The 57,671-nt window shown below is 58.6% G+C and carries 51 protein-coding genes and 1 pseudogene (1 of these 52 running past the window's edge); 22 read left to right on the top strand and 30 right to left on the bottom strand.

The annotated features are described in order from the left end of the window. The 4 genes and pseudogenes from GJ668_RS08970 to cobJ all read left to right on the top strand — a co-directional run. Positions 1 to 797, top strand: partial view of an OmpP1/FadL family transporter gene (locus tag GJ668_RS08970; protein ID WP_155449816.1) — the 3' portion only. It extends 478 nt beyond the left edge of the window; 797 of the gene's 1,275 nt are visible here — the last part of the coding sequence; the start codon falls outside the window, past its left edge; its stop codon occupies positions 795 to 797. A gap of 256 nt (positions 798 to 1,053) precedes the next feature. After that, positions 1,054 to 1,680: a precorrin-8X methylmutase gene (locus GJ668_RS08965; protein ID WP_155449815.1), complete on the top strand. Its 627-nt coding sequence runs from the start codon at positions 1,054 to 1,056 to the stop codon at positions 1,678 to 1,680. 5 nt (positions 1,681 to 1,685) lie between these two features. Continuing rightward, positions 1,686 to 2,399, top strand: a pseudogene (locus GJ668_RS20560) (precorrin-2 C(20)-methyltransferase); the annotation flags it as partial. Between the two features lie 30 nt (positions 2,400 to 2,429). After that, complete coding sequence (gene cobJ, locus GJ668_RS20555; protein WP_281350200.1) at positions 2,430 to 3,227, top strand: precorrin-3B C(17)-methyltransferase; 798 nt, start codon at positions 2,430 to 2,432, stop codon at positions 3,225 to 3,227. On the opposite strand, the gene GJ668_RS08955 is transcribed toward cobJ, so the two are convergent. The 5 genes from GJ668_RS08955 to tcuA form a co-directional block, all read right to left on the bottom strand. Then, on the bottom strand, positions 3,197 to 3,970 hold the full coding sequence (locus GJ668_RS08955; RefSeq protein ID WP_155449833.1) for a cobalt-precorrin-6A reductase: 774 nt from the start codon (positions 3,968 to 3,970) through the stop codon (positions 3,197 to 3,199). The genes cobJ and GJ668_RS08955 overlap by 31 nt on opposite strands. Before the next feature lie 17 nt (positions 3,971 to 3,987). Beyond that, positions 3,988 to 4,536, bottom strand: a complete 549-nt coding sequence (locus GJ668_RS08950) for a cytochrome b/b6 domain-containing protein (protein ID WP_186342992.1) — start codon at positions 4,534 to 4,536, stop codon at positions 3,988 to 3,990. Between the two features lie 106 nt (positions 4,537 to 4,642). Next, positions 4,643 to 8,086, bottom strand: coding sequence for an EAL domain-containing protein (locus GJ668_RS08945; protein WP_155449813.1), 3,444 nt, complete (start codon positions 8,084 to 8,086; stop codon positions 4,643 to 4,645). A gap of 13 nt (positions 8,087 to 8,099) precedes the next feature. Next, complete coding sequence (tcuB, locus tag GJ668_RS08940; RefSeq protein WP_155449812.1) at positions 8,100 to 9,218, bottom strand: tricarballylate utilization 4Fe-4S protein TcuB; 1,119 nt, start codon at positions 9,216 to 9,218, stop codon at positions 8,100 to 8,102. Further along, on the bottom strand, positions 9,205 to 10,626 hold the full coding sequence (tcuA, locus tag GJ668_RS08935; RefSeq protein ID WP_246194746.1) for an FAD-dependent tricarballylate dehydrogenase TcuA: 1,422 nt from the start codon (positions 10,624 to 10,626) through the stop codon (positions 9,205 to 9,207). The genes tcuB and tcuA overlap by 14 nt, the downstream gene beginning before the upstream one ends. Before the next feature lie 66 nt (positions 10,627 to 10,692). On the opposite strand from tcuA, the gene cobM reads away from it, so the two are divergent. The 3 genes from cobM to cbiB are packed head-to-tail and all read left to right on the top strand — an operon-like array spanning position 10,693 to position 13,698. Beyond that, complete coding sequence (gene cobM / locus GJ668_RS08930; RefSeq protein WP_155449810.1) at positions 10,693 to 11,502, top strand: precorrin-4 C(11)-methyltransferase; 810 nt, start codon at positions 10,693 to 10,695, stop codon at positions 11,500 to 11,502. 12 nt (positions 11,503 to 11,514) lie between these two features. Then, positions 11,515 to 12,723: an adenosylcobinamide amidohydrolase gene (locus GJ668_RS08925; protein WP_155449809.1), complete on the top strand. Its 1,209-nt coding sequence runs from the start codon at positions 11,515 to 11,517 to the stop codon at positions 12,721 to 12,723. 27 nt (positions 12,724 to 12,750) lie between these two features. Then, positions 12,751 to 13,698 (top strand): adenosylcobinamide-phosphate synthase CbiB, encoded by a 948-nt coding sequence (gene cbiB / locus GJ668_RS08920; protein ID WP_155449808.1) that lies wholly within the window; start codon positions 12,751 to 12,753, stop codon positions 13,696 to 13,698. A 21-nt stretch (positions 13,699 to 13,719) separates the two neighbouring features. On the opposite strand, the gene GJ668_RS08915 is transcribed toward cbiB, so the two are convergent. Further along, positions 13,720 to 14,391 carry a tetratricopeptide repeat protein gene (locus tag GJ668_RS08915; RefSeq protein ID WP_186342991.1) on the bottom strand — a complete coding sequence of 224 codons (672 nt, stop codon included), beginning with the start codon at positions 14,389 to 14,391 and terminating at the stop codon, positions 13,720 to 13,722. 262 nt (positions 14,392 to 14,653) lie between these two features. Between GJ668_RS08915 and GJ668_RS08910 the strand changes: the two genes are divergently transcribed. Continuing rightward, a complete protein-coding gene (locus tag GJ668_RS08910) occupies positions 14,654 to 16,447 on the top strand; it encodes an asparagine synthetase B family protein (RefSeq protein ID WP_246194745.1) in 1,794 nt (597 codons plus the stop codon). Then, on the top strand, positions 16,444 to 21,177 hold the full coding sequence (locus GJ668_RS08905; RefSeq protein WP_155449805.1) for a sulfite exporter TauE/SafE family protein: 4,734 nt from the start codon (positions 16,444 to 16,446) through the stop codon (positions 21,175 to 21,177). The genes GJ668_RS08910 and GJ668_RS08905 overlap by 4 nt, the downstream gene beginning before the upstream one ends. Here GJ668_RS08905 and wecB read toward each other — a convergent pair. From wecB to GJ668_RS08865, 8 genes are all read right to left on the bottom strand, one after another. Next, on the bottom strand, positions 21,146 to 22,264 hold the full coding sequence (gene wecB / locus GJ668_RS08900; RefSeq protein ID WP_155449804.1) for a non-hydrolyzing UDP-N-acetylglucosamine 2-epimerase: 1,119 nt from the start codon (positions 22,262 to 22,264) through the stop codon (positions 21,146 to 21,148). The two genes, GJ668_RS08905 and wecB, sit on opposite strands and share 32 nt — an antisense overlap. Before the next feature lie 44 nt (positions 22,265 to 22,308). Continuing rightward, on the bottom strand, positions 22,309 to 23,541 hold the full coding sequence (locus GJ668_RS08895) for a pyridoxal-dependent decarboxylase, exosortase A system-associated (RefSeq protein ID WP_155449803.1): 1,233 nt from the start codon (positions 23,539 to 23,541) through the stop codon (positions 22,309 to 22,311). Between the two features lie 18 nt (positions 23,542 to 23,559). Further along, the gene (locus tag GJ668_RS08890; protein ID WP_155449802.1) at positions 23,560 to 24,540 is read right to left on the bottom strand and encodes an Rpn family recombination-promoting nuclease/putative transposase; all 981 of its coding nucleotides are present in this window, start codon (positions 24,538 to 24,540) and stop codon (positions 23,560 to 23,562) included. 149 nt (positions 24,541 to 24,689) lie between these two features. Next, positions 24,690 to 24,989, bottom strand: coding sequence for a HigA family addiction module antitoxin (locus GJ668_RS08885; protein WP_155449801.1), 300 nt, complete (start codon positions 24,987 to 24,989; stop codon positions 24,690 to 24,692). Between the two features lie 13 nt (positions 24,990 to 25,002). Beyond that, complete coding sequence (locus tag GJ668_RS08880; protein WP_155449800.1) at positions 25,003 to 25,284, bottom strand: type II toxin-antitoxin system RelE/ParE family toxin; 282 nt, start codon at positions 25,282 to 25,284, stop codon at positions 25,003 to 25,005. Between the two features lie 57 nt (positions 25,285 to 25,341). Continuing rightward, positions 25,342 to 25,773: a DUF29 domain-containing protein gene (locus GJ668_RS08875; protein ID WP_155449799.1), complete on the bottom strand. Its 432-nt coding sequence runs from the start codon at positions 25,771 to 25,773 to the stop codon at positions 25,342 to 25,344. Then, positions 25,754 to 27,358, bottom strand: coding sequence for an acyl-CoA ligase (AMP-forming), exosortase A system-associated (locus GJ668_RS08870; protein WP_155449798.1), 1,605 nt, complete (start codon positions 27,356 to 27,358; stop codon positions 25,754 to 25,756). Before GJ668_RS08870 ends, GJ668_RS08875 begins: the two co-directional genes overlap by 20 nt. Before the next feature lie 36 nt (positions 27,359 to 27,394). Beyond that, complete coding sequence (locus GJ668_RS08865; RefSeq protein ID WP_155449797.1) at positions 27,395 to 28,072, bottom strand: GNAT family N-acetyltransferase; 678 nt, start codon at positions 28,070 to 28,072, stop codon at positions 27,395 to 27,397. Between the two features lie 141 nt (positions 28,073 to 28,213). Between GJ668_RS08865 and GJ668_RS08860 the strand changes: the two genes are divergently transcribed. From GJ668_RS08860 to GJ668_RS08840, 5 genes are all read left to right on the top strand, one after another. Continuing rightward, on the top strand, positions 28,214 to 28,462 hold the full coding sequence (locus tag GJ668_RS08860) for an acyl carrier protein (protein WP_155449796.1): 249 nt from the start codon (positions 28,214 to 28,216) through the stop codon (positions 28,460 to 28,462). Positions 28,463 to 28,472: 10 nt separating this feature from the next. Continuing rightward, entirely contained in the window at positions 28,473 to 29,312 is an 840-nt protein-coding gene (locus GJ668_RS08855; RefSeq protein ID WP_186342990.1) for a hydrolase 2, exosortase A system-associated, read from the top strand. Next, the gene (locus GJ668_RS08850) at positions 29,309 to 30,220 is read left to right on the top strand and encodes a hydrolase 1, exosortase A system-associated (protein ID WP_155449794.1); all 912 of its coding nucleotides are present in this window, start codon (positions 29,309 to 29,311) and stop codon (positions 30,218 to 30,220) included. Before GJ668_RS08855 ends, GJ668_RS08850 begins: the two co-directional genes overlap by 4 nt. A gap of 216 nt (positions 30,221 to 30,436) precedes the next feature. Then, positions 30,437 to 31,048, top strand: coding sequence for a tetratricopeptide repeat protein (locus GJ668_RS08845; protein ID WP_186342989.1), 612 nt, complete (start codon positions 30,437 to 30,439; stop codon positions 31,046 to 31,048). Between the two features lie 4 nt (positions 31,049 to 31,052). Further along, positions 31,053 to 32,030 carry a polysaccharide deacetylase family protein gene (locus tag GJ668_RS08840; protein WP_155449792.1) on the top strand — a complete coding sequence of 326 codons (978 nt, stop codon included), beginning with the start codon at positions 31,053 to 31,055 and terminating at the stop codon, positions 32,028 to 32,030. A 284-nt stretch (positions 32,031 to 32,314) separates the two neighbouring features. Here GJ668_RS08840 and GJ668_RS08835 read toward each other — a convergent pair whose 3' ends face one another. The 4 genes from GJ668_RS08835 to GJ668_RS08820 all read right to left on the bottom strand — a co-directional run bounded on the left by GJ668_RS08835 (position 32,315) and on the right by GJ668_RS08820 (position 36,073). Next, the gene (locus GJ668_RS08835) at positions 32,315 to 32,863 is read right to left on the bottom strand and encodes a GNAT family N-acetyltransferase (RefSeq protein ID WP_155449791.1); all 549 of its coding nucleotides are present in this window, start codon (positions 32,861 to 32,863) and stop codon (positions 32,315 to 32,317) included. Further along, positions 32,860 to 33,813: a GNAT family N-acetyltransferase gene (locus GJ668_RS08830; RefSeq protein ID WP_155449790.1), complete on the bottom strand. Its 954-nt coding sequence runs from the start codon at positions 33,811 to 33,813 to the stop codon at positions 32,860 to 32,862. Before GJ668_RS08830 ends, GJ668_RS08835 begins: the two co-directional genes overlap by 4 nt. A 197-nt stretch (positions 33,814 to 34,010) precedes the next feature. Further along, positions 34,011 to 35,009, bottom strand: a complete 999-nt coding sequence (locus tag GJ668_RS08825) for a sulfotransferase family protein (RefSeq protein WP_186342988.1) — start codon at positions 35,007 to 35,009, stop codon at positions 34,011 to 34,013. 155 nt (positions 35,010 to 35,164) lie between these two features. After that, a complete protein-coding gene (locus GJ668_RS08820; RefSeq protein WP_246194744.1) occupies positions 35,165 to 36,073 on the bottom strand; it encodes a polysaccharide deacetylase family protein in 909 nt (302 codons plus the stop codon). 197 nt (positions 36,074 to 36,270) lie between these two features. Between GJ668_RS08820 and GJ668_RS08815 the strand changes: the two genes are divergently transcribed. Continuing rightward, the gene (locus GJ668_RS08815) at positions 36,271 to 37,341 is read left to right on the top strand and encodes a glycosyltransferase (protein WP_155449787.1); all 1,071 of its coding nucleotides are present in this window, start codon (positions 36,271 to 36,273) and stop codon (positions 37,339 to 37,341) included. A gap of 156 nt (positions 37,342 to 37,497) precedes the next feature. After that, the gene (locus GJ668_RS08810) at positions 37,498 to 39,051 is read left to right on the top strand and encodes a lipopolysaccharide biosynthesis protein (RefSeq protein WP_155449786.1); all 1,554 of its coding nucleotides are present in this window, start codon (positions 37,498 to 37,500) and stop codon (positions 39,049 to 39,051) included. Between the two features lie 93 nt (positions 39,052 to 39,144). Here the strand turns inward: GJ668_RS08810 and GJ668_RS08805 are convergent, their stop codons facing one another. The 9 genes from GJ668_RS08805 to GJ668_RS08765 form a co-directional block, all read right to left on the bottom strand. Then, positions 39,145 to 39,999, bottom strand: coding sequence for a glycosyltransferase family 2 protein (locus GJ668_RS08805; protein WP_155449785.1), 855 nt, complete (start codon positions 39,997 to 39,999; stop codon positions 39,145 to 39,147). A gap of 20 nt (positions 40,000 to 40,019) precedes the next feature. After that, positions 40,020 to 40,781: a class I SAM-dependent methyltransferase gene (locus GJ668_RS08800; protein WP_155449784.1), complete on the bottom strand. Its 762-nt coding sequence runs from the start codon at positions 40,779 to 40,781 to the stop codon at positions 40,020 to 40,022. A 43-nt stretch (positions 40,782 to 40,824) separates the two neighbouring features. Next, positions 40,825 to 41,808 carry a sulfotransferase family protein gene (locus GJ668_RS08795; RefSeq protein ID WP_155449783.1) on the bottom strand — a complete coding sequence of 328 codons (984 nt, stop codon included), beginning with the start codon at positions 41,806 to 41,808 and terminating at the stop codon, positions 40,825 to 40,827. A 60-nt stretch (positions 41,809 to 41,868) separates the two neighbouring features. Further along, positions 41,869 to 43,227 (bottom strand): putative O-glycosylation ligase, exosortase A system-associated, encoded by a 1,359-nt coding sequence (locus tag GJ668_RS08790; protein WP_155449782.1) that lies wholly within the window; start codon positions 43,225 to 43,227, stop codon positions 41,869 to 41,871. A gap of 27 nt (positions 43,228 to 43,254) precedes the next feature. After that, entirely contained in the window at positions 43,255 to 44,601 is a 1,347-nt protein-coding gene (locus GJ668_RS08785) for a phenylacetate--CoA ligase family protein (RefSeq protein ID WP_186342987.1), read from the bottom strand. A gap of 11 nt (positions 44,602 to 44,612) precedes the next feature. Next, positions 44,613 to 45,491: a hypothetical protein gene (locus GJ668_RS08780; protein WP_155449780.1), complete on the bottom strand. Its 879-nt coding sequence runs from the start codon at positions 45,489 to 45,491 to the stop codon at positions 44,613 to 44,615. A gap of 19 nt (positions 45,492 to 45,510) precedes the next feature. Continuing rightward, a complete protein-coding gene (locus GJ668_RS08775) occupies positions 45,511 to 46,728 on the bottom strand; it encodes a glycosyltransferase (RefSeq protein WP_425482481.1) in 1,218 nt (405 codons plus the stop codon). Positions 46,729 to 46,780: 52 nt separating this feature from the next. Continuing rightward, the gene (locus GJ668_RS08770; RefSeq protein WP_155449779.1) at positions 46,781 to 48,199 is read right to left on the bottom strand and encodes an MBL fold metallo-hydrolase RNA specificity domain-containing protein; all 1,419 of its coding nucleotides are present in this window, start codon (positions 48,197 to 48,199) and stop codon (positions 46,781 to 46,783) included. Between the two features lie 87 nt (positions 48,200 to 48,286). Further along, entirely contained in the window at positions 48,287 to 49,510 is a 1,224-nt protein-coding gene (locus tag GJ668_RS08765) for a TIGR04063 family PEP-CTERM/XrtA system glycosyltransferase (RefSeq protein ID WP_155449778.1), read from the bottom strand. 198 nt (positions 49,511 to 49,708) lie between these two features. Between GJ668_RS08765 and GJ668_RS08760 the strand changes: the two genes are divergently transcribed. The 6 genes from GJ668_RS08760 (at position 49,709) to GJ668_RS08735 (ending at position 54,201) form a co-directional block, all read left to right on the top strand. Then, on the top strand, positions 49,709 to 50,080 hold the full coding sequence (locus tag GJ668_RS08760) for a hypothetical protein (protein WP_155449777.1): 372 nt from the start codon (positions 49,709 to 49,711) through the stop codon (positions 50,078 to 50,080). Positions 50,081 to 50,144: 64 nt separating this feature from the next. Then, positions 50,145 to 50,438 (top strand): HPr-rel-A system PqqD family peptide chaperone, encoded by a 294-nt coding sequence (locus tag GJ668_RS21230; RefSeq protein ID WP_155449776.1) that lies wholly within the window; start codon positions 50,145 to 50,147, stop codon positions 50,436 to 50,438. Further along, positions 50,414 to 51,349: an HprK-related kinase A gene (locus GJ668_RS08750; RefSeq protein WP_246194742.1), complete on the top strand. Its 936-nt coding sequence runs from the start codon at positions 50,414 to 50,416 to the stop codon at positions 51,347 to 51,349. The genes GJ668_RS21230 and GJ668_RS08750 overlap by 25 nt, the downstream gene beginning before the upstream one ends. After that, complete coding sequence (locus GJ668_RS08745; RefSeq protein ID WP_155449775.1) at positions 51,346 to 52,491, top strand: nucleotidyltransferase domain-containing protein; 1,146 nt, start codon at positions 51,346 to 51,348, stop codon at positions 52,489 to 52,491. Before GJ668_RS08750 ends, GJ668_RS08745 begins: the two co-directional genes overlap by 4 nt. Positions 52,492 to 52,558: 67 nt before the next feature. Continuing rightward, the gene (locus GJ668_RS08740; protein ID WP_155449774.1) at positions 52,559 to 52,750 is read left to right on the top strand and encodes a hypothetical protein; all 192 of its coding nucleotides are present in this window, start codon (positions 52,559 to 52,561) and stop codon (positions 52,748 to 52,750) included. 56 nt (positions 52,751 to 52,806) lie between these two features. Beyond that, a complete protein-coding gene (locus GJ668_RS08735) occupies positions 52,807 to 54,201 on the top strand; it encodes a TIGR03013 family XrtA/PEP-CTERM system glycosyltransferase (protein WP_155449773.1) in 1,395 nt (464 codons plus the stop codon). Positions 54,202 to 54,244: 43 nt separating this feature from the next. Here GJ668_RS08735 and GJ668_RS08730 read toward each other — a convergent pair whose 3' ends face one another. Genes GJ668_RS08730 through GJ668_RS08720 form a run of 3 tightly spaced genes read right to left on the bottom strand, consistent with a single transcriptional unit; the run spans position 54,245 to position 57,453 of the window. Further along, positions 54,245 to 55,153: an HDOD domain-containing protein gene (locus GJ668_RS08730; protein ID WP_246194741.1), complete on the bottom strand. Its 909-nt coding sequence runs from the start codon at positions 55,151 to 55,153 to the stop codon at positions 54,245 to 54,247. 14 nt (positions 55,154 to 55,167) lie between these two features. Further along, entirely contained in the window at positions 55,168 to 56,535 is a 1,368-nt protein-coding gene (locus tag GJ668_RS08725) for a sigma-54 interaction domain-containing protein (protein WP_155449771.1), read from the bottom strand. Between the two features lie 21 nt (positions 56,536 to 56,556). Beyond that, positions 56,557 to 57,453, bottom strand: a complete 897-nt coding sequence (locus GJ668_RS08720; protein WP_155449770.1) for a S1 family peptidase — start codon at positions 57,451 to 57,453, stop codon at positions 56,557 to 56,559. Between the last annotated feature and the right edge of the window lie 218 nt (positions 57,454 to 57,671).

The following is a 57,671-nucleotide window of genomic DNA, read 5'->3' as shown; positions in this document are numbered from 1 at the left end:
TCATCGACGTCAGCCCGACCGTCGCCTATCGGCTCAATGACGCCCTGAGTCTATCGGCTGGAATCGATGTCTATTGGGCTAGACAGGCCAAGCTGGATTCGACGCTCGGCACTCTCACCGGCGATGGCTACGGATTCGGGTTCAACCTCGGCGCACTCTATCGTCAGGGGCCCTGGAGTCTCGGTGCCGCCTTCCGCTCCTCGGCGACACTGGAATTGGAGGGGGATTTCGTGCCCAAGAGTTCGGTGCTCGTCAGCCTCGGGCGGCTGGCGCGTGCGCAAACGGGCGAACTGGATCTGGCGCTGCCCTGGCGTCTGCAACTCGGTGCGCGCTATGCCTTCGATGAGCGACTGGCCGTCGAGTTCGACATCAGTCGTAGCGGCTGGAGCGCCTTCAACGACATCAAGGTCACGAGCAAGGCGACGGGCGCGCTGATCTTCGTCGACCAAAACGATTGGAACGACGCCAATGCCTACCGGCTCGGCGCGACCTACCAATGGAATGATCAGACCCAACTGCGCTTCGGATACACCTACGACGAGACCGGCCAGGACGACGATCATTTCAGTGCCCGGGTTCCGGACAATGACCGCCATCTCTTCAGTCTGGGTCTGGCCCAGTCGCTCGGCAACGGACTGTCGCTGGAAGCCGCCTATATGTATGTGCGGGCCGTGGAACGCGACTATCGCGGTGCCAGCCCCTATACCGGCGGTGATCTCAATGGCTCGACCGCGCTTGCCGGAGACTACAGCATGGACGCGCATTTGATCGGGCTGGAGATCGTCAAGGTCTTTTGATCGATCGCGGCTCGGAGCACTCGCGCGGCCCACCTTAATGCCGAGACAGGGCGCCGATGAACGGCCTGAGGTGTTTGCCGGCGCCCTGTTCTCGGCCTCAGGCACAAACAGATCGCTCCGGCGAGGCGATTTGCGATTATAATCCGACGCTTTTCAGATCGAACGCCCACCCCCGCCGACCTTCGGCCCAGATCCGGGCCTGTCCTCACCACCGAGGACCAGCGCCTGTTCCGCCTGACTGAGAGACCCTCGTTACATGATCGAATACAACCGCGATGCCCATGACATCTATCGTCAGTCGTTCGCCATCATCCGCGCCGAGGCGGATCTGAGCCGGATTCCAGCCGATCTGGAGGCACTGGCGGTGCGCGTGATCCATGCCTGTGGCATGCCGGAGGTCGCTGCTGATCTGGAGTTCTCGCCAGGCGCCGGTGCGGCGGGAGGCGCGGCGCTGGAGTCGGGCGCGGCCATCCTTTGCGACAGCCGCATGGTGGCCGAGGGCATCACGCGCGCGCGGATGCCGGCTGACAATCCCATCGTCTGCACCCTGCACGATCCGAGCGTTCCGGCACTGGCGCGCGAACTCGGTAACACCCGCACGGCCGCCGCGCTCGAACTCTGGCGTCCGCATCTGGCCGGCTCGATCGTGGTGGTCGGCAATGCGCCGACGGCCCTGTTCCGGTTGCTGGAGCTGCTCGACGAGGGCGCGCCCAAACCCGCGCTCATTCTGGGCTTTCCGGTCGGCTTCGTCGGCGCAGTCGAGTCCAAGGACGCACTGGCCGCCGACAGTCGCGGTGTACCCTTCGTGACCCTGCGCGGCCGGCGTGGCGGCAGCGCCATGGCGGCGGCGGCGGTCAACGCGCTCGGTCGCGAGCATTCCTGATCGACATGGGCAAGGGACGTCTTTATGGTCTGGGCGTGGGTCCAGGCGATCCTGAACTCATCACGCTCAAATCACTGCGCTATCTGCGCGCAGCGCCCGTGGTGGCCTACTATACGGCGCGCGACAAGCCGGGTAATGCGCTGACTACGGTGCTACCGCATCTGCGCCCCGAGCAGATCCGGGTGCCGCTGATCTATCCGGTCACCGGACGGAAGCCAGAGCCGCCCTATGATTACGAGGGCGCGATGCGCGACTTCTATGATGCTTCGGCGGCGCAGCTGGCCGAGCATCTGGACGCCGGGCGTGATGTGGCCGTGGTCAGCGAGGGCGACCCGCTGTTCTACGGCTCCTTCATGTATCTGCACGACCGGCTGGCCGAGCGTTACGAAACTGAAGTGGTACCAGGCGTGTGCTCGGTGCTGGCAAGTGCGGCCGTGCTGGGCACGCCGCTGGTCTATCGCGATCAGCGCTTCCAGGTGATCGCCGCGACCCTGCCCGAGGAGACCCTGATCGAACGGCTCGACGGGGTTGAAGCGGCGGCCATCATGAAGCTCGGCAGCAATTTCGAGAAGATCCGGCGCGTGCTCACCCGGCTCGGACTCCTGGAGCGGGCGCGCTATGTCGAGCGTGCGACCATGGCAGGCGAGCAGGTGCGCGCGATCGCGGAGATCGACCCCGAGAGCGTGCCCTATTTCTCGATGATCCTGATCCCCGGCGAGCGTTGGCCGGGGTCCAGTGCCAATGCGCCCATGGCCGCGCCCCAGCCGTCTGCCCCGACGCCCAAACCGGGCCGACTGGCGGTGATCGGTCTGGGGCCGGGATCAGCTGAACTCATGGCCCCGGCGGTGCGCGCCGAACTCGATCGCGCGCAGGACATCGTGGGTTACACCACCTATGTTGAGATGGCCGGTCCCTTCCGGCCGGATCAGCGTCTGCTCGACTCCGACAACCGCCAGGAGCTGGACCGCGCGCGGCTGGCCTTCGAGCTGGCGGCTCAGGGACGGCATGTCGTGGTGGTTTCTTCGGGCGATCCGGGGGTCTTTGCGATGGCGGCGGCGGTGTTCGAGGTGCTCGAACACTCGCAAGATCCAGCCTGGCACGCGGTGGAGCTGACAATCCTGCCCGGTATCTCGGCGGCACAGGCGGCGGCCGCACGGGCCGGCGCGCCGCTCGGACACGATTTCTGCGTCATCTCGCTGTCGGATAATCTCAAGCCCTGGTCGATCATCGCACACCGGCTGCGGCAGGCCGCGCTGGCCGATCTGGTCATCGCGCTCTACAACCCGCGCTCCAGGGCGCGTCCGGATCAGTTCGCCGAGGCACTGACGGTGCTGCGCGAGATCCGCACTCCCGAGACGCCGATCGTGCTCGGTCGCGATATCGGGCGTCCGGATGAGTCACTGACCGTCACCACGCTCGGCGAGATCCAGCCCGAGCAGGTCGACATGCGTACCGTCGTCATCGTTGGTTCGTCGCTGACGCGGCGTCTGGCGCGTCAGGACGGCGCGGAGTGGGTCTATACACCGCGTTGGTATGCTGACGACTGAAGCGCGTCGAGCCAGGCCAGCGTCGCCGCGACGGTGGCCGTCGTTGCGACCTCGGCAGGGCGTACTGGACGCTGGAGCATGACGACGCGAATCCCACGCTCGCGCGCGGCGACCAACTTGGCCGATGTGGCCTCGCCGCCGCTGTTCTTGCAGACGAGGGTGTCGATGGCCCAGGTGTCGAGCAGGGCGCGCTCGTCATCGAGCACAAAGGGGCCGCGTGAGTAGAGCCATTCGACGTGACGGAAGGGCGGCTCAGGGTCAGGCGGCGTGACGAGCCGGATCAGAAACCAGAGGCCATCGATTCCAGCGAACGGCGCCAATTCCTGACGCCCGACCGCCAGCAGTACGCGCCGCGCGCCGCCTTGGCGCAGTGCCTCGGCCGCCGCCTCCCAGGTCGCGACAGACGCCCAGCGATCACCCGGCTCGGGCATCCAGGCCGGGCGCTCGAGTCTCAGCAGCGGCACGCCCGCCAACTGACAGGCTTCAGCCGCGTTCCAGCCCATTTGCGCCGCGAATGGATGGGTCACGTCGATCACGGCCCGAATCGCGCGCGCATCCAGATAGCGCGCCAGCCCCGCGACTCCGCCGAAGCCACCGATGCGCGTCTCGCCCGCCGGCCGCCGTGGATTGGCCGTGCGTCCGGCGAGCGAGTTGATGACGTGCCAGTCCTCATGCCCGGCCAGGCGCTCGGCCAGTTCATAGGCTTCGGTGGTGCCGCCGAGGATCAGCAGGTTGGCCGGCATCGGTTGCAAGACGCGGCTTAAGGCAGACTGATCCGGGTCATGACGCCATCCTTGAGGCGCCAGTGCTTGATGCCGGCGGCCATGTGCAGCAGCACTACCAGACCAAGCGCCAGACCGCCGAGTCCATGATAGAAGAACAGGGCCTCACCCAACTCCGGATTCGCGGTGATCGGGCTTGGGAGGCTCAGCGTAAAGAACTCGAGCGGATAGCCTGAAATGGCTGTCGCCACCGCGCCACCGATTGGCACGCCGATCGACAGCAGATAGAGCAGCAACAGCGTCACCCCGCTGACGGCACGCTCGACGCCGCTCAGCGGTGGATCATAGGGCGGGGTGGTGCCACGCACACGCAGCACGAGGCGCAGAATAGTCAACAGCAGCACCAGTACGCCGATGCTCTTGTGATAGGTGAACAGCTCGCCGGCGGTCTCCTTGCCGACCAGGTTCGACAGCCCCTCGTAGCCGAGGGTCGCGAAGGTCAGGCCCCCGAAGAGCAGTCCGAGCACGAGCACGGCCAGCAGCCAGTGCAGCAGGCGCTGGGTGAATGTATAGCGGTTTGTAGTCACGGTCGTCTCCTTGCGAGTTGACGGGCTGGGTTGCACCTAGGCTCGATCGCTTCGGCGGCCGAACATGGCCGCGCGGGCGCATTTTAAACTGCGGCCGTAGCGAACACTAATGATGACTCGCATTGACCGGGTGTAACTGGCGCTCGATGTCCGCGAGTGGTTGTGGACGCCCGTAGAGATAGCCCTGAACCTGCCGGCAGCCATGCCGGCGCAGGAACTCGGCCTGTTCCTCGGTTTCAACGCCCTCGGCGATGGTGATGAGCCCCAGAGCCGTACCGAGCGCGATGGTCGCCTTGACGATCTCGGCATCGCCGGCGTCGTGGGTGACATCCTGGATGAACTCGCGGTCGATCTTGATCTTGTCGGTGCGGAACTTGCGCAGATACTGCATCGACGAAAATCCGGTCCCGAAGTCGTCGATGGCAAAATGGATGCCCAGCTCGGACAGACGCACGATATCGGCCTGAGTCTTGGCGTCGGCGGCAATCAGCACCGTCTCGGTGAACTCCAGTTCCAGACGCTCAGGAGGCGCCCCGGTGCGCTCCAGAACGACGAGGATGTTGTCACCGAAGTCCGGGTCGCCGACCTGCTGGGCGCACAGATTGACCGCGATGCGCCCGAACTCCAGCTTCCGCTCGCTCCAGTCGCGAATCTGGCGGCAGACCGCGTTCAGCACCCAGTCCGAGAGTGGACGGATCAGCCCGCGTTTCTCGGCCACCGGCAGGAAGGCGCCCGGCTGGAGCACGCCCTCGCGCGGATGGCGCCAGCGCACCAGCGCCTCCATGCCGACCAACTGGCCCGAGTGCAGATCGAACTGGGGCTGGTACTCCAGGAACAGCTCATCGTGCTGGATCGCCTGGGTCAGTTCGCGGGTGATCTCCATCTCGCGCCGCAACTGCTGGGTCATGGCATCCTCGAAGAAGGCATGGGTGCCGCGTCCGGCCTCCTTGGCCTTGTAGAGCGCGACATCGGCGCGGGTGATGAGTTCATCGACGTCGTGACAGGCCTGATCGGCGATCAGGATGCCGATGCTGGTGTTGATGCTGATCCGGTTGTCCCCGATCAGGAACTCCGCCTCAAAGGACTCAATGATCTTGCTGGCCAAAACCGCCGCGTCGCTGATCTCGTCGATCCGACCCTGCAACAGTGCGAACTCGTCGCCGCCAAAGCGCGCCAGGATGTCGGTGCCGCGCGTGATCGCGTTCAGCCGCTCGACCACGGCGCGCAGCAGGTCGTCGCCGACCGGATGTCCGAGCGTATCGTTGACGTCTTTGAAATGATCCAGATCCAGCATGTGCAGGGCGAAACGCTGCCCATCGCGATGCAGCACCGCCAGTGCCTGACCCAGTTCTTCCTTGAACAGCAGGCGGTTGGGCAGTCCGGTCAGGGCATCGTGGAACGCCAGATGCTGGATCTCGGCCTCGGCACGCTGACGGGCGCTGATGTCGTGGAAGGTGACTACAGCCCCTTCGATCTGCTGATCGCGCCGCACGGGTGTGGCCCAGTACTCGGCGGGAAAACAACTGCCATCGCGGCGCCAGAGCACCTCGTTGGTGGAGTGACAGTCCTCACCATTTTCGAGCGCCACCAGAATCGAACAGGAGTCCGGCAGCAAGGGCGCGCCATCGGCCCGCGAATGATGGATCAGTGGATGAATGGGCTGGCCGATCAGGGCCTCGGGTTCGAAGCCAAGCATGTGCGCGGCTGCCGGGTTGATGAAGGTCACGCACCCGGCGAGATCCAGGCCGAAGAGGCCCTCGGTGGTCGATTCAAGCAGCAACCGCGCCCGGTCCTCGGCCTGACGGGTCGCTTTCTCGGCGCGATCGTGTTCGATGATGATGGCCGCCAGTTCCGCGGCCGACTCGATCATATCCAGGTCGGCGCGTGTCGGCTCCATGACGCGCGTGGCATAGATGGCGAAGGTGCCCAGTACCTGCGGCGTATGGCCGATGATGGGTTGTGACCAGCAGGCGCGCAGGGGTGTCTGGAGCATCAGATCGCGGAAGGCGACCCAGTCGGGGTGCGACAGCACGTCGTTGACCACGACCCGCTGGCCGGTAACGGCGGCCGTGCCGCAGGAGCCGACGCCCAGGCCGACCTTGGCCCCCTCGACCGCACGCGTATAGAACTCGGGCAACCGAAGTGTGGCCGCCGTGCTCAGCGTCTGGCTGGCGGGATCGAGCAGATGGATCGAGCAGATGGCATGCGGGGCGATTTCCTCGATATAGGCGACGATGGCCTCCAGCATGTCGCGCAGTGGCTGTCCGCGCGCCAGCATCTCCAGAACGCGATTGCGTCCCTTCAACAGCAGGCGTGCGCGCCGGTACTCAGTGACATCCTTGGCGATGCTGACGAAGCCGATCACCTGCCCGGATTCATCGCGCTTGTAGTTCCAGGCCACCTCGACATCGATGATGCGTCCATCGGCGGTCAGGTTGCGATTGTGATAGAGACGCGGTGTCGGTTGCTCGATGACGAACGTGCGCAGGGTGTTCAAGAGTGTGGCGCGGTCTTCTTCCGGCAGCAGCAGGGCGACGTTGCGGCCGATCAGTTCATCGGGCTCCAGTCCCAACAAGCGCGAGGCCGCTGGGTTTGCGTACTGGATGCGTCCGGCGACATCGATCTCCTGGATATAATACTGGCTGACCTCGACGAGGGTGCGAAAGCGCTTCTCGCTTTCGCGCAGCGACTGTTCGGCGTGTCGGCGACGCTCGACCATGGTGGCGGCGGTCTGCGCGATGGTCTGGATTTCGCTGAACCTCATCTGGGCGGGTTCGATGTCGGTCCCGGCGTCGATGGCCTGTTCCAGATACTGGGCACAGGCGTCGGTATCGCGCTGGGCGTCGAGCGCGATCCGACGCGCCAGCCGGGCCGCGACGAACAGGATGATGACGAATAAGCCGCCGGTCGTACTCAGTTGCCACCACAGACGCGTATAGGCTGCGTCATACACGTCCTGGATCGAGGATTCGATCTCGTCGATGAAAAGGCCGCTGCCGACATACCAACCCCATTCCTCGATCGGCTCGACATAGCTGAGTTTGGGCGCCGAGCGCTGATCCGGGAACTTGGGCATGACATAGTCGACGAAGCCACCGCCCAAGCGCGCCTGCTCGATGAGGGCGCGCACGACTGGTTTGCCGTTGACGTCGGTCAGCTCCAGGACGTTCTGACCCTTGGACGGCCCGGCGAGCGACACGCCATCGAACTGACCGACGAAGATATAGGAACCGTCGTTGAAACGCAGTTCATCGAGCCAGGCCAGAATGTCGTCCTGGATCTTGGCGCGCACGGTCGCCGGATCGGCGTTCGCGCCGGCCGCGCGCATCGCCCGTTCATAGCGATCGCGCGCATCGGTGATCGCCACGCGCACGCGTGACTTCAGTCGCTCATGATGTCGTTCCAGATCGCGCGCGCGCATCGCCGCTGTCTCACGCTTGAGCTCGAAGTACTCGAATACGACAACCACCGTCAGGCACATGACGATGGTCGCCAGGAGCACGATCAGCATCTGGCGCGAAACGGTGGTGATGAGCGACGGGGCTGACATCTTGAGTCTGGTCTCAGTCGATGGAGACAGGATCCAGCGACTCGCACCTGAGGGCAATGGCACGATAACCGGCATGAACGAACTTACTGTAAGGCAGCAGCATAAAGAAGGCGAGCACGGTTCCGAGATGGACGACGAGCAAGGACGCCATCGCCGGTGTCGCGCGCCAGAGGAGCAGGGCCAGACCACTGCCGGCCACTGCCAGCAGCAACCCGAGAAACGCCTGATCGAGCCGGCGCGACTCGGACGCAATCGGTTCGGGAGCGGTTCGCCATTCGAGCCAGCCGAGCCCCAGTGACGCAATCATCAGGGCGATTCCGCCGAGCGTGCCGAGCAGGACCGGCGGGCTCAGAAGCGGGTAGGGCGCTTGCAGTCCCAGTCCGTGATGATAGAAGGTTGCGGCTAGAGTCGCCGCGAAGCTCAGTCCCAGGCCGCCGAGCAGGGTTTGATGCAGCCAGCGTCTCCAGGGCGAGAAGCGCGCATCGAGATCATTGCACCCCACACCGCCGCCGCGCAGATTGCGCAGGTTCAGGATGTCGGCAAGCGTTGTTCGCCACGCGCACCAGCGTCGTCGCGCCTCGCCGGTCGTTGCGCGCCGGGGGCGGGTCAGGCCCCAGTAACGACGCCAGCCCAGACCGATTGCCAGCGCCGACCAGCCAAGCGGCAGCACACCGAGTCCGACCATCAGCGTCCAGGGCAGCACGCGATAGAAGGCGCCGGCCGTCGCACCCGTCTCGATCGCCAGTCCGCCACCGGCCGGCGCGAACGCGAGCACTAGCGCGAACAGGAGCAGAATCGCGCCGAGCGTGACCCCAATGACGGTCGCCACCGGATGGTTCAGAAGCGGTGCAAAGGTCTGGGGCCAGACATGATCGAGATAACTCTGATGACGCATCCGCGCCAGCGTGCGCGGGACATTGACCGCGAAGACGTGCGGCGGTGCGTACTGGCAGGCCTGAAAGCAGTTGCGGCAGGCATGACAGAGATTGGCCAGATGAGCCAGATCCGCGTCGGTCAGCGCCGAGCGACGGCGCGCGGCTTCGAACAGATCGCAGAAGCCGTTGCAATAGCCGCAGGCATCGCAGATCCCGAGCACGCGCCGGGCTTCGGCGCGGATGTCACTGGCGGACATGGCCCGCGGCCTCCTCGCCGGCCAGACGGCCGAACACCAGCCCGATACTCAGCGCCAGTCCCGAGACATAGCCGCGCGCCATCAGATTGGGGGCCATGATCATGCCGGCGGCGAACAGATTCTCGACTACGCCACCCGTGCTCAAGCGCACCCGCGCGTGCGCATCCACCGCCAGACCCTGATAGGTGAAGGTGATCCCCGGACGCATCGGATAGGCCGCGAAGGGCGGCTCGGTCAGTGGACGGGCGTGGCGGGTCTTGGGCGGGTTGACGCCGAGCGTGTGCCAGTCGTCGTGTTCATCGCTCGGGGCACGGACGGCGGCATTGTAGTCGTCAACCGTGGTCTGTAACGCGGCGGGGTCGAGCCCCAGCGCGCTGGCCAGCCCATCCAGACTGTCGGCACAGAGCGGCGGATAGAGGGCCGGGGGCGCGGCCCGCTGGCCGCGTGCGTCCAGGATCAGATAGCCGGTCTGATCCGGCCAGCGTGCCAGACGCTGGCCCCAGAGCGCATAACGGGTCGAGGCCGTGTCGCCGCCCTCGTCGTGCCGGCGCTGTCCCTGCGTATCGACCACAAGGCCCTCGGGCATACAGCGCACACGGGTGACGATGCCGCCATCATCGGCTGGTGAGCGTGCATCGACCGCGACCAGATAGGCGGCTTTGGGATCGCCGACCGGCTCCACACCCTGACGCAACAGGGATTCGAGCAGCGCCCCGCTGGCGAAGGGCGTGCCGCGATTGATGAAGCCGTCCGCCGCCGCGCCCCAGTGCCGGCGCAGCCAGTCACGATTGGCCTGAGCACCGCCGCAGCAGGCGATGGCAGCACGCGGCGCCAGAGGGTCTGGGGCGCGGATTTCGGTCAGCCGCCCCCCGACGATCACGGGATCGCGGATCTCGCACGCGTAGCGGATCTCCACCCCCAGCCGCTCAGCGAGGTCATAGAGCCGGTTGAGCAGGGTTTTGCCGCCGCCGAGCAGAAAGGCCGTCCGGCGCGATTCGGGCAGCACGCCGCTGGCGATCGGTTGCAGGGGCACACCGGCGGCGCTGAGCCAGTCGGTCAACTCAGTCGAGCGTTCGACCAGCAGACGCCCCAGAACCGGATCGGCCGTGCCCTCGGTTGCGCGCGTCAGTTCAGCCCAGAACTCATCGGGCGGATAGACGCCGTGTGTGAAGGGTGTAGGCGCGTGATGACTGAGGCGCAGATTGCGCGAATGCCGGGTATTGCCGCCGCGCAGTGCCGGCGGTGCCTGTTCGGCCAAGAGCACCGAACAGCCGGCACGCCGCGCCGTAATGGCCGCGCACAAGGCCGCCGCGCCGCCGCCGATCACCAGGACGTCTGGATCGGGTCGCGGCGCGGGCGATGGCGTGCCCCGGTGATCCGGGCGCGGAACAGCGAAGATGTTTGACAAGGCTTGGCTTGGGTTAGAAGAATAGTCGGCTTTATCGTCGTCACCATACGCGGGGATCATCGCGCCATGCAAGAGACTTCATCGTCCCGGCGGCCGGGCAAGGTTTGGTTCGTCGGAGCCGGTCCGGGCGCGCCGGATCTGATCACCGTGCGCGGCAGCTGGCTGCTGGCCGAGGCCGGGGCCATCCTCTACACCGGCTCGCTGGTGGCCGAGACTGTGCTGCAATGGGCCTCAGCTGACTGCGAGGTCGCCGACTCCAAGTCGATGGATCTCGAACAGGTAACCGCCTGGCTGCTCGATCGTGCCCAGCATCACGACACCGTGGTGCGGCTCCAGACCGGCGATCCGACGCTCTATGGCGTGCTGGCCGAGCTGGCGCGTCCGCTGGATGCCGCCGGGGTTCCGGTCGGTATCGTGCCCGGCGTGTCCTCGGCCATGGCGTCAGCCGCTGCGGCCGGTGAGTGTCTGACCCTGCCCGAGATCACCCAGACCGTGATCTTTACGCGCCTGTCCGAACGCACGCAGATGCCCGAGCGCGAGTCGCTCGTTTCGCTGGCCGCGCACGGCTGCACGCTGTGCATCTTTCTCTCGATCGAGCGCATCGAGGCCGTGGTCGAGAATCTACTCACCGCCGGCTGGACAGCCGAGGCGCCGGTGGTGGTGGTGCATAAGGCGACCTGGCCGAACGAAGAACGGGTGCTGCGCGGTACGCTCACCGACATCGCGGCGCGCTGTCGCGAGGCCCGCGTCGACCGTCAGGCATTGATCCTGGTGAGTCCGGCGCTCGGCGCGCGCGCTCAGACCGCTGTCAAGCCGTCCAAGCTCTATGACGCGGCCTTTCCGCGCCGTTTCCGTCCGGCGCGAGAGGGAGGCTGATCCAGCGGCCCCATGTGGATCGAGGACACTGAACGCTATCGCCTGACCCGCCAGGGACGCTATCTGTCGGCGGTCTTCAAGCGCCCGCATCGCGTGCTCAGCACCTGCCGTCTCAACGGCGGACTGCGCGAGGATCTGACGCATATCGCCAACCATCAGAGCTGCGAGGGCGTGGCCCATGTGGTGCGCGAGGCGTCCAGTACCGGTCATGGGCTGGAGGACTATCATCGTGCCGCCTGCGCGGCGGGCCGCTTGCCGCCCGAGTCGACTGCGCTCATGGCGACAGCGGCCAATATGCAGTGTGCAGTGCTGGCGCGGGCCGAGTATGAGGATCTGGCTGTCTCGGTGGTGGCGACCGCCGGGGTGCTCGGCAACGCGACCCGCGCCGGCGATCCGGCCGGCTGGCATGAGCATCGCGACGGCAGCCGAGCCGTTGAGCCGGGCAGGGCGGCGACTGAAGGCCCACCGGGCCAGTCGGCCTGCATCCAGCCCGCGCCGCCCGAAGCGGGTGCCGGCACCATCGTCACCCTGGTCTTCATCAACCAGCCCTGCACCCCGGCCTGTCTGGTGCGCGCCGCCACGCTCGTCACCGAGGGCAAGAGTGCGGCGGTGCTGGATCTGCGGATGCCGAGTCTGCAATCGGCGCGGCTGGCCACAGGCACGGGCACGGATCAACTGGCCATCGCCGCCCCGCTGAGGCGCGCTGACACCGACTGGGAGCGTCACTGGGCCGGTAGTCACAACAGCCTCGGCGAGCTGGTCGGACGCGCAACCCATGAGGCCGTGACCCGCTGTCTGCTGCTGCAAAACGGCGTCTGCGCCGAACTGCGCCGCACGCTCTGTGCCGCACTCGGACGTCATGGCTGCGACGAGACGACACTGCGCGAACTGGCGCACGCTGAACTCGACGCGCCGGACGCGAACTGCTTCGAGCGCAATCTGCTGGCGCTCATCCATGATCCACTGAGCGCGGCGGCGGCCTATGGTCTGGCCGAGATCCTGGATCTGGTCGAGGTCGGCGTGCTGCATGCTGAGGTGGCACGCGAGTCGATCCTCAATCAAGCGGCGCTGCTGGCTGCGGCCGTGGCGGTCAAACCGGATGCATTTGCTTCCTTCCGCGATATGCTTCAGCCGCAGGCGGAGCTGGCGCCGGGACGGCTGGCGGCCCTGGCGGTGGTCCGGGGTTTCGAACGTAAATGGCACGCCTCCTTGGCGTCCTGAAAACCGAATCTTTGCTGTCACAGATCGATGAACGAACATTTGCTGCTCATTCTCGGCGCCTGTCTGCTCGACGCGCTCCTCGGCGATCCGGTCTACCGGCTGCATCCGATCCGGCTCATCGGTCACTGGAGCCTGTTCTGCGAACGGGTGCTTTTCGCACGTGGGCTGAATGGACGCCTCGGCGGGGTGATCCATTGGGGGCTGGTGGTCGGTGCGGGGTTGGGGGGCTGGTTCGGCGTGCATCTCGGGCTGGGAGCCATCCATCCCTGGCTCGCGCTGGGCTGGGATCTGTTCATCGCCTACAGTCTGCTCTGCACCCGCGAGCTGCTCGAACAGGGCTGGCGCATTCTGCGCGATCTCGATGACCTGCCCGCCGTGCGCCGTCGGCTGTCGCTCTTGGTCGGACGTGATACCGAACCGCTTCAGCGCGATGGCGTGGTGCGCGCCACGCTCGAAAGTCTCTCCGAGAACCTGACCGATGGCGTGCTCACGCCGCTGTGGGCGTTCTGTCTATTTGGTCTGCCTGGATTGATTCTGGTCAAGGCGATCTCGACGCTCGATTCCATGGTCGGCTATCAGAACGAACGCTATGCGCGCTTCGGCTGGGCGGGTGCGCGCAGTGACGATCTGATCCACTGGCTGCCGGCGCGACTGTCGGTGCCGCTGCTGGCGCTCGCCGCGGCGCTGTTGCGCGAGCATCCCCGCCTGGCGTTTCGCGCCGCCTGGCGCTATCACGCCTTGCTGCCCAGCCCCAACTCCGGCTGGAGCGAGGCCGCTTGTGCCGGAGCGTTGCGGGTGCGTCTGATCGGTCCGGTCTGGCGTCAGGGTCAGCTCATCAACGAACGCTACATGGGCGATCCCGACTGGCCGGCTGATCTCGGGGGCGAGGATCTGCGTCGGGGGCTGCGATTGATCCTGGTCGCTTCGCTGCTTGCGCTCTGGATTGGCTTGGCGCCGCTTGTGTTCTCGCTCTGAAAGACGACGCTTAAAATCGGCTCAGAACCCGAATGGCGGTGCTTGCAGTGACTCCGTGAGACGCGGGAGCTCCAGATCCAAGGCTCGGGAGCGTTCCTGGGCCTTTGTCAGGTCGGCGTCAGACAGCAAACCACGGAGCTTGTTACGTTCGTCTTCGGCCAGATGATCGCCACGCGCGGCGGCGAGATTGAGCCAGACATAGGCTTGCTCCAGATCCTGAGTGACGCCGCGCCCCCGGGCAAACATCAATCCAAGTCGCTCCATGGCCAGCGCGTTGCCCTGCTGAGCGGCGCGCAGATACCAGTCGTAGGCCAGTCCATAATCCTGGATCAGTCCGCGTCCCTTTTCGTAGAGTGCGCCAAGCATGAACTGAGCACTGACGTGATCCTGCTCAGCGGCCTTGCGAATCCACTCGACAGCGTCGATCATCGCCAGGGGTTCGCTGTGCTGCCAAGCGCGCTGGACGATGTTCATGCCCAGCTGATACTGAGCCTGGGCCTCGCCATTCTCAGCGGCGCGATGCAGGTTTGGATTGTCTTGTTGCGACTCGTCATGGACCGCATGACTGATGGTTCTTTGATCGAGTACATAGGCCTTCTCGCCCGTATTGAGCTGGACCGGCTCACGACCGGGCTGGTTGAGTTCGACCCACAGCGTGGCGCCCAGGATGATGACGAGGGTCAGGAATCCCATGCCCCATTTTTGGATCAAAAAATAATCCCGTGCATGGAAGCGATGACCGCATTCGCGGCAGCGAAAGAGCCTGAAAAAGACTGGATACGTATTCGCATTCGTCCGCGATGAGAGTGGCTGGGTCGAACGGCGGACATTGCTGCTACCGCAATGTGGGCATGTTTCCATGGTATTTTTGATGCATGTCAACAAGTCAACTGACTTGAATTATGGATTTTGTGGCGGAGGATTTATGAAAACGATGCGGGACTTTTGTGGCTGGATGTCCCCCGAGCCCACGCCCGAGAGGGCGTCGCGCGAGACCCTGGCCTCCATCATGGCCCAGCGTGGCCAGACTGGCGATGGGCTGGACGTCCGCCATGCCGCTACCGGAGTGCTCGCGGCCACAGGTTCGCTGTGCAGTCTGGCTGAACGTGAGGGTGTGCTGGCGCTCATCTCAGGTCGTCCGCGTTTTGTCGAGCCACTCCGATCGGGTGAAGATGCGGCCACGCGCGTCCTGGAACTCTGGCGCGAGCGGGGCGCCGACACGCCCAGATTCATCCAGGGCAGCTTTACCCTGGCCATCGTCGACACACCTCGGCGCGAGGCGCTGCTCGCGATCGATCGCATTGGCATCGAAACCCTGGCGTTCGCCCAGGCTGGTGCGACCCTGGTCTTTTCCAATCGTGCCGATCTGGTTGCTGCCCATCCAGCGGTCGCGGCGGGTCTCGATCCACAAGGTCTCTTCAATTATCTCTATTTCACCATGGTGCCGGCGCCTGGAACCATTTTTCAGGGTGTCGAAAAATTGCTGCCCGCGCAACGGCTCCACTGGCGCGATGGTCGAATCGAACGCACATTTTACTGGCATCTGGCCTATCGTGACGAGCCGCGACACGATTTCGAGGAACAGGCCCGCGATTTCAGGCAGTTATTGCGCGACGGCGTCGAGCGGGCACGCGGTGATGATGAGGTTGCGGCCTTTCTTTCCGGCGGGACCGACAGTTCCACCGTCGCCGGTCTGCTCACCGATATTCAGGGCAAACCGGCGCGGACCTATTCGCTCGGCTTCGAGGCCGAGGGCTTCGACGAGATGGAGTATGCACGGATCGCGGCGCGGCATTTCGGCTTGGATAGCCGTGAGTACTATCTGACGCCTAAGGATGTGCTGGACATCATCCCGCGCGTCGCCCAGCAGTACGACGAGCCATTCGCCAACGAATCGGCTGTCTCGGCCTATCTGTGTGCCAAGCTGGCCGCTGACGACGGCTATCGGGTCATGCTCGGCGGTGACGGTGGCGACGAAATCCTCGGCGGCAACGAGCGCTATGCCAAGCAGAAGATTTTCGAGTTCTACGGCCGGATTCCGGGCTGGATCCGGGGTGGACTCATCGAGCCGTTTGTGTCGCTGCCTGGTATCGATCGGGTGATGCCGACGCGCAAACTCAAGAGCTATGTGCGCCAGGCTAATGTGCCCTTGCCCGATCGGATGGAGGCATACAACTTCTTCCATCGTCAGCCGCTGGAAGCCATGTTTACACCTGAGTTTCTGGCCCAGGTCCACCCCGGTCAGCCCTTGGTTCTGCTGCGCGATCCCTATCAACGCGCCGATAGCCAGCATTTCATCAACCGCATGCTGCATCTGGATCTCAAGTTCACCCTGGCCGACAATGATCTGCGCAAGGTCTCGGCCATGACCGAGGCCGCCGGGATCGAGGTTCGCTATCCGCTGCTCGACGATGCGCTGGTCGAGTTCTCGGGGCAGGTGCCGCCGGATTGGAAGGTGAAGGGGAACTATCTGCGCTGGTTCTTCAAGCGCGCGCTCTGGGACTATCTGCCCAGGCCGATCCTCACCAAATCCAAGCATGGCTTTGGGTTGCCGTTCGGGATCTGGCTCAGGGATGATCGGGCGCTTGCTGAGCATGTGCGCGGGCGGTTGGCGGATCTCGGGCGGCGCGGCTGGCTGCGGCCGGACTATATCGCTCAGATTCAGTCCGATCATCAGGCGCTGCATGCGACCTATTTCGGCAAGATGATTTGGATGATGCTCATGCTTGAGGAGTGGGTGGCGAAGTGAAACGGGTGCTTGGTCTCATCCCGCTCGGTTTCGGGATCTGGATCCTGCACGATCTTCCATTCGCCCATTGGCCGTTGCTGCTGGGCGCGGGCGTCTATCTCGGTCTATTGCTCTGGCGCCCGGCGCTGTGGCTGATTCTGCTGCCGCTGCTGTTGCCGGTGCTGGATCTGCGTCCCTGGACGGGGCGGATCTATCTCGATGAGTTCGATGCTCTCGTGCTTGTCACGCTCGCGGCCTATCTGTTGCGCGACCGCTATGTGCCTTCGTTCGGGGCGATGCGGCCGCTGTCGAGGGTGCTGCTCGTCCTCTTCGTCGGACTCGTGGGGCTGTCGCTGTTCCGCACGCTCTATCCCTGGCCCGAGGTCGATGCCAATAGCTTTGCGAGCTATTACAGTCCTTTCAACGCCTTGCGGGTCTCTAAGGGATTGTTCTGGGCTGTGCTGCTCTATCCGGTCTGGGTGGTCGAGGAGCGACTCGATGCGGCGCGCGCGCGACGCTTTTTGTTCCTTGGGATGTCGCTTGCCGCACTGGCCGTGTTTGCCGTCGTACTGTGGGAGCGTGGCATCTATTCGACGCTCTTGTTCTGGAGTGACATCTACAGTCCCATTAGCGCGCTGCTCGATTTCTCGACCCCTTACCGGGTCACGGCTCTGTTCGCGGACATGCACACCGGCGGCACCGCCATCGATGGCTGGCTGCTGTTGACCCTGCCATTCGTTGCGACGGCCTTTCTGAGCGCGCGTGGACTCTTGGGGGCGAGTCTGCCTGGAATCGCGCTGCTTGGTCTGCTCTACACGGTCTTCGTGACGTTCTCGCGTGGCGTCTATCTTGGCGTCTTCGTCGCCATGGCTGTCGCGCTCCTGGTGCTGGCGTTTCAGCGACGCGCCACGATTCGAGCACGCGACATCCCGCTCGTTGCATCGATTGCGCTGACGATGGTCGGCCTAGCCTATATCGCCTTTCGCAGCGGCGGTTCCGTAGCCTTGGCCTATACCTTGACGGCCTTCCTGAGCGGCGCGCTCATCATGATGATCCCAGGTCCGGCTATTTGGGGTCGCTGGCGGTCGGTGGCGATGGTGATCCTGACAGCGGCCTTGACCCTGCTCGGCACCTGGACGATCCTCGACCGGAACTATGGATTTCTGCCCTTGCCGGCGGTGTGGCAAGCCATGCTCTGTATTCCACCCGCCGCGCTCGTCGGTGTTTGGATTGGGCGTCGCCTGGCGGGAAGGCTTGCACTCCAGCAGTCGGGAATGATCCTGGCTGTTTTTGCGGGCGTTCTGTTTATGCTGACGCTCAGTCTGTTCGGCTATCGCATGGATACGCGCCTGGCCACGGGTTCGCAGGATTTGCAACATCGTCTGGAGCACTGGCAGACCGCTGCCTCGATCATGGATCGCGATCTGGGCACCCGGCTCCTGGGGCAGGGTGTTGGACGTTTTCCTCAGACCTATTACTTGATGCACCAGGATCCAGCCACCGTTGTCGGATTCAGAATCGAGGACGATGGCGCGCACCGCTCGCTCAGGCTGTTTGGCGGACCCAACATTCGGATCGGCCAGCGTTTGTCGCTAGAGCCTCGGCAACCTTACTGGCTGTCGCTATCTCTCCGGACGGACGAGAACCCCAAACCTGTTCAACTGGAGTTGCGGATCTGTCATCGGCATCTGGTTCCGGCGAATGAATGGAATCCAACCTGTGCGACATTCAACCAAAGGATTCAGCCGAATGGCACCGACTGGACGCGCATCGAGCAGACCTTTGACGCGCAGGGACTGGGTTCATTCAAAGGCGCTCAGGAGGGTTGGCTGACGCTCGAGATCGCCAACCGTTCGGCGGGTCGCTGGATCGACATCGACACCCTCTCGATCCTGGATGCAGCTGGACAGGAGCGCGTCGACAATGGCGATTTCGCGCGCGGCTTTGACCGCTGGTTCATGTACTCGGACTTCGATCATCTGCCCTGGCATATCAAAAATCTGTGGGTCCATGTCTACTTCGAGCTTGGACTCATCGGACTCATTCTGTTTAGTCTGATCGCCCTGGCGGCGCTAATGAAAACGGCCCGCTCAGCGGCCGGCATGGATCCATTCGCCTTGGCGCTGCTCGTCTCCTTAGCTGGTTTTTATGCCGTCGGCGCCTTTGGCACTATCATCGATTCACCGCGCGTCAGTGTGCTCTTCTGGCTGACCACCTTGCTGGCCTTGGGGCACACATCCATTGCACGGCCTGCCTTGCAGCCAGTTCCGGTCGCTCAAGCGGCGGCGGCTCAACCCGGATTCGCTGATCGCAGACGCAAGCTGATGCTCATAACCTTGGTCATGGCGCTCGGCGCGGGCCTCGCGGTCATGGTGCTTGCTCAGACGATGCGTTTTTATGACGTAGATACGCGGCAGTTGGTGACCAAGGTTTTGGAGCGTTATGAGATCGAACTTCCGTGGCTCGAACCCTGGCTGCGTCCGCCGCCGCGTTTTTCCGATGTCGCCCTGGATGGACGCCAGCGCTCCACGCATCCGCGCATTCTGTTGCCTGAACTCGCTGACTGGGACGGTCGTGGTCTGGCGCCCGCGATCAGGACGCGCCAGGAACGCTACGCTGTCGTTGGCCTCGATCCGGGACGCTATCCACCTTGCGGTGGTTCCGGAGCACTGCGACTCGCGGTCTGCTGGATTCTCACAGGTGACGAGGAGGCTGGACGACAGGGACTCGAGGCGCTGAGCACCTTTGAGCCAACTCCACCAGGTAACTCTGGAGACTATGGCAATGGCTGGGAGCTGGCCTGGGCCTATGATTGGCTTGCGCTCCATCCCGATCTGTCGGACTCGACACGCCGCCGGGTTCAGGCTCAGTTGGCCGCACTCCTGCCCAGCTATCTGGAGCAACTCGATGGTCGTGGTCCATCGCTGTGGCATGGTCGTGCGACCCTGGCGGCGACGGCCTGGTTGATCGCCGTTGCACTCGATGCCGAGACCCCCGGGCAACAGGAATTGATTCGCCGCGCCCAAGCCCATTTCCGCGAGGCCATGGCCGCGCTCAGGCTCTCGGAAGGCTGGCCCGAAGGCTACAACTACTGGATCAATTCGCGCGCCTTCCTGTTGACCCTGGCCGCTAGCGCCTATCTCAATGGGTTCGAGGATACGCAGGCGGCACCTGAGATGCGCCAGGCGCTCGAGCGTATTGGGCTTTGGACGCTCTACATGACGCGCCCGGATGGGCGCGTCGAGCTGACAGGCGACGAAGGCCCTAGGGTCGACCTCAAGGACGAAACGCGCCGGGTCATCGATCTCATCGTCCAGCTCACGCGCAGTCGTGTGCTATCGAGCTACTCGCGCTGGCTGGAAGCCAGACATGGAACCGAGAGTTACTATCGTGACTATCGCTGGGGCTTCCAGCTCTTCAACGACCCGACAGTGTGGCCGCTGGCATCTGTTACATCAGGCACGCTGGATGGCTTGCAGGCCGTGCTGCCCAGCGCTGACTGGTTTGGGCCGAAGGCGTTCAATCAGATCGTGGCGCGTAGCGGTTGGGGAGCGGACGACACCCTGCTGACCCTGCGCGCTGGCCATAGCCTCACCCATCACGGTCACTACGACGCCGGTCACTTCACGCTCTTCAAGGGCGCGCCACTGGCGATCAGCAATGCCACCTACCGGGGCGATATCGCGGCGCCCAATCGGCTCTACTACGGTATCCGCACGGTCTCACGCAACTCGCTGCTGGTGCTGCGTCCGGATGAGCGCATCCATCCATCGCCGCTTGTCGAGCGCAACGTCATCGACGGCGGACAGCGGATCGTCATGCCGACTGGGAGCTCGGTTCAGGGCGTCGCGGATTGGCTGGCTCAGATTGGTCAGGGGCGGCACTACGAAGGGGGTGTGATCCGTACCTATCAGCTCATCGACGACCGTTTGTTGTATATCGAGGCAGATCTCACCGGAGCCTATGACAACAGCGACTACGACACCCAAGACCGAGGTGGCAAGGTGGAGCGGGTCGCGCGCGCGCTGCTCTATCTGATCGATGAGGATCGAGTCTTTGTGTTCGACACCGTCGAGTCAACCGATCCCAGCTATACCAAAAAGTGGCTGCTGCACCTGCCGCAACGGCCGGATATCCCAAATCTGCACGTCAAGCTGGGGAGCGAGAACGCGGGCATCCTGGAAAGTCCGTCTGAACGCCTGTCGATGGTCAATGGGCGCGGTAAGCTGGATCTGGTGCGGTTGGCACCCGAGGAGGCGGTGACTCGACTCGTGGGCGGGAAGGGGTATGAGTACTATGTCGAGGCTGATGGCGATGAGCAGGTACTCGATGGCCTCAATTTTGGCCAGGATTCTCTTAAGGCGCGTTGGTTTGACAATGGACTCTGGCGGATCGAGATCCAGCCCACACAGCCGAGTCGGCTGGATCGATTTCTGATCGCCTTGACCCCGAGTCTGCGCGGAGCGAATCCGAAGCCTGTCGAGCCGTTACGCCTGAACAGTGGCGAGGCGCTTGCGGCCTATACGGATAAAAGCCTGCTGCTCTTCGACATCAGCCATTTCAGAGAGCCGGTCCAACTAGACATTCCGGGCCAGCAGACGCGGTTACTGGTCACCGGTGTATCCATCGGTGATCAGTTTGAGGTCGACCTTGGAGATCGACAGGAAACCGTGTCGGTCACACAGAGCGGATTCATCGAACTCAGCCTTGACGCTCAGGCTAAACAGATTTCGATTCGGCAGCGTCCGTGAACAAGCGCTCCAAAATCGCCGCGATGCGCGGGCCGGTTTGGCCGTCCCATTTCTCCGGAATCGCGCCCTGTTTCCATTCACCGGCAAAGAGCCGGTCTAACGCTGGTCCGAGTTTGGCCGGGTCGGTGCCGATCAGCTCATTGGTGCCGATAGTTACGGTCTCGGGGCGCTCGGTGGAATCGCGCAGGGTCAGGCAAGGGACGCCCAGCAACGTTGTTTCCTCGGTGATGCCGCCTGAATCCGTGATCACCGCCTTAGCCGAGCGCACCAGATAATTGAATTCCAGATAGGGCTGCGGATCGACCAGCCGGACGTTCGGCGGCACTTCGACCAGTTCGCGCAAGGTCTTGGCCGTGCGGGGGTGTACCGGAAACACCACCGGCAAGCCGCGTGTCCCGGTGCTGATCGCCGCCAGCAGGCGCGCGAAGCCTTCGCCCTGGTCGACATTCGCTGGACGATGCAGCGTCAGCACGAAATAGCCGCCGGCCTGCAAGCCCAGTTCCCCCCAGAAGGGCGGCTGGCGCAGACGTGGCAGATTGGCGAGCAGACTGTCGATCATGGTGTTGCCGACGAAGAAAATCCGTTCGTCCTCGATGCCTGCCCGGCGCAGATTGGCGTTGGCCACTTCACTGGTGGTGAAGAACCAGTTGGTGATGGCATCCGTTACCATCCGATTGATCTCTTCGGGCATGGTCCAGTCACCCGAGCGGATGCCCGCCTCGACATGGGCGACCGGGATGCAGAGCTTCTGTGCTGCGATGGCGCAGGCCATGGTCGAGGTCACGTCGCCCACCACCAGGCACACCTGGCTCGGCGCCTCCAGCAGCAGGCGTTCGTAGCGGGTCATGATCGCGGCGGTCTGTTCCGCTTGGCTGCCCGAACCCACCTCCAGATTGACATCGGGTTTCGGGATCCTAAGTTGCGCGAAGAAGTCACCCGACATCCGGGCATCATAGTGCTGACCGGTATGCACCAGACGATAGCGAAGTGTGCCGCCGGCAGTCTGGCGTGCTTCGAGCGCGCGGATGATGGGCGCGATCTTCATGAAATTTGGCCGCGCGCCGGCGATGATGTCGATCAAGGGCATGGGCGTTCCTGTAGTGTTTTATGCACGCGGGTAAGGGTCTGACCTCAGACAAGCACCTCGACCGCGGGCAGATGTCCCAGGAAGGCTGTCGGACTTGCAGTCAAGCCGTAAGCCCCTGACTGCATGACGGCGATCAGATCGCCTTCACGGGCGTGACCGAGCGGCATTTTATCAGCCAGTAGGTCGAGTGGGGTACAGAGCGGACCGACTACGGACGCTGTTTCGGGTTCTTCGCCCGACTCGACCCGATTGGCGACCAGCACCGGATAATTTTTGCGGATGATCTGCCCGAAGTTTCCGGATGCGGCCAGATGATGGTGCAATCCGCCATCGGTGACCAGAAACACCTGACCGCGCGAGAGCTTGCGCTCGACAACCCGACAGATATAGAGACCCGCCTCGCCGACGATAAAGCGCCCGAGTTCGATGATCAATTCCGTATCCGGCAGCGCGCGCCGGGCTGCCGGCAACAATTCGGACAAACGTTCACCCACGGCGGCGAGATCCAGTGGTTGCTCGCCGGGGAAGTAGGGGATGCCGAAGCCACCGCCGAGATTGAGTGCACGCACCGGGGAGGGTGCCTCTAAGGCCAGGCGCATGGCGAGTTCGAGCGTTTTCTCCTGAGCCTCGGAGATGGCCTCGGCGCGCAGATTCTGCGCGCCGGAGAAGATATGAAAACCGATGAACTCCAGATCCAGGTGTTTCATTTCGGCCAGCACGGCTGGTACCCGCTCGGCATCGATGCCGAACTGTTTGGGGCCGCCGCTCATCTTCATGCCGGCTGATTTCAGCTCGAAATCCGGATTGACGCGCACGGCGACTTTGGGCCGGATGCCCAGTGCCTCACCGGCCTGAACGGCGGCCAGCAACTCGCGCTCGGATTCCAGATTGATCACGATACCGGCGGCAATGGCCTGGCGCAGCTCGGCGGGACTCTTGGCTGGACCGGCAAAGCTGATCTGATTCGGCGGCATGGGTGTGTCGAGCACGGTCTTCAATTCGCCACCGGAGGCCACGTCGAATCCATCGACCAGGCCGGCCAGATGCTGGACCACGGCCGGCATGGGGTTGGCCTTGATCGCGTAATGCAGATGGATCTCGTCCGGCAGGGCTTGTCGGAGTTGCGCGATGCGCGCGCTGATCAGGGCGCGGTCATAGGCATAGAAGGGCGTGCGTCCGATGCGCTCGGCCAGGCGGGCGATGGGAAGGCCGCCGATGACGAGCTGATTGTCGCTGACTGGAAAACTCAACGGCGCGGTGTGGCGGATCGAACTCATGGCGGCGATTCCCGGGCGTCAATCGTTGGCGTTGAACACATCATCGAGCCGATTGGCGTCAAGAATCCGCTCGGCCCAAGCTTCCAACTGCTCGGTGTCGGCCGCCCGTAATCGCGCCCGAGTGGCCACGTCGAGCGGACCGAAACGCTTTATCAACTGGCGTTCGAGCAGACTGCATTCACCTTCTTGTCGTCCTTCTTGCCGACCTTGCCGTCGGCCTTCCTCAAGCCCTTGGCGTTTCCAGTCTTCAGTCCATTCGATGACGCTTTCGGCGAGCATGGTTTTCACCTCCAGTAGGTCGGCAATTGCGGGTAAGTCGACTCCGGGCAGCCGTCCGGGCAGCAGCACGCGCTTAATCCAAACCGTAAAAGCGCGGCGCAGACTGGCCTGCTCAGGCGCGGCCAGCCAGTCGATCAAAGCCGAGACAGCGTCGTGGAGCGGCCCCAGCCCCTGGCTTTTTTCCAGTCTGAATAAAGCGGCTACCAGGTTTCTCAACGCCCAGGGCGCGCTTTCGTCGATCGCTCCCTCGTCCAGCAGCAGGTACTTCAAGTGTGGGGCGTAATCACGCAGATGCCCCGGTGCGGGCTCGATCAGGTCGAGTAGCTCGGTGGCCGCCGTCCAGCGGGATTTGCCATTGTAGAGCACGATAGGGAGTACAGGTGGCAGCTTGCCGGTTTCGGTCGTTGCCTGCTGCTTGATGAGATCCTGATACAGCAACCCGAGATAGGTGAGCAGGCGCACCGCCATGTACGGATCGACGGTGGATTGGAACTCCAGCAGGAGATACAGGTAGAGCCAGCGGTCACGAAAGCGCACGCGCCACAGGATGTCATCCTCGCGATCGCGCAGGTCGTCGCTGACATAGCTGCCGCTGACCTGCTCCAGGGTATCGAGGTCCAGTTCGGCGACCCAGGGTTCGTCGATGAAACCCAGCAGCAAATCACGCACCATTTGCGGGTGCGAGAAGAGGAGTTTATAGCTGGGATCGTGGGTGTTCATGCTCTGGAGTCGCCATCCTGAAAAAGATCTTCCAATTCGAGGCTCCGCCGCTTGCGGTCGATCTGGCCGTTGGGATGGTGTGGCAGGCGGTCATGGCGGACGAGGATCCGCGCCGGAACCGGCGGTACCGGATCGCCAGTTGATAGCCATCAAGCCGCGAGACCGATCGGCTTGATCTGCTCAAGCGTGTCTCCGAGTGCGTCCTTCGCGCATTCTAGTTCATAGCTTTGTTGCAGGTTCATCCAGAGTTCGACTGATGTACCAAAGACACGCGCCAGACGCAGTGCCGTTTCCGCCGATATGCCGCGACGTTCGCGCACGATTTCATTGATGCGCGCTGGAGTCACGCCCATGGCGCGCGCCAGGGCATTGCTGGACAGTCCCAGCGGCTGCATGAACTCCTCACGCAGAATCTCGCCGGGATGTATGGGGGGCAGCTTTTCGGTCATGACGATCGCACCTTTAGTGGTAGTCGACGATCTCGACATCCGTGGGGCCATCGGTGGTCCAGACGAAGCACAGACGCCACTGGTCATTGATGCGAATGCTGTGCTGGCCAGCGCGATCTCCCCTCAAGCCTTCCAGACGATTGCCGGGCGGCACACGCAGGTCGGACAGGTCGAAGGCCGCATCCAGATAACTGAGCTTACGCCGCGCCTGGCTCTCGATATTCACGAAGCGCTTGACACGTTGACGCTCGAACAAGCGTCGCGTGTCAGCGCATTTGAATGACTGGATCGACATGCCTTGATCGTATATCGATAACCAATATGACGCAACAGGTGGTTCCTGCCTGCCGGCTCAGGGCCAATAATCGGCGTTCAGCAAGTCATCGACACTGTAAGGGCAATCGGTGGGAAAGTTGGCAGTGTCGATGCCGGTCTCGAAACTCGCCAGATCGACGGCGTCCTGATGAGCCTCGCGGATTTCTTCCTCAATGAAGCGCTTCAGGCTGGGCGAACCCTTGAGCAACTTGAGGATATCCTTGCGCTGGACGCGGATCGTTCCGGCCCAGCTCGCTGAGCGTTGCTCGGGTTGATAGTGCCATTTCAACAGATGACCGATCAGAATCCGTAGCCGTCGATACAGTTCACGACGCTCATTGCCCATCTCGGCCTCTAGCTCTTCGGTCAGGTGCTCGATGTCCAGGGCATCCAAGCGGCCTGTATGCAGCAAGTGGACCTGCTGCTCCAGCCAGCTTAGGCGGTCCGTGTCATGTAGATTCGGTTGCATCGAACAGACCCTCTAGCTCGGTTCCCAGCCGCTTACGGTCGATCTTGCCATTGGGATTGCGTGGCAAGGGTTCATGGCGGACGAGGATCCGGGTCGGGACCATGAAGGCTGGGAGTCGCTTCTGACATTCGGCCAGGATCACGGCGCTGGTCTCGTCGTCATGATCGGGTGTATAGGTGATCAGGACGACCGCCTGCCCCAAAACTGGATGCGCCACGCCAACGGCTGCGACTTCGGCGATGCGCTGGGTGGCGTAGACGACCTCCTCGACTTCGGTCGGGCTGATCCGATAGCCCGAGGTCTTGATCATTTCGTCGCGACGTCCGACGAAATAGAGATAGCCATCTTCGTCCATCTTGACGGTGTCCCCGGACCAGACCGCGATCTCGGGGATGGGTAAGCCGGGGGATTGACCTGGTGCCGGTTTGAAGCGCTCGGCGGTCTTTTGGGCATCGTTCCAGTAGCCCAATGAAACATGGACGCCGCGATGAACCAGTTCGCCCGGCTCGTCCGGAACGCACGGGCTACCGTCCTCGCGCACCACCAGGATCTCGGCGTTCGGAATCGCCTTGCCCATGGAGCCGGGGCGCTGGTCGATTTCGTCGGGTGGGAGGTAGGTCGAACGGAAGGCCTCGGTCAGGCCGTACATGAGATAGGGTTTGGTGCGTGGCAGCTTGGCGCGCAGGCTTGCCAGGGTTGCTGCGGGCATGGCGCCGCCCGAGTTGGTGATGTAGCGTAGATGCTCATGGACGGATTCCGGCCAGTCCAGATCAGCCAACTGAATCCAGAGCGGCGGCACGGCGGCCAGGCCGGTGATGCGCTCGCGGGCGACGGCGCGGATGACATCGCGCGGTAGCAAATAATTCATCAGGACCGCGCAGGCACCGACATGAAAGGCTGTGGTCAGTTGGTTCAGGCCATAGTCGAAGCTCAGGGGCAAGACCGATAGGATTCGGTCCTGGGCGTTGTTCTCCAGGTAGGTTGAGACACTGGCTGCGCCCGCGACCAGATTACGGTGTGACAGCACTACGCCCTTGGGGCGGCCGGTACTGCCGGAGGTGTAGAGGATCGCGGCGACATCGGAATCGATGACACGATGGGGCTTGAAGGTCGTGCCTGGACCGAATGACGACTGTGCCGCGTCCCAGCTTATCAGTTTGACCGGGCTTGAATCGGCGTCCTCCGGCATCTGTCCGATGACCAGAATGGCATGCAGATCTGGGCAAAGGGGTAAAACGGGACGCAACAAAGCGAGTCGTTCAGTGGATGTCACGAGGAGGCGGACATTGCAGTCGGCTAGGATGTGCGCGACCTGTTCAGCCTTGAGCAGTGGATTCACCGGCACGAAGACACCGCCGGCGGCGGCGGCGCCAAAGAGCGCGATGACGGTCTCCGGGCGCTTTTCCAGATAGACCCCGACCCGTTCGCCCCTGGCGAGTCCCTGATCGATGTATAGGCTGGCGAGCCGTTGAATCGCTTCGGACAGCTCCCCATAGCAGAGGGAGAGACCGCCAAAACACAGTGCTTTAGCGTCAGGCGTTTGTTCAGCCTGATCAAATGTCGAGCGATGAATGAGTTGTGTCATGCAAGCGCACCTTGGCGGGCTGAGTGAAGGTCGTCATCAACGGGCCTCGGCATCCACATCGACGATGATCTCTGGGAGCGAGCGACCCAAGATACAGTAGTGCAATCCGCCGACACCGTAGGAAATCTGATGTTGCCCAAGCCGCCAAAAAATGGCTTCACCCACCTGTCGCGCCCCCATGGCCGCATGTGCTCGCCACGAGCGCTCGTTCAGGGTGTCGATGCGGCTGGCGGTCCACTGAAAGCCATGCTCCCGCAGCCAGGCATTGGCTGTGTCCCAGAGCAGCACGAAGGTGCGAGTCAGTCGCATGTCTTCGGCAACATAGACATCGAAATCCCAGGCTACTCGACCCACGGGGTACGGTATGAAGCGGCAGTGAACCTCGTCCTCTTGGTAGGGGCCAGGCACGATCCAGAGACAGCCTACAGGCTGTTCTTTGGAAAAAGCCACCCAACAAATCGCCCCCTGACGATAGCGGAAGTCGATGATGGAAGTCGGGCGGGGAAACCAGCCTGATTGGTACTCTTCCGGGCCAATAGCACGAATCTTTAGTCCGCTAGGTGGCCGGGTGAGCAGGGGATGTGGCGGAACCGGCTGTGCAACCAGGAGATAGCGAAATCGCCGAATCCCGATCAGGGCCAGCGCTCGACGCATTAGATAGTAGCGACCCGTAGCAGAGCTAAGATAGGAGGCGAGCTTGCGGATCAAGGACATACACTCATATCCGAAGTTTCCAGTCCTGGTTTCAGAATTTGAGCCAAACTGCACGAAATCTTAGCGCACGTTTTGGCAAATGATACTAAACTGCCTTAAACTCTCCCGACTATGCCCCAAGCCGTAGGTGCTTCGCAAGCCATGACCGTTTTTGTTACTGTAAAAAACTTATTGATTCAAACACTTCAGCTTGGACCGCGCGGCGAGTCATTGACTGATGCTTCGCCCTTGCTTGGCGCCATCCCTGAACTGGATTCCATGGCGGTGGTGGGCATCATCACTGCGTTGGAGGAACACTTCGGCTTCATGGTCGACGACGACGAAATCAGCGCCGATACCTTCGCCACTCTCGGTTCACTCGTGGCGTTTGTCGAGCGCAAACTCGCCTAGGCCCTGCATCGTGTCGGCCCAACAAAACATCCGCATCGAGCCGTTTTTTCTTCCAAGTGAGGCGGGTCGACTGTTTTGCGTCAGTATCTTGCCAGCGGAAAACACACCTCGTGCTGCGCTGCTTTACCTCCCCCCCTTCGCTGAAGAGATGCATAAATCCCGCCGCATGTCTGCTTTGCAGGCGCGAAGACTAGCGATGGCAGGTTATGCGGTGCTACTGCTGGACTTGACTGGCTGTGGCGACAGTTGGGGAGATTTCAGCGATGCGCGTTGGGATCGTTGGGTTGACGATGCGCTTTGTGCGGTCCGCTGGATGCGCGAGACAAGCGGGGATGTACCACTCCTGCTTTGGGGGCTGCGCCTGGGTGCAGTTCTCGCCGTTGAGGTGTCCGCTCAATTGCCGGAAGTTGGAGGCGTCATGCTATGGCATCCTGTGACTAACGGCGACCTTTTTCTCAATCAGTTTCTACGCATCAAGCTCGCTAGCGAGATGTTGACTGAAGGTCGTGCACAAACCGGGACTCGGCAGCTGCGCGAACGACTCAGGGTCGGCGAACCAGTAGAGGTTGGTGGCTATATGCTATCCCCATCACTCGCCAAATCTATCGGATCCTTGCGCCTGGACACTATGACACCACCGAGTCAGTCCATTTGGATCGATATCGTCGCTGATGCTCAGAGTCCAGTGCCGCCAGCTAGTGATAAGACTGCAAAGAAATGGGTTGATCAAGGATGTCGTCTGTTATCGATTCGCGTAGAGGGAGACTCCTTTTGGCTTACCCAGGAAATTACCGAGTGTCCAGGGTTGCTGGAAACGACGCTTGATGCCGTGACGCGATTCTTGCCATGAGTTTTTCAGAATGGCCTGTTGTGTTTGATTGCGAAGGCGAGCGCTTGGTTGGAGTGATTACTAAACCACATGAGCAGACATGCAAAACGGGGGTTCTTATCGTGGTCGGCGGTCCACAATACAGGGCTGGCAGCCATCGGCAATTTACCCTTCTAGCGCGCGAGCTGGCAAAATTTGGGGTTGCTAGCTTACGTTTCGATTATCGAGGGATGGGTGACAGTGAAGGCGATAAGCGCTCTTTTACCGAGATCAACGAAGACATACGTTGTGCTATTTCTGAGTTCTTTTTACAGGTTCCCACTTTAAGTGCGGTGACTTTATGGGGGCTGTGTGATGCGGCCTCGGCAGCATTGCTCTACGCTAAACAAGATGTGCGTGTTTCAAATCTTGTTTTGCTCAATCCTTGGGTGCATACCGAGGAGTTAGCTTCTTACACACGTCTTAAGCACTATTATTTAACTAGATTTCTTAGCATCTCATTTTGGCGAAAATTGTTTTCCGGGGGGGTGCGAATTCATTCATCTTTTCAGGAATTCTCATCGTCTCTTCGTCGCACATTTTTTCCGAAAAGTAAATCCTTGCTGTTCGATAGCTCTGCGCGTAGTGGTAATAGGTCTCAAGTAGCTAGTAATGTAGGGCATACGAATTTTATTGAGAAAATGCAAGTCAATTTACAGCAATTTCGCGGAAATGTGCTTTTTATACTTAGCGGAAATGACCTTGTTGCGGCAGAGTTCTTAACGCTGAAACAAAAAAATCTAGCGTGGCGGAAGGTGCTGAGGCGAGATAATGTTGACTGGCATTACGTGCCGGATGCTAACCATACATTCTCAAGCGTAGCCTGGCGAAATGAAGTGGCTCTGGTTACCTATGAAGCAGTGAGAAAAATTTCTTTTTTTAACAATTGATGCAATAAAGTTATGAAATGGTTGTCACGGTATTTTGCAACGCCTGCGCTGAAGCGATTCTCTAGTTTTATGGGCAAATTTTATTTTAGTCAGGTCTCTGAGTTTAGTCATATGTCCGAGTAGCTTTTATGGGGCTGCATCGCTCACCCTCACGTCAGCTAAAAATATCGAATGAGGAACCGTATGAAGCGTAGCCTACCCTTTAAGAGCGCGGTCTTGCTCGCCGGCATCCTTACGATAGCGACGAATCAAAGCTATGGTGATGGCATGGTTAGTACCATGGCCGATGTTGTTCGTCTTCCGAAATATTGCTGGGGAACACAGCTTATTCGCAATATTACAAACGACCCGGTACCCATCAGCAAATATGTCGAAATATATGGCAAATCGTACATGCATCTCCATCACTTCTGCTGGGGACTCGATTTCGAATACCGCGCCATGCGTTCTTTAAATCAAGTAGAAAGGAATTTTAGACTTAGCCAAGCTCTTGGCAACATTGATTATGTCTTAACGTACAACCGCGACCCGCATTTCGTTTTTCTCCCCGAGATCTATACCGCTAGAGCCCGCATCCTCTTCATGCAGCAAGAGAACAGCGAGGCCGTCAGGGCCCTCCAGCAGGCCATCGCCCTCAAACCGAGCTATGTCCCGGCGGTGAGCCGTCTCAGCGGCTATTATAAATTCGCGGGCGATAACGCAAAGGCCATGCAGGTGCTGAAGGAGGGGCTGCTCCATTCACCCAACTCGAGTCTGCTCAAGAAACGGTTCGCCGCCCTGAGCTCGGGCGCAGATGCGCAGACACCCACCGCCAGTAAGCCGGACTGAACCCATGCTCGACGTATTCTTCACGGTCGACACCGAAATCTGGTGCGGCGCCTGGGACAATCTCGACCGGCGTTTCCCGGAGGCGTATCGCCGCTATGTCTACGGTCCGACCCGGCAGGGAGAGTACGGCCTGCCGATGACGCTACGCATCCTCAATGATCATGGCCTGCGCGGGGTCTTTTTCGTCGAACCCCTGTTCTCGCTGCGCTTCGGGGCGCAGCCCCTCCAGGAGCTCGTAGGGCTCATCCGCGACGCCGGCCATGAGGTCCAGCTCCATCTGCATACCGAATGGGTCGATGAGGCCCCGCAGACGCCCGCGCTGCCGCGCGTCTCGCAGAAGATGCAGTATCTGCGGCTTTTCAATCTAGCCGACCAGACTGCCCTCATCCGCTGCGGCAAGGATCTGCTGGCGGGCGCCGGCGTCACAGACCCCCTCACGGCCTTCCGGGCCGGCGGCTTCGCCGCCAACTTAGATACACTGCGCGCCGTAGCGGTGAACAGCATCAGCTTCGAGACCAGCTATAATCCGGCCGCGCGGATCGGGGTCGCCGATATCGCGCCTGGACGGGTGCTGGTCCAGCCAGAATCCATCGCCGGGGTCTCGGTGTATCCAGTGACGGTCTTTCGTGATGGTCTGCGCGGACGCCTGCGCCATCTCCAGCTCACCGCCTGCTCGTTTCGCGAGATGGCGCAAGTCCTGAACGGTGCGGCCGAGGCGGGCTGGCGTGCTGTGGTCATCGTCTCGCACAATTTCGAGCTGCTGAATCCGGCCAAGGACCGGCGCGATCCGATCGTCGTGCGGCGACTGCAGCAGCTGTGCCGCTTCCTCGACCGACATCGTGACCGTTTCGCCGTGCGTGGGTTCACTGGCCTAGGGTCGATGGCCGCAAAGCAAGTCGACCTGCAGCCCGCACCGCTCCATGCCTCACCCAGGGCGACGGGGCAGCGCTATCTGGAGCAGGCGGCGCGGCGCCTGCTCTGATGACACGCCCCAGCTGACCCCTGGCCCGGCTGTTTTTGTAAAGAACTGAGGCATCGGGAGTGACAGCAATTGTGGCCAAGGCTTCTGAACGTTTCGAGATTGCTCGAGTATTGTGCATCTTTCTATTGATATACCGGCACATTCAGATCGGCAAGCCGATCGATGTCCTGACTCAGGCCTAAGGTGCACCATGTCGATTACGGCCTTGATCACCGTTCGTTCACTTTCAGTGCTAAGCTTCAGGGTGTCCGATCAAGGTTCTGATCCGTGTTGTCAATACCGCTTTACTTTCGGATAAGGCGAATGCGTTTACCCCGCCCGAAAGGGCAGAGGTGAATCACGGTGGCTATGCGTTGCCAACCGGCCTTTTCGAATGCGCGGATAGATGGATGATTGGAGTGCCAAATGCGTGCGTAACAGCGGCTTTTGCCTTTTGCTTGAAGCTCGACGCAGGAGTGGATAATCAGGGCTGTGGCTACGCCTTTACCTCGCGCTTCGGGAGTCACAACGATTTGCACCAATTTGGCCTCGTCGTTCTGCAGGGGCCAAAAATTCCGCTTGCGGTAACGCTCGCCTTCCCAGTAACAGCAAACACCAAGGATATTTTCCTGTTCGATGTAGGCATAGACAGTCGCCCCGTCTCCGGCATAGCCAGCCTGATCTCTGAGATCCGGCGATGTTGCTCTGCTAAGGCGCTTGCCATCTACTTTTTCGATACGGGTAGCGTCAGGCAGGGCTGATTTATTACTCCGCTCCGAAGATTGGTAGATGCGGTAAATTTCATAGTCGCCGGCGAAAAAATGTGCGAATCGTTTCAGCAGCGAGGTTCTCATGATTGCTTGAAACCGAAACGAATCAGGTGTTTAATTTTCTGGCGTAGACCTAAGCGATCAACGATATCGCCCACCCAGGCAGAGAAGCTGCTCATAGCTCGGTGACCAGCGACAAGAAGCCGATTTTTCAGCGTCGGGCGGAAAAAAAAAGCATTAGCTTCTTCGACTTGGTTAGATGCGAACTGCCGTTTGTGATCACCATAGCCAGTGGTGAAGTCGAACAGCTGGTAGCGGTTTTCTTGGAATAAAGACTCCAAGGCTAGCCACTGCAGTACAGTGCCGGCACTCCACTTTCCGTACTCGGGCAGATAGCCGAGATAGTCATAGGTCAGGACGTCTTCGTCCGAGCGCAGATACAGGTAAGCAATCGGCTTGCCTTGATCGAACAGCAAATAGGCCCTGGCGTTGTCCTTCGCGGCGTCTTCCAGCATCTGTTTCTTGAATTGATCATCGCCAGCGATGCCGCCCTGAAACAGTTTTTCCTGGTAGGTGTTGGCTGATACGGCAAGTGCTTGAGTATGGAACTCCGCTATTTCGTCGGGGCTGCGATAGATCTTCCAGTCGATCTCACCGCCACATTTTTCCCGAAACTTCTTGATTTTGCGGCGCAGCGTGGAACGCGACTTAGAGGAGCAATTACGCTGGATATGGTCATCGAAACTGCCCTCCAATTCAATGTAGAAACGGGGGGAACGGGAAAATACATAGCAGAGTGTCGTGCTTGTCTGTTCACTAAATTTAACAATCATGTTGGCTGGCAGACCGCGCAACATCACGGCGCTGCTGCCTTCAGGAATGGTAATTTCTGGCGGCTCCGCCTGCGTAGACAGGCGCATAGTTTCCCTCAGTGTGAGCTGCCGGGCACACACCTGAATGCGGACGGAGAACAGCGTCAGCTCGCTGAGCTGAAAGCGGAGTTTGTAGTCGGTTTTTTGGCAATCCAGCTTCAACGGTAGGCTCTTTTGATCAACTGCGTTGGTTTAAAATTTCAAATTTGTGCGATAAGATGATGATCGAATCCCACTGATTGTCATGCGCATGATTCAGAGTAATTTAAAACTCCGCGAATAAGCAAGAGTCTAGTTGCAGATGCCGGTAGTGATTGGGGTGGTCGCAGTAAACGATTAGCGGGGTGCAACAGTTGCGTCTAAAAATCATAGTATCTTCCTGGCGCGGTGTCGCCGGCAATATTCCAGATTCGTTGCTGTATCGAGCGATCTATTTCTGTTTCCCATCGCCGGCTCGCCGATAACGGATTCCGTGTCAGGCTGTAATAGCCTTTGACGTCTTTGGCTGTGCTGCTGGCAATGAATCGTTCAGTTTGTAGGCTCCAGTTCAGGTTAGTAAACTGGAATGCTTGGCGGGCCTCCATGATTGGATCAGCGCAAAAATCTTCATAGCGTACGATGCAGACCTGAGAGAGGCTCGATACCTCAGAGATGGCATGCTCGTAATATAATACCCAGCGCCAAGCCAATCGCTCTACTGGATCTAATTTTTTTAAGCTATCGATCGTCAGGCCGAACTTCGAGGATGAGGGAGCGGCGAGCAGAGGCTCGAAGAGTCCATAATCCTCGGCAGCCGAATCAAGACATTCGAACTGCTTGCCTGTTTCACCACGCAAGGTCGATGCGACATAGCCACATGGATGGCGCAATATCAGAAGCGACCTCGAATCCGGGGCAAGAGTTGCGATCAGGCCGATTCGTCCTAAAGATTCGATTGATTTCCAAGTCAGTCGGATTTGTGGGTGGCGCTTAGTGTTGAATAATTGTGGGACATAGCTGCGGCCAAGCACTTTGGCGCTTGATTTTGCCAAATAAATCATTGCCCCCTGAATAAGCTGGGCAGACGGGGAAATGTAAGATTTCGGGAATATGGGAAGGGATGCACAAGTTTTCTCATCGCGCAAATGTGAGACGCACTCGAGAAACTTCTGGAAATCATTATTATGAGATTCTGCGTTCGCCCTTTGAGCAAATAACGGAATCGCATTCAATCGCCCTCGACTGTCTGGTTCATGGCGATAGAGAACATCAGGATGGCTATCAAAGATCTTGGCGATCCATGTCGTTCCAGAGCGTGGCATCCCGGCAAGAAAAATAAATGAGCCTGGCGTGCTGATATTTGTGTCGGTTTTATCCAATTGACTGCATCCTGAAAGGTTGATCGACTTTAGGCGCTTATAATTTTCCTTCGCAACATACCCAAACATGATTAGGGGAAGGGCGCCTACGGCAGTACCTTGGCGTCTTCACCTCCCCTGCTGGATGGGCTAGGGCAGGGTGAACGGTTACGATATCATTGATGCATTAGATTGCGAGACAACTGCATCGTAAAACCCCAAGAATTATGTGTCCAAGGAGAGAACCTTGGCAATTGATAAGGGTCGGTCTTCCGGCTGGCGGCCCCCCAAGCGGTCGATACCGCCCCGATAAACCCGAGCTTTTTGGCAAGGTCGGCATCGCGAGGACTGTAGTCTACTCCAGGTTTGCCATTGGGATAGGCGAACACGCGGATCTCAGTCTTTAAGCACTCCTCAAGCCAGTGTTTGCCCTCGGCTATCTCCTGCTCCGCTTCATAGTCGGAGAGTCCGGCGAGGATCGGGTGGCGTCGCGTATGGGCCCCGATCTCGACTCCGGCTTGGTGTAATGCTTGAAGCATCTCAGTGGTGAGCATCAGGTCTCGTGGTAGATCCGCGATGTCGACCTTGAGCCGTGCGACAATCGCATCGACTGCCTGTGCTCTCGCTGTGACAGACAAATATTTGACTTTTGGCAATATATGCTTGATCAGTGCCACTCGAGACGACAGGTCCATCAATTCCTGGTCGGCTAGACCCAGTCCGAGTTGGCTGAGTTCATAACGCCCTAGCGGAGCCCGCCGAGCGGCCTCGATAATGGTGTCGTTGAACATGCGACCACCATTCAGATAATCGGTCGCGACGAAAACAGTGGCTGGGAGCCCATAGTGCTTAAGTATCGGGGTGGCGACCGTTAGGTTATCGGCGTAGCCGTCATCGAATGTGATACACCCAGCCCGCGCGGGGAGTGTGCCACTGCGCAGTCGCTCTATCGCTTCGGATAGAGGGAGTATATCGAATATTTTTCTAAATAAATCAATGATATCAGCAAATTTTTGGGCGTAAATGAGATCTGTCTGGAGAAGATCCGGTTCTGCAAGGACGCGATGGAAGATCAGGATCGACAACTTCGCTTTCGCACCTGGAGGCGACAAGGCACGAATGATGGCACGATACGTTGATATAAAGACGAAGTCGGGGGATATCATAGTGTCTTGGTTCTGTTGGTTTCCCCTAATGATACTACCGGTAGCAATCGATGACAGTCCTTGATTATCTCCTTGGAGATTGCGATGATGATGGGCTTTAAAATGTGGAGATCGCCATGCCAAGTCGAGCGAGCCAGGGTTCACCCCGCGTCACGGTGGCAATGACGACTTATAATGGTGCGGCCTACCTTGAGGAAACGATCGAAGGGATACTCAATCAGAGCTTCACCGACTTCGAATTTCTCATCGTCGACGATGGCTCGAGCGATCAAACATTGGAGATCATCCACTCCTATGGCGATCCGCGCATCCGCTGTCTCGTCAACGAGCAAAATCTCGGGATCAGCCTGAGCCGCAACCGGGCAATTCGCGAGGCACGGGGTGAGTTCTTCGCGCCGACCGACCAGGATGATATCAGCCTACCACGTCGATTGGAGACACAAGTCGAATATCTTGACCGCAACCCTGGGACCGATTTGGTTTCCACGACCGTTGATCTCTTGCGCGACGGGCGACGGCAGCGTGATTCAATGCGTGCGCTGGATCAGCCCGTATTGGTGCACATGGGACTCTTCTTTGGGCGGCACAATGTAACCTACTCGGCGATTTGTGTCCGATTGGCGTTTCTACGCCGCCACGATCTTTTCTTCGATCAGGCATTTCACTACGCCGAGGACTTCGATCTCTATCTGCGAATCGCCAGCGTTGGCCGGCTGGTCACCCTCGACCAGCCCATGGTTGTCTACCGCAAACATGGCGAAAATACCAGTATTCGCCAATATAAGACCATGACAGCGAACGGCCAGCGGTCGCTGGGGCGCGCCTACGGAGAATTGCTGCAGCGGACACTCAGTGATGAAGAAGTTGAGCGGATCTGGCGAGTGCTGGTCGAACGACGTCCAGCCGCTTCTTTGGACGAGATGGACCAGATCGGTGGCATCATGACTGAAGTGTTGGCGGCATTCATGACTCAGCCCGGTTTGGTGGATCATGAACGACAGGCTCTTCGCGAACTAGCGTCCCAAGTCTGGTGGTCAGTCGTCGTTGCGTCGGGAAATCGTCATTTAGGATTTGCTGCATTGGCGCAATTGGCAAGGTATTCTGAACTCAGTCACTGGCGGCCGACTTTGTTGGAGCGCTTATCAACCGAGCTTAAGATTGCAGCGACTTTTTGGCGCCGTCAGTGATCACGATCAGCTTATCGCCCATTTCCATCATCGCCAAATTTTGAATACCTTCACCATTTCTGTGTCGATCTAACCCTTACCAGTACCAAGTTCGCTGCCTCTTGCATAGAGGTAAATAATCTGCGGACGGTTGCTGAGTCCTGCTGAGTTCTAAAGATGTCAGAGCCCAAGCGGCAGCCAGAAAAATATCAGAATCTCTCGGGAGAGGTCATTCGCGGTGCGGCCTGGATGGTGAGCATGCGTTGGGTGATGCGCCTCATTGGTCTTGGCAGCACCGTCGTTCTTGCGCGGTTGCTGGCGCCAGAGGATTTCGGGCTGATCGCTATGGTAGCCCTGGTCACAGGGTTCTTGACCATTTTTGCGGACGCCGGCGTCGAGCTTGCAGTGATTCGTTTGCCTGAACTCACTCCAGTGCACCTGAATACGGCATGGACGATTCGCCTAATCCTCAAGACGATCATCGCCTTGGCGATCATCTCCGTAGCCGATCCCGCTGCACAATTCTTCGCAGAAGACCGCCTCTATCCAATTCTGCTAGTCTCCGCTGGTACGGTATTCATAGATGCCTTTGGCAACATGGCTTCGGCGACATTCAGGCAGCAACTCCTCTTTCGCAAAGATTTTATTTATAATCTGATACCTCGGGCGATTGGCGCGGTTGCGACGATCATCCTCGCGATAATTTTTCGCAATTATTGGGCACTGGTGATCGGCACCATCTTTGCGACATTAAGTCGAATCGTGACGGGATACGTCATGTCAGACAACCGTCCTAGCCTGTCGTTGCAGGCTAGAAAAGACATTCTAGGTTTTTCCTTGTGGATCATGATCCGGGATCTTGCGAATTTTTTTCGCACACAGTTCGACCAACTGATTATTGCACGGTACTTCGGCGCGCAGACGCTTGGTCCTTATTATTTGGCAGGTGATGTGGCCAACATGCTCTCCTCGGAGCTTGTGCAACCTTTAGGTCGCGCGCTTCTTCCAGGATATGCCAAAGTAGCCAATGACAAAGAGCGCCTCCAACGATCTTATCGACGTGTTGTGGGGGCATTTGCGACTTTCACGCTTCCGATTACGATGGCTTTGGCCTTTGTCGCGGAGGATTTTGTAACGATTGTCTTTGGACCAAAATGGATTGAAGTCATACCCTTGTTGCAGATACTGATTATCGGGGCTGCCGCGAGCAATATTTCATCTGCTGCAGGCCCCTTGCTTATGGCGCTCGGAAAAGCACGAGAGGTTTCTTTGATACGTGTTGGCGAGGTAATGCTTTTGGCATTCACGCTATGGTTTGCCGCACAGTTCGGCGAATCGATCACAGCGATCGCTTGGGCGAAGACAACCACATCTTTATTATTTTTGCCTTTGATGTTGTATATTGGCGCGGGCAATCTTGCAAAGTTGTTCGAGATTTCACATGCTTTTATTAGGCCGCTTATTGCAACTAGCATTATGGTTGCTGCCATGATTGTTTTTCATCAAGATTCGCTGTCGGCGTTTTTGCGCACAGGACTTGATCTGATGATTGGTGGATTTGTTTACATTATTTCCATATTATTTTTATGGCGGCTATCGAAACATGAAGCAGGTATAGAATTTGAATTGGTAGAATATTTTTCTAAGCGATTTCCTTTATTTGGAACTGCTCTTTATTTTGTTACAGGTTATTCTTTGGATAAAAAAAATTTTTATAGAAATTTACACTAACGACAATTTTTAGTTTAGTTCAAGAAACGTCATTTTTAGGTGCGGTTTCATCCGCACCTAAAACACAATGACGCATCTCATTCTGGACGCGGTTTAAGCATTTTTTTTGATAATTAAATGTTCACGTAACGGTTTAGAAGGATCAAGATTTTCATCGTTAGTATATAATTTCATTTCAGATTGAAATGGCAATCGAAAATCCTCACTTTTTGCAGATGCACGCCAACCGTGAAGTGAAACAGTATTTTCTGGTTTGTGTAATCGCGGAACATATTTTTGAATAGCATGTTCTCTTGATATTGCAATGTAGTGTCGCATTATAAAATCTTGTGGAAATATTTTTCGATTTTCAAATTCAATTCTGTGACCACCGCCACCTAGTCTGGCGCTTGGAACTAACCAACGACCATGGCGTTTTAGTTCTAAAATATGCTCAAATAAAGTGGGGGTTTTTTGAATATATTTCCAACAATTAACCCGGTGAGGGTAATTTCGAGCAAATGGATAATACCATTTCATAGTATCCATATAAGATTCTGGTAAATGTATAGGGTTTTCAGTGGTAGGTACAAATGTGTATTCCATAAAATTGACAGCATTAAAACCTTTTTGATCAACTTCCTCGATTGCAGTCTTTAAGGTTTTTTGACCTTTTGGAGGCAACCTAATTTCATCAGCATCTGCATGAAGATACCAATCCGCGCCAAGCGTTTCTGCAATTTCTTCTTTTTTGCGTAAAACTTCTCTTAAATCAAAATATTTTTTCTTTGGAAATCGCTCGATTTTTATGAGATTCTCAGTCAAATACTTAGTGGCGATTTCGATTGTTCGATCTGTGGAATCGTTATTTAATAAATATACTTCTACGCCTTGCTCTAAATAATTACGAAGCATATTTTCTATGAAAATTTCTTCGTTATATACCATTACTATAGCAACAATTCTCATTATATTTACCCCAATTTATTTTATTTATTTTTTATTACCCATGCACCTTTTTCTAAGGGTAAAAACTTTTTTGTTGCAGATGGAAATACATTAGTTAAATAATGAGCAATATGCGATTCGCCCTCGCGATCGCCATCGTCTAACAAAATACTAACAGGTTTTTTAATTAATTTTTTATAAAAATCGACAAATGGCTCCCGCGCAAAAGGCCCAGCAAGATTGATAGGTGGGCCATCTATAATTATCATATCAGCTTCAAAATCGATTTCTTGTAAATCCAACCCATACCACAAACGACTATACTGTGTAGCATGAGTATCTGTGAGAGGTCGTACTATCATAGTAACGTAGGAATCTAAATTCAGCTCTTTTAATTTTTTTTCAGTTTCTTGAGAATATAACGGATCGTGGTCGATTGAAATCACACGCCCAAAGCCTTGATTTCTGCAAAGCTGCGCGGTAACAATCGTACTAATTCCAGAACCAAATTCAAGAACAGCACTTGGCATTATACGATCAAACTCTGTAATAATGAGATGAAGAAAATCAGGAGAAGCAGCGTATCCTCGGCTTGGTGGAAGTGAACCTTTTTTTAGATTTAATTTAAGATATATAGAATCAAGAATTTCTTGTTGCCGTCCAAGCTGTAATATGTATTGTCTAATGTCATGTGTTTTGGGTAGATTTCGATGAATCCATAGTACTAATTTTATGACATAAATTAATATAAATGTATTTATTAAAAAAATAGTAGTAATAACAACTTCAGAAAAATTTATCATTATTTTGCCTCATTTTACCAAGAAAATTAATTTTTTGAATGTGTTAGGCTTCGCCGCCAAGCATTCGTTCTATAAAACGAAATGGCTTTCCTAATTGCCAAGCATGCGAGCGAAAAATTTTTTGAATCAAAAATCTGCTATTTCCATTTTGGAGGGAAACTGATTTTAAATGTTCGATCAAAACCGATTGATCTTTTAATCGATTTTTTTTAAAAGATTCTAAAAAATAGTCATTTAGGTTTAAATTGAGCCAACTTTTGTCGGCACCACCCATCACTTGGTATAGTTGATAAGCTAAATCCGCCAATGTCTCTAATTCTTTGGGCTGTTTTGATTGACGGTGGTGGCGAAGATCAGCATTAAGAAATGTTTTAATACTCGGAAGAGCATTTGCGATTGAAATTGAAAAAGATAATTTAAGATCTTTTTCAATTTGATTGAGACTATTCTCAGGATCGGCAAGCAGTAAATCAAAGGCGAGACAGGTCCGCATGTGATTGCGTGTCCAATACTCGGCTTGAAGATTATGCTCCAACCAAAGCAGCATTGATTTCCTTTCGCTGAATCCATCGCGGCGCATCAGTGAATTCGTAACTTCCAAGGGATCGCGGACGATCAGCAAGTAACGCGCATCGACTCCCTCTGGCTCTAAAATGCAATGCTGCCACCAAGGAAGAAGCCGGCAGACTCTCGGATCCTTGATCGCCCAAAGCAAGGTATTGGAAAAATCCCGGCGTAGGTATTTGCGCTGCTTGATTGCCAGCGGCTTAAGACGCGGATCCTGCCACCAGTCGTTCTCAAGCGGCAGGATATCATCCCAACTCGAGCCTAGAAGCAGCAATGCGTTGTTGTTCGTATCTGCGATGTCGGCGTGCTCGAAATATCCTTTGTCGTTGATCCCGGCGTGTCCCCGGTAAAGTTTGGGACCGAGTGTAACCCCAAGGCGATGCAACACACCGGTGATAGCGGAGGTTCCGCTGCGGTGCATTCCAAGGACGATCAAGGCGTGTGACTTAGGCTTGGTCATCGTGTGATATCTTGATTGCTCTATGCGCGAGGGCAAGCATGGTAGATATACTCGGCGCGCTCAGGGCCGCCTTTTGAAAGCATTTCGATTCACGCCAGTAGGGCCGGGGAGTTGCCGGCGACCGTGGGTGGAGTCTGCCTTCTTGAGTCCAGCATACTGCAAAAATGGCATCTTGGGATCGGATTCCCAACCCTTTTCCTGGACCCAGCGCTTCGCTATTACGACCATTACCATCATATTATAGGGTAGATCGAAATAAGCCAGGCTCAAAAAAGCGCCGCCAACAGCATACCCAACAAGGCCAACTTGAATCATAGCGCCGAGATCCGCAGCCCACTTTGCTTCGGGAGTATGGCGGGCATGCTTGCGCAGCCAGCCGCCATCGCGGTAAATCAGTAAGAAAAGCAGCAGGAACAAGAATAAGCCGACAAAGCCGTGGTTCCCAAGTATTTGAAAATAGATGCTGTGCGCAGCACGCACTGTGACTTCATAGGTTCCGTAGGCATTGAAAAAAAACTGGTGTTGATAGAACATCCCTGCTCCGAAGAAATGCGTCTTCGCGACCTCCCAAGCCACGATCCAGGCATTGATCCGGCCCATCGCAGACCCGTCTTCCTCATAGGTCTCAATCGTTTCCATACGATTAAACCAGCTTTCAGGCATCATGGGGATGAGCGAGAGTGCAACTACTGCGATCATCACCGTCATCATGCCTTTTTTCTGGCTTCGCCACCAAAACATTCCTCCCATGGCGACGAGAGCAAGCAGGGCGCCGCGAGACTGACTACCGAGCGCGGCGGCTGTACACAGCAGCATCGAGGCACTGAATCCGTGGCGGAGCCATACGTTTTTCACCTGCAGCTGCAAGAAATGTAGGAGCGGGACGACGGTGATCAGGGCCAGGGCAAGTTCATTGTTGCCGCCGATGAACGAGCCAGGTGGACCCCAGACGCGATAGGAGCCGCCAGTCATGATGGTGAAGATGCCGCCCTTGATACCGATCAAGGCGAGCGATCCGACAGTCACGGCAGTGAACACGATGATATGATATTTATTGCTCAACAGAGCGAGTGCAATGAAGGTCATGAAATAAATCTTGATGACTTTGTTCCATTGCTCGTAATCCCCGGAGGGGTCGACGCCGAGCTGCCAAGAGATTGTGACCCATATCACGAAAATAAAAAAAACTGTAACAGTTGATCCCTTGAAGGGTGATTGCTTCTCCTTCGATGTTAGCACTCCGATCAAGGTCGCCAATGCGGCGATTGCCGCGAGGGGGGAGGAATAGGCGAAGCCATAGCTATAGCGATGCGGATTCATGATGCTAAGCCAGGTCCATAGCATCACCCCGATCCAGGCGCGCGAGAGCGCCATGACTGCGGCGGCCATGACGATGGCGACGATCAGCAGATCACGCATGAGAAAAGGACGGTCTCGGAGGATGGATCACGCGCACCCCTGATTGCGTTTCCAGTCGTTGCGGATGATCAGCAGCTTACCATTCGGTGTCAGCTGTGGGGGACCGAGCGCGATCGTCCAGTCGATTTCGTCCGAGATCCGCGCGCGAAGGAATCGCTCGATTTCATCCTTGCTCATCGCGAAGCCCGGTCCGGGATTCAGGCGGGCCTCGACCGCCTGCGGGCCGGTCTGGATGAATTGATACTGATAGAGGTCGTCGATCCAGCGCATCACCAGGGTCAGGCCAGGCATGGGGATGCTGCGGCCCGACGGTAGGTAGATGACATCTCCGGTGCGTCCGTCCACGGGGCCGATACGCGGCCAGCGGACGCCCGAGGCGTATGGCGTATCCTCAAGCCAATGGACCATGTCGCCCGTATCATAGCGGACGAAGGGGGTGCAGGTATTGGTGAATGAGGTCGCAAGCCCTCTGCCGACCTTGTTGGGCTCACTGATCTGCTTCCCGTCGTCATCGACGATCTCAAGCATCCCTGAGTGAAAATGCACATGCAGACCATTGTGCTCAATGCTCTCGCAGCCCTGGATCCCACCATCGAACATTCCCCATTGATCGAGGATGCGGACCTCTGCTCCGAAACATTCGTGGATCCTAGAGCGAGTCTCGTCGGTCATGACCTCGGCCGTGCAGACGATCCCGCGCAGGTATGGGAATCGGATCCCGAGACGATGCAACTGCTCACCATATTCCCTGATCGAGTTCGGATAACCGTAGATAAAGCGGATTTTCTTGAATATGGGGCTAGTCGAAAAATGTCTGACACGCTCGAGCGTGATATTAGACCCACTGGTGACCCAGCGATTCATGACCCGGTCTTTTTTGGTCCGGCGGTCACTCAGACCGACGCCGATGGATTCGCCACCAATAACCAGAAAGGGGTCGCCGAGTCGATAACCTGCCCAGCTCCAGCCGGTATACATCTGTCCCCAGGCCGTCTCCTCGTCTTCGTGGCAGGTCTGATAGAGAATAGGCTTTCCCGTGCTTCCGCCCGTGCGACCTTCACTGCATTTAAGGTTGGGAGCCGCAGCCTCCAAAAGATTGCGATTACTGCGGTATTCATCCTTGGTAAGAATCGGGAGCCGTTCGAGGTCGGCGATGCAAGTGATATCTTCCGGTCTGGAGAGATAACCTTGCCATTTCTCTCTGTAATAGGGTACAAAATCCCAACAATAGCGAATCGTTTCGCGCAGTCTTTGCTCCTGAAATTCACGCACCTGGCTTGCATTCCAGCCTATGCGCCCCTGAATCATCCGCATTAATTGCACACGCCGCGGGGCGGCAATGGATATCATTGATCTGTGAAATAATGGATGCATCCCAGACTGACTCAAATGTTATGAAGCAAAAAGGTTACATCTAATCTCTTGCATACTTCCCGAAGATCATAGTTGCTGGAAAGTTCAGCGTTTAGATCGCGCAGCTCATTATTGGGAGACGATCGAATGTAATCTTTCCTTCCTATTCCTGTGCAATGACCTTCATTGACCTCTTTAAAATTCAAATCATAAATTTTTCCTCCAATGTTTCTTTTCCAATACATAATTCCAACGCCGCAATCCCAATAATATTTTCGCAAATTCCTCTGGATTTCAGGGTGTTTTTTATTTTGCGGGTGGTCAAAAAAACCTTTCCACCATCCGCATCCGTTTTCAAATTGACTATTACTTGCGCCTTGAGTTGTACAGCCTAATACTTCCCAGTATCTTTGCGTATGGCGACGAAATATTTTTCGGGATATGCCACCGTAATCAGGTGTTGCTGCCATTTCGCCATCTTCTAATTTTTCAAATAGCAAAGCATATTTTTCTGCTACAGGTTGACGCAATAGTAAATCAGCATGCCAAAAAGCTAGTTTTTTGCAAAATAAATGAGCAAATTCCAGTGGGAAATGAAGCCACATCGTTGGAAAGCGAAATGTTTTGTTGAAGTCGATTAATATTGCACCCTTGATTATTTCGGGAGGCCCGATTCGTGGGTCATATCCTACAACAGGCGTCCATCCCACTGATTTTACCTGTCGCTGTTGGGCTAAACACCAATCATGATCTACATTCCAACATAACCATGGCTTTTCTACACCAATTAACTCACGCTTCCAGTGCTGAGCGGCTTCATGTACTGTCGACATTGGATAATCAAAGAAACGCCAGTCACCTGTGCCAGTAGCAAATATTCGCCGCTGTATTTTATCTTCGGAAGTATCCATCAATCGCTCCAACGAGACATTAATATTTATCTTGTGAAATAATGCGATTTAAAGCTAGACATAACCTCGCGACCCGCTCACCCCAGTCGTTGGTCTCGGCATAGCGTCGGATTGCCGCCCGATCCCAGTCTCGCGCCAAGGCATCGGCGAGAGCGGCAAGCAAGGCGCCTGAGTCATCAAATGGTACGACAATCCCGAGGCGCGGGTCACTGACCACTTCCCGGTTACCACCCACATCAGTCGTCACCACGGGCAGACCGCAGGCCATGGCTTCCAGAAAGACATTCGCCCAACCTTCATTGCGGGTGGAGAGAACAAAAACATCGGCGGCGGATAGTGGAATCGCCAGTTGATCCGGGGCGACCGTGCCGAGAAAGCGCACATGCTGTTCCACGCCGAGTTGCGCCGCAAGCGTTTCGAGTTCAGACCGGTTGTTGCCCTCAGCGCTGGGACCACCGACGATGAGATACAGGATATTAGGCCAGTGCTCGATCAGCCGTGGCAAGTGCGCGATAACGCGATGAAATCCTTTGCGCTCGACCAATCCGCCAACCGAGATCAGAATAGGGGCATCAGCAGGAAGCCCGAGTTGGGTGCGCGCCTGCTGGCGGTCAAATGGTCTGAAGCGTTGCGTATCCACGCCATTCCCGATGACCTCGATTTTGCTTGACGGGACGCCAAGCTCAATGGCGACTTGCTTGAGTGATTCGGCGACGGCAAAGATGTGCGTTGCATCTTCCAGGGCCGATTTCAGCAAAGGGGCCAGCTTAGGATCGCGCGCATGACGAGCTTCGGTACCGCGCAGCGTGATGGTCACAGGCACGCCAAGCCAACGGCCGAGCTTAACCGCTGCATAACCTTCCGGGTAGCCGAAATGGGCATCGATCAGATCCAAACGTCCGGCACGGTGTAGCGCGCGCAGACGCGGCCAAGCACCCAGCGCCATAGCAAGGCCATCGAATTGTTTGAGCAGGCTGGGAATCGAAATAAAGCGTGGATACCAGACATCATGCGCATCCTGGCGCTCATAATGCGGTGCGCCAGGACGAAAATGTGGTCGCCAGCGTCTTAGGATTGACTGAAATGGAAACCAGGGTGTCGGTGCGATGACGGCCACGGGTATGTGCTCGCTAACCCGAAACATACGTTCGCGCACGAATAAACCCGCCTGAGGTTGGAGACGGCTAGGGAAAAGGCTGCTAAGAACGACGATATGTGATCGCCTATTTTGCCCTATCGGCTCCATCAGGTTTTTTGATGTCACCGAAAACGCGGCAGCTTCTGTGCGGTCAACCAATCCGCACCTCCATCCCCGCAAACCGCGCCCTGAGCGCTGCCTGCAAACGCTGCTTGGCCCCCGTCTCGCCATGCACCAAGATCACCTCGTGCGGCTTGACGCGCATGCGCCCGATGAAGTTGATCAGATCCTTCTGGTCGGCATGCGCCGAATAGCCACCAAGCGTATGGATACCGGCGCGGATGTCATAGCGTTGACCGTCGAGATCGACATAGCCGCCGCGCGGCCCATAGCGCTGGATGGCGCGACCGGGCGTGCCGGCGGCCTGATAGCCGACGAACAGCACATCATGACGCGGATCGCCGAGCATGGCTTTCAAATAGTTGATGATCCGTCCGCCGGCGCACATACCACTGGCGGCGATGACGATGGCCGCACGCGCCGAGCGGGTCAGATACTCGACCGTGCGCAGATGCGTCGCATGATCGGTAACAGTCAGTACCTGCTCAAAGTCGAGCGGATGACGCCCGGACTGGAGGCGGCGCTTGGCCTCGCGGTCCCAGTGCGCGCGCAGCCGCGCATAACCGGCGGTGAAGTCAGCCGCGAGCGGCGAGTCGAGGACAATTTCGACATCGTCCCAGGTCCGACCGGCCGTGAGCCGTCGCTGGCGATACTGATGAATGATCGCTTCCAGCTCATAGAGCAGTTCCTGCGTGCGCCCGATGCTGAAAGCCGGAATCAGCAATGTCCCGCCATTGTCGAACGCATGCTCGACGATGGCGCGCAGACGCTGACGGCGGTCACGCCGATCTTCGTGGAGCCGGTCGCCATAGGTGCTTTCGAGCACCACGACATCGGCGCGGTAGGGCGATTTGGGCGCGGGCAGGAGCGGCGTGTAGGGCGCGCCGAGATCGCCTGAGAACAGCAGACGCTGTGCCTGACCGCCCTGGCGCAGATCACATTCGACATAGACCGAACCCAGGATATGACCGGCCGGTTGCAGCCGGACCCGTAGACCGGGATCGCCCTCGGCAAGCGTGAACCAGTGGGCGTGGGGTAGGGCGATGATCCGCGCGCGCAGCAGATCGAGCACCGACGCGATGAGCCGCGCGTCGCGGGTGACGCCGATCTTGAGCGCATCCTCCAGCACCAGAGGCAGGAGTTCGGCCGAGGCTTCGCTGCACAGAATCGGTCCCTTGAAACCAGCCGCGAGCAGATAGGGCAGACGCCCGACATGGTCGATATGGACATGGGTGACAATCAGTGCCAGCACGCGTTCGACCGAAAACTCGATCTGGAGCTGCTCGGCGCCGGCCGTGCCGTTGGCGGCGGTCTCAGCACCCTGGAAAAGTCCGCAGTCGATCAGAATCGAGCGTCCGTCACCCAGTGTCAGTTCATGACAGGAGCCTGTCACACCATCGACGGCGCCGTGGTGTCGGATGAAGTCATGGGTTGACAGTTGAGCGGCCATGTTCGGAACTTGATGTCTATCCTCGCTGCCTTAACGGCATCATAGCAAAGGCCGGCGACTGATCGATACCAGGTTGCGATGTATACTTTAACGCGATCTGTGCGCGTGTTCGATGAGGCGCGTGTAGGGAGCGGCATAATGGGCTACACTTTGAGTCCAGTTACGCTCCTGTTCGACGAACCGACGCCCCGCCTGGCGCATGGCAGGCCAGCCTGATTCGTGTGCGAGCAGGTCGCGGATGGCTTGAGCCAGCGCCTCGGCGTCTCCGGCGGCGAAGAGTCCGCCCGTCTCGCCATCGCGGATCAGTTCGCGATGTCCTCCGACATCGGAGGCGACGAGCAGCCGTCCTTGAGCCATGGCTTCCAGCGGCTTGAGCGGGGTAACCAGTTCGGTCAGACGCATCGAGTGACGCGGATAGACCAGCAGATCGACAAGATCATAGTAGCGATTGACCTCGGTATGCGGCACGCGGCCAGTGAAGACGATTTTATCGGCGAGGCCGAGCCGCTGGGCCTGGGCCTTGAGGTTGGCCTCCTGGGGTCCGCCGCCGACCAGAAGCACGCGGAGATCGGGATGGGTCTGGAGCAGGCGGGGCAAGGCGTCGAGCAGCAGATCCAGACCCTCATAGGCGTAGAAGGAGCCGATGAAGCCGAGGAGGCGGGCGCTGGCGTCGAGTCCGAGTTGGCGTTTGAGTTCAGGGTCCGGGGGGCTGGCGAGTTGGAAATGCTCGATGTCGACCGCATTGGGGATGACGGTGACCTTGTCCGGCGGGATACCACGCGCGAGAATGTCTCGGCGCAGGCCCTCGCAGATGGTGAAGAGGTGGTCTACTCGTTGCATGACCCAGGTTTCGAGGGCGCGGGTGGCGCGATAGCGGGCGCTGCCCTCGTGTGTGGTACCGTGGTCGACGGCGGCGTCTTCCCAGAAGGCGCGGATCTCATAGACGATGGGGAGACCGAGACGGCGCGCAACGCGGAGTGCGGGCAGGGCGTCGAGTACGGGTGAGTGGGCGTGTAGAATGTCGGGCTTGAGGCGCGTGGCGAGTTCGAGCAGGCGCTGTTCGGTGTGACGGGTTTCCAGCCAGGGGCCGATGAGTGGGTGGCGTGATCCGAGTCCGGTTGGTGCCGGGGTGCGATGGAAATGCAGACCCTCGGCAGTTTCCTCGCTGACTGTGCAGCCGGTTTGGCGTGGGCCTGTGAGTTGGTGCGTTTCCCAGCCGCGCCGTTGCTGTTCGCGCAAGATGTTGGCCGTGCGGAAACTGTAGCCGGAGTGCAGCGGGAGCGAGTGGTCCAGAATGTGCAGTATTTGCATCATAGCCCTGCGATGGTGGTGAGCTGGATGTAAGTGTCAAGATGTGGCAATTTTGCCTAAGAATTCAGGACAGATGCGCTAAAAGCTCAGCGGACTGTTGTTAATGTTTCGTCATTTTGTTGACGGCTTCAACGGTGAATACTAGCGCAAAATGATTCATTTATATTAAAAATTTACAAGTTTTTGGAGTAAACGAGCGTGACTAATCAATCGACTGTTCGCAGCGATGAGCAAAATTCGACTGAAACAAGAGTCAAAGTGCAAGTCAGTACGAACCGCCGACGGCTGATCAAAGGTGCCGCTACCGTCGCTCCGATGATTTTGACACTGCGCAGTGGTTCCGCCTTGGCGCAAACTAGCAGTTGCTTGGATGTTGTTACCAATACACAAACATTCCCTGTTGAGAAAAATCCTCCTGAAGGCTATCGCTGTCTGAATAGCGATGGCACTTACGCTGCTTTCTCTTCAATCGACAATGATAATGATGGAACGCCAGATGCTCTCCAGTGTAACTTCAACTTAGTTACTGCTTCGTCAGCAGCCTCATTAGGTGCTAATTTTTGCAATTAAGCTTTTTTAATAGATGATAGCAGTTGATGTTTTCATTTTTTGCTGAACGCAGAAGCATTAGCTAATGTGCGGCCAATCTGTATTTGAATTGATTTGCAGCTCATGTTTTTTGCATATTGAATTCAATAAAGAATATATATTCTATCATGCTGTTTCTGGGGAAACGCATTTTTTAAATGCAACAGGCGCGAGTATTCTGAAGCGGCTGTCCGCTTCTCCTGCCAGAATTGAGGATCTTCTGGATTTTTTGGATGGGAACCGTGCGCGCCCAAGTTGTTCTTATGAGAATCTTAAGATTCTTTTGGAGCGATTTGAAGAGCTTGGAATTATAAAATGCAATTATCCCAGCAAATGTTAAAAATTGGAGATCTTCGCTACACAGATTTTTCGTCAAAAATTGACTTTTTTGGGCTGGATATACTAATTGGCCCTTTTAAAATCAATCTAAATATTGATGCACCTAAAGCTAAATTTTTTTTGCACGAAATGTGGTGCGAATACCCCCTTAGTGCTACCCTAAGTACTCGCGATTTTCATGTTCGGCTTGTCAAATCTGGTTCACATCGTCGCTGGCTGCGTCCTCAAATTCAATTTCTTGTCGACGGGCTTCCGCCTTTTCAACCACTTCCCGCCCATCACCACCTCCCCATGCTCGAATGGGGCCTCAACTGGTGCATTGCGAAGCGCTGCCATCATCTGCTGATGCTCCACGCTGCCGTCGTCGAACGCAACGGCCGCGCCCTCATCCTCCCAGCCTGGCCCGGCCACGGTAAATCGACCCTCTGCGCCGCTCTAGTCCATTCCGGCTGGCGCCTGTTCTGCGACGAATTCGGCCTGGTCCGCCCCGAGGATGGCGCCCTGTTACCCCTACCACGCCTGATCCCGCTCAAGAACGAATCCATCGAAGTCATCCGTTCATTCGCCCCGAACGCCCATATCGGCCCATCCTTCCACGGCACGCGTAAGGGCACCATCGCCCATGTCCGCCCGCCGACCGAAAGCGTCGAGCGCATGCACGAGACCGCGCGCCCCGGCTGGTTCGTCTTCCCGCGCTGGGTCGCCGGCTCACCACTGCGTCTGGAACCGATGCTCAAATCCGAGGCCTTTCTGATGGTAGCGACCAACGCCTTCAACTACGAAGTCCTCGGTCAAACCTCATTCGAACTCGTCGGACAAATGGTCAATGACTGCGACTGCTATTCCCTGATCTATTCCGATCTCGACGAAGCCCTCAAAGCACTCGACGAACTCACCCGGACCACTCCATGACGGAATCGTCACGGCAGACAGAGCGGGCCAATCGGCTACTGCTGGCAGCCTTACGCGCCCCCGAGACCTTACCCGACTGGAGCCTGGAGGACTGGGATCTGCTCCTGCGCGTCGCCCGCCGCACCCGCCTGATCGGACGCCTGGAGGCCCAACTCGCCGCCCTCGACCGGCTGGACGCCATCCCCGAGCGCGCCGCCAACCATCTGCGCTCAGCGCGCAATCTGGTCCAGCATCGTCACACACTCCTGACCTGGGAGCTGAACCGCATCCTCTGGGCGACCGAAGGACTCGAGGTGCCGATCATCGCCCTCAAGGGCGTGGCCTATGTCCTGGCCGAACTGCCCGCCGCACGCGGACGCTTCTTCGCCGACCTGGATCTCCTGGTGCCGCACGCCGACATCCCGACGATCGAAACACGCCTGCTGGAACGCGGCTGGATGCGGCTGCCGATCAACCCCTACGACGACCGCTACTACCGCGTCTGGATGCACGAAATCCCGCCGCTGCGCCATCGCGAGCGCGAAAACGAGATCGACATCCACCACCGCCTGCTGCCACGCACCAGCCGTCTGAGCTTCGATCCAGCCCCGCTGTTCGAGCACACCCGCCCGGTCGCCGACTCGCGCGCCCGGGTGCTGGCCCCCCACGACATGGTCCTGCACGCCCTGGTTCACCTCTTTCTCGAAGGCGACCCGCAAGAGGGCCTGCGACTGCGCGACCTGGTCGACGTCGCTGACCTGCTCGACCATTTCGGCCGAGAACCAGGATTCTGGGAAGGACTGGCCCCACGCGCCGAAGCCTTCGGGCTCGGTCGTCCGCTATACTATGGCGTGCGCTTCGCTCAGCGTCTGCTGGAGTGCGAGATCCCGCAACCGGTCATCGAAGCCAGCGAGCACTGGGCGCCGATCCGCCCGCTGCGCGTCCTCATGGATCACCTGGTGCCCCTGGCCATCCTGCCCGGACACCCGGATCATCCGCTCCGGCGCGCAGCCCTGGCACGCTGGCTGCTCTATGTCCGGGCACATTGGTTGCGCATGCCGCCCTGGCTATTGGTCCGGCATATCGTGTATAAGGCTTGGCTTAGAGTCCGTGGAGTGCCCAAGCGCGTGGAATTGACGCCTCAGGATCTGAAACGCCTGTAAGGACTGACCACCGCGCGACGGTTTGGGCACAATGGTTCGTTCTCCCTGAACTTTTGAGGTGATTCCGATGAAACAACGCTTGTCCACGGCAGGTTCGGCGATCGGCGCACTGGGCGTGCTGATCTGTCTGGTAGCGGGACTCACCAAGCTCGCCGGGTCTTACTATCTACTTAGTTTCGAGGCCATGACCCTGTTCATGGTCGGAGTCGGGCTGATCGCCACCGGCTGTCTGATCAAGCTCGAGGCCCTGTCGCGTTGAGTGTGCTAAGGCGCTAGCCCGGATTGGCCATGTTTTGAATTTGACTGGACTGACGGATGCATTCGATTCGCGTATTCGGGCACTACATGCGCCTGCCGTTGCTGTTGCTGGCCCTGGTTGAGACAGTGCTATTCGGCGCGGCCTTCATCCTGGCCCAGCACCTGCGATTCTGGCTGATGGGCAACGAGGAAATGACCGAGCCGCTCATCCTGGCCGGCTACGCCATCGTCGTTGCCCTGACGTTCATGCTTTCGATGGCGGCCATGGGGCTGTACGAGGCCAGCGCTCGCGAGGGGTTGAATGGACTGCTGATTCGCATCCTCGTCTCACTCATCTTTGGCGCCGCGCTCCTGGCCGCACTCGCCTTTATCTTTCCGGGCCTGGAGTTCTGGCGCAGTATCCTGGCGCTGACCGTGATCCTGTCCTTCATCGCCGTGGCCGGGCTGCGGATGGCGATCTATCAATCCAGACCCTGGTTGTTCAGGCGCCGGGTGCTGGTGTTCGGTGATTCCGAACTCATCGACGAAGTGATCGATGCCGGCGCCGATGAACTCATGATCGTGGGTGTCGTTCCGGTCTCTACGGACCCATCGCCGCCCCTTTCGCATCCCGAATGGTTCGTCGAGCACGATCGCCCTCTGGCTGACATCGCCCTGGAACGCCAGGCCGATGAGGTTCTGCTCGCCGTGCGCGACCGGCGCGGCGCCATGCCCATGGAGGAATTGCTCGACTGTCGCATGTCGGGCATTCAGGTACTTCAGCCACAATCTTTCTTCGAACGCGAACTCGGCCTGGTCAAGCTCGACCTGCTCAACCCAAGCTGGCTGCTGCACACCGATGGCTTCAAGCATGGCGCCATGACCATGTTCATCAAGCGCGTTATGGACGTGCTGACCGCCCTGAGCTTTCTGATCCTCTTCAGCCCCGTGATGCTGCTGACCGCCCTGGCCATCGCCGTAGAGAGCCGGTTTCGTCATCCGATCTTCTATCGTCAGGTCCGGGTCGGGATCAATGGGTTTCCATTCGAGGTCATCAAGTTCCGCAGCATGCGCATGGACGCCGAGTCCGATGGTCGGGCGCGTTGGGCGACCAAGGGCGATCCGCGCATCACTCGTGTGGGACGTTTCATCCGCAAGACCCGTATCGATGAACTGCCGCAGATCATCAACGTGCTCAAAGGTGAGATGAGCTTCGTCGGGCCGCGCCCGGAGCGCCCGGAGTTCGTCGCCGACCTTTTACAGAAGAACTTTTTCTATGCCGCCCGCAGTCGGGTCAAGCCGGGACTGACGGGGTGGGCGCAGTTGCGCTATCCCTATGGCAGCTCGGAAGAGGATGCCCTGCGCAAGCTCGAGTACGACCTTTACTATGTCAAGAACCACAGTACTTTTCTGGACCTTTTGATCCTGCTTCAGACCGTCGAGGTCGTGCTGTTCGGCAAGGGGGCAGTGTAACGAAAACGGACGCCTCGCACCTTCAGGCCGGTTCCAGGCCCTTCTATTCCTCGTCCTCAGGTGTCCGCATTCTTTCCAGCGCCAGCGCACAGGCTTCAGCATCGAGGCCCAAACGTTCTCGCAGTCGCTCGCGGGTGTGGGGCTCGATCGGCGGGGCGCCCAGACCACGCTGAGTGTCATGCAGCAGGCTATCGGCCAGGGCGGTCAACAGCACCAGTGTGGCGTGTTCGCCTTCGTAGCCGGGATTGTGGTGATGGCGGACCACTGCCTGCAAGGCCGGCGGCATGTCCCAGACCTCGAACAGCCATTGACCGAGCTGACCATGCTCGACGTCGAGCGCCAGACGATCGAGCGCGGGCAGGGTCAGGGTCGCGTTACGCTCGATCAGGCGGCTCAGTAGATGAAATGAATCGGGCAGCAGGTGTCCGAGCAGCAGATAGCCGATGTTCTGGGTGAGACCGGCCAGTTGGATCACGCCTGGAGGCGGACGTCGGTCATCCGGCAGCCCGGCGGCGAGTTCGCGCATCAGCACGCCGCATTGCAGACCATGGCGCCAGAGACGATCCCGCCCGATCGGTCCCTGGTTGGGTGTTTCGAGCGGACGCAGCGCGGCCAGCGCCAGTGCCAGTGCCAGCGCGACATTGAAGCCGAGTGCCCGCACGATGGCATCGCGCACGTTCTCGGTCGGCTGGCGCAAGCCATAGTAGGCCGAGTTGGCCCAGCGCAGCATCTGCCCGGCCAGTAACGGATCGAGTTCGATGATCTCGGCCAGCCCGGTGGCGTTCGCGTTGGGGTCATCGCGAAAATGCAGCAGACGGCGCGTGATTTCGGGCAGGGGCGGCAGGTCGTCGTTGGCACGAATGAGCGCCTGGATGTCGGTGATTGGATGCGGGGCCTCCCGACAACGACCGAAGGCGCTGCTCAAATTCCACAGAGCGATATGTGTAGCCATGTCGGTTGACATCATCATCCAGCGTTGTTGCGCAGCGTTGCGCTAGGAGTGTTGAGGCCATAGCGCTTGAGCTTGCGGTAGAGTGTCCGCTCGCTGATCGAGAGCCGCTCGGCGACGTCCTTGCGCCGACCATGGTGTTGTCGCAGCAGATCCAGGATGTAATCGGCTTCAGCGGTTTCGATGGGCGAGAGCCGCTCAGCGTGCTCATAATCCGTCTTACGGCGGCCAAAGTTCGTAGGACAGGCGCGCGCGGGCGTAGCCGAGGCCGTCGACGCGGCCAGTGGCAAACGGATACCGTCCTCCGTGATCTCGTGGTTCGGAGTCATGGCCGCCGCCAGATGGATGATGTTGCGTAGCTCACGAATGTTCCCTGGATAGTCGTACAACAAGAGTTTGCGCATGGCCTCTTTGTGGACGCGATACTCGCGGCCGGCTGTTGACGAAATATCCTGCAAGATATGGTCCACAATCCTTGGAATATCCTCTCGTCGTGCTCTGAGCGGCGGAATTTCGATGGGGAAGACCGCCAGCCGATAGAACAGGTCCTGGCGGAAGGTACCGCTTTGCACCAACTGTCTGAGATCCTGATGCGTGGCGCTGACGACGCGCACATCGGCGTGCCGCGTTTGGTTCGAGCCGACGGGACGAAACTGTCCGCTTTCGAGCGCGCGCAGCAGCTTGGGCTGTTGTGAGAGCGGCAGATCGCCGATCTCGTCGAGGAAGAGCGTGCCCTTGTCGGCCAGTTCCAGCAGGCCGGTCTTGTGGCCTACGGCGCCGGTGAACGCGCCTTTGACATGGCCGAAGAGCTCGCTTTCGACCAGATCCTCGCTCAGAACCGTACAGTCGACGACGACAAAGGGCCCGGAGGCACGCGGTGAGTGACGATGAATGTATTCGGCCGCCAGTTCCTTACCCGATCCGGTCTCGCCGTGCAGCAGCACCGAGACATCGGTGACCGCCGACTGGGCGAGCGCGCGGATGAGTGTCTGGGTGACGGCCGAGCGGCCGACGATGGTCGCATCACCGGCCGTGGTCGTGTCCGGCTTGAGCAGGCGCAGTGACTCACCAAGATAGACCTGGCCGTCTTCGTCAAGGACCGGAAAGCCCTGAATCTGCACGAACAGCGGTTCGCCCTTGGGGCCGATGAGGGCATGGGTCTCGGAGTAGGGTTCCAGGTCGCGGAAGAAGCGTTGATGCCGACAATCGCTCTGTGCCACGACATCCAGGCGGCAGCACGGACACTCGGCCAGATCGGCCTGTGTCAGACCGAAGACTCTTTTGACGGCCTCATTGACGAAGCGGATGCGTGCCTCGGCATCAATGATGAGAAAGGGTTGATGCTGGGCACGCAGCAGGCTGGAGAGTAGCGAAGTCCGTGTCATAGGGTCTTGTTGGCAAGGTCGTTAGAGCCAGCACTCGATGCGTGCCAGGTAGCCCTGGGTCGCTTCGAGTAGATCGGGCGCCGGCGCGTCGGCAGGCGGTGACGCGTCGTCGATCCTGGGTTGGATACCGTTTCGTTTCAGAAAGCCTAACGCAATGGCGTTGGGGATCGCCAGACCGACATGGCGCACGATCTGTCCGGTCTGCTGATAGACGCGCTTGGTATCGACGGCCGCGAAGACGACTCCGATCACACGCCCGGCCGGATCGAGCACGGGTCCGCCACTGTTGCCGGGCTGGACGTTGGCCTTGAGGGGCAGGGGGCGCGCCGCCGAGGCGCGGGTGCCGCCCTGGGGGATGGCACCCGTTGTCAGTGTGGGTGTCAGTGTTGTCGAACTGCGGCCGGGATAGCCGGCGATGGTGATCTCATCGGGCATCGGCTGATGTGCCGGCGCGAAGGTGGCCATTCGGGGCGGTTGCAGTTCGGTGTCGATCAGGGCCAGGTCGAGCGAGAAGTCCAGATCGCGCAACTGGGCGGGCTGGGTGCTGGCTTCGGGCCGTGACACGGTCAGGAGTGAGCAGCCCTTGACGACATGCGCATTGGTCAGGAGGGTTCCGCGACGGTCGACGAAGAAGCCGGTACCGGCGCCGATCAGACGCTTGCCGATCACGCCGGGACTGACATTCGCTGTCAGTGACTCCTTGACATAGTCGCGGCGTCGCTCGCGAATCCGCTGGGCCTCGGCCTCGCTGACCGCGCGTCCCTGGCACAGATCCGGCCGCGTTCGTGTCACCAGCTCGCGAGCCGGGTCATAGCACTGGATGAGCCCGTTACCCGCCACCGCCTGGCTGGACAAGCCGGCGAGTGGAAGCGGGCCGATCAGGCACGAGAGCACGAGCATGGCATGGAGCGGGCGCATGGCTGTGTTGAATCCCCCCTAAAAACAGCTTGGGACATGCCCGTCGGGTAAAGATTCCTGACACTTTAGCATGGATGGATGTGGCGGACAGGAACATCGAGGTCCGCGCCGGCGGCCAACAAAATCGCCCTTGCCCTATTGTTTGGACTTTGGACAAAGTATCTTACCAGCTGGCAAAAATCGTTCGCTCACATACAGTTGGAGTAGACAAGTCCTCT

The sequence above is a fragment of the Allochromatium palmeri genome (assembly GCF_009720725.1).
GTDB lineage: Bacteria > Pseudomonadota > Gammaproteobacteria > Chromatiales > Chromatiaceae > Thermochromatium > Thermochromatium palmeri.
Note: the sequence above shows the minus strand (reverse complement) of the source record. Positions and strands in the feature narration are given on the sequence as shown.

Coding starts and splice junctions, on each gene's coding strand:
- GJ668_RS08795 (WP_155449783.1), bottom strand. CDS start 41,808: ATGACCAAGCCTAAGTCACACGCCTTGATCGTCCTTGGAATGCACCGC.
- wecB (WP_155449804.1), bottom strand. CDS start 22,264: ATGCCCTTGATCGACATCATCGCCGGCGCGCGGCCAAATTTCATGAAG.
- GJ668_RS08955 (WP_155449833.1), bottom strand. CDS start 3,970: ATGCCGGCCAACCTGCTGATCCTCGGCGGCACCACCGAAGCCTATGAA.
- GJ668_RS08810 (WP_155449786.1), top strand. CDS start 37,498: ATGTCAGAGCCCAAGCGGCAGCCAGAAAAATATCAGAATCTCTCGGGA.
- GJ668_RS08805 (WP_155449785.1), bottom strand. CDS start 39,999: ATGAGAATTGTTGCTATAGTAATGGTATATAACGAAGAAATTTTCATA.
- GJ668_RS08835 (WP_155449791.1), bottom strand. CDS start 32,863: ATGAGAACCTCGCTGCTGAAACGATTCGCACATTTTTTCGCCGGCGAC.
- GJ668_RS08735 (WP_155449773.1), top strand. CDS start 52,807: ATGCATTCGATTCGCGTATTCGGGCACTACATGCGCCTGCCGTTGCTG.
- GJ668_RS08860 (WP_155449796.1), top strand. CDS start 28,214: ATGACCGTTTTTGTTACTGTAAAAAACTTATTGATTCAAACACTTCAG.
- GJ668_RS08725 (WP_155449771.1), bottom strand. CDS start 56,535: ATGACACGGACTTCGCTACTCTCCAGCCTGCTGCGTGCCCAGCATCAA.
- GJ668_RS08790 (WP_155449782.1), bottom strand. CDS start 43,227: ATGCGTGATCTGCTGATCGTCGCCATCGTCATGGCCGCCGCAGTCATG.
- GJ668_RS08745 (WP_155449775.1), top strand. CDS start 51,346: ATGACGGAATCGTCACGGCAGACAGAGCGGGCCAATCGGCTACTGCTG.
- GJ668_RS08730 (WP_246194741.1), bottom strand. CDS start 55,153: ATGGCTACACATATCGCTCTGTGGAATTTGAGCAGCGCCTTCGGTCGT.
- GJ668_RS08910 (WP_246194745.1), top strand. CDS start 14,654: ATGTCCCCCGAGCCCACGCCCGAGAGGGCGTCGCGCGAGACCCTGGCC.
- GJ668_RS08875 (WP_155449799.1), bottom strand. CDS start 25,773: ATGCAACCGAATCTACATGACACGGACCGCCTAAGCTGGCTGGAGCAG.
- GJ668_RS08765 (WP_155449778.1), bottom strand. CDS start 49,510: ATGCAAATACTGCACATTCTGGACCACTCGCTCCCGCTGCACTCCGGC.
- GJ668_RS08885 (WP_155449801.1), bottom strand. CDS start 24,989: ATGACCGAAAAGCTGCCCCCCATACATCCCGGCGAGATTCTGCGTGAG.
- GJ668_RS08965 (WP_155449815.1), top strand. CDS start 1,054: ATGATCGAATACAACCGCGATGCCCATGACATCTATCGTCAGTCGTTC.
- GJ668_RS08915 (WP_186342991.1), bottom strand. CDS start 14,391: ATGGGATTCCTGACCCTCGTCATCATCCTGGGCGCCACGCTGTGGGTC.
- GJ668_RS08870 (WP_155449798.1), bottom strand. CDS start 27,358: ATGACACAACTCATTCATCGCTCGACATTTGATCAGGCTGAACAAACG.
- GJ668_RS08945 (WP_155449813.1), bottom strand. CDS start 8,086: ATGTCAGCCCCGTCGCTCATCACCACCGTTTCGCGCCAGATGCTGATC.
- GJ668_RS08815 (WP_155449787.1), top strand. CDS start 36,271: ATGCCAAGTCGAGCGAGCCAGGGTTCACCCCGCGTCACGGTGGCAATG.
- GJ668_RS08840 (WP_155449792.1), top strand. CDS start 31,053: ATGCTCGACGTATTCTTCACGGTCGACACCGAAATCTGGTGCGGCGCC.
- GJ668_RS08800 (WP_155449784.1), bottom strand. CDS start 40,781: ATGATAAATTTTTCTGAAGTTGTTATTACTACTATTTTTTTAATAAAT.
- GJ668_RS08780 (WP_155449780.1), bottom strand. CDS start 45,491: ATGGATACTTCCGAAGATAAAATACAGCGGCGAATATTTGCTACTGGC.
- GJ668_RS08890 (WP_155449802.1), bottom strand. CDS start 24,540: ATGAACACCCACGATCCCAGCTATAAACTCCTCTTCTCGCACCCGCAA.
- GJ668_RS21230 (WP_155449776.1), top strand. CDS start 50,145: ATGTGCGGCCAATCTGTATTTGAATTGATTTGCAGCTCATGTTTTTTG.
- cbiB (WP_155449808.1), top strand. CDS start 12,751: ATGAACGAACATTTGCTGCTCATTCTCGGCGCCTGTCTGCTCGACGCG.
- GJ668_RS08865 (WP_155449797.1), bottom strand. CDS start 28,072: ATGTCCTTGATCCGCAAGCTCGCCTCCTATCTTAGCTCTGCTACGGGT.
- GJ668_RS08895 (WP_155449803.1), bottom strand. CDS start 23,541: ATGAGTTCGATCCGCCACACCGCGCCGTTGAGTTTTCCAGTCAGCGAC.
- GJ668_RS08720 (WP_155449770.1), bottom strand. CDS start 57,453: ATGCGCCCGCTCCATGCCATGCTCGTGCTCTCGTGCCTGATCGGCCCG.
- GJ668_RS08740 (WP_155449774.1), top strand. CDS start 52,559: ATGAAACAACGCTTGTCCACGGCAGGTTCGGCGATCGGCGCACTGGGC.
- GJ668_RS08925 (WP_155449809.1), top strand. CDS start 11,515: ATGTGGATCGAGGACACTGAACGCTATCGCCTGACCCGCCAGGGACGC.
- GJ668_RS08750 (WP_246194742.1), top strand. CDS start 50,414: ATGCAATTATCCCAGCAAATGTTAAAAATTGGAGATCTTCGCTACACA.
- tcuB (WP_155449812.1), bottom strand. CDS start 9,218: ATGTCCGCCAGTGACATCCGCGCCGAAGCCCGGCGCGTGCTCGGGATC.
- GJ668_RS08785 (WP_186342987.1), bottom strand. CDS start 44,601: ATGCATCCATTATTTCACAGATCAATGATATCCATTGCCGCCCCGCGG.
- GJ668_RS08880 (WP_155449800.1), bottom strand. CDS start 25,284: ATGTCGATCCAGTCATTCAAATGCGCTGACACGCGACGCTTGTTCGAG.
- cobJ (WP_281350200.1), top strand. CDS start 2,430: ATGGCCGCGCCCCAGCCGTCTGCCCCGACGCCCAAACCGGGCCGACTG.
- GJ668_RS08770 (WP_155449779.1), bottom strand. CDS start 48,199: ATGGCCGCTCAACTGTCAACCCATGACTTCATCCGACACCACGGCGCC.
- GJ668_RS08850 (WP_155449794.1), top strand. CDS start 29,309: ATGAGTTTTTCAGAATGGCCTGTTGTGTTTGATTGCGAAGGCGAGCGC.
- cobM (WP_155449810.1), top strand. CDS start 10,693: ATGCAAGAGACTTCATCGTCCCGGCGGCCGGGCAAGGTTTGGTTCGTC.